The organism is Thermodesulfatator autotrophicus (assembly GCF_001642325.1).
GTDB classification, from domain to species: domain Bacteria; phylum Desulfobacterota; class Thermodesulfobacteria; order Thermodesulfobacteriales; family Thermodesulfatatoraceae; genus Thermodesulfatator; species Thermodesulfatator autotrophicus.
The window spans coordinates 1-41,923 of sequence record NZ_LSFI01000022.1 but is presented as its reverse complement, the minus strand read 5'-3'; the positions used below and the strand labels follow the sequence as shown (position 1 = coordinate 41,923).

General features: G+C 38.7%; 42 protein-coding genes and 1 tRNA gene. 21 read left to right on the top strand and 22 right to left on the bottom strand.

The window, feature by feature from the left end; translation table 11 throughout:
• Nucleotides 1-332 precede the first annotated feature (332 nt).
• From TH606_RS05740 to TH606_RS05710, 7 genes are all read left to right on the top strand, one after another.
• On the top strand, nt 333-707 hold the full coding sequence (locus TH606_RS05740; RefSeq protein WP_068541969.1) for a PEP-CTERM sorting domain-containing protein: 375 nt from the start codon (nt 333-335) through the stop codon (nt 705-707).
• Between the two features lie 312 nt (nt 708-1,019).
• Nucleotides 1,020-2,150, top strand: a complete 1,131-nt coding sequence (locus TH606_RS05735) for a DegT/DnrJ/EryC1/StrS family aminotransferase (protein WP_068541972.1) — start codon at nt 1,020-1,022, stop codon at nt 2,148-2,150.
• Nucleotides 2,125-2,928: a sugar phosphate isomerase/epimerase family protein gene (locus tag TH606_RS05730; protein ID WP_068541968.1), complete on the top strand. Its 804-nt coding sequence runs from the start codon at nt 2,125-2,127 to the stop codon at nt 2,926-2,928. The genes TH606_RS05735 and TH606_RS05730 overlap by 26 nt, the downstream gene beginning before the upstream one ends.
• A gap of 383 nt (nt 2,929-3,311) precedes the next feature.
• Nucleotides 3,312-3,764 carry a prepilin-type N-terminal cleavage/methylation domain-containing protein gene (locus TH606_RS05725; protein ID WP_068541967.1) on the top strand — a complete coding sequence of 151 codons (453 nt, stop codon included), beginning with the start codon at nt 3,312-3,314 and terminating at the stop codon, nt 3,762-3,764.
• Complete coding sequence (locus TH606_RS05720) at nt 3,761-4,147, top strand: prepilin-type N-terminal cleavage/methylation domain-containing protein (RefSeq protein WP_068541966.1); 387 nt, start codon at nt 3,761-3,763, stop codon at nt 4,145-4,147. Before TH606_RS05725 ends, TH606_RS05720 begins: the two co-directional genes overlap by 4 nt.
• The gene (locus TH606_RS05715) at nt 4,144-4,683 is read left to right on the top strand and encodes a PilW family protein (protein ID WP_068541965.1); all 540 of its coding nucleotides are present in this window, start codon (nt 4,144-4,146) and stop codon (nt 4,681-4,683) included. The genes TH606_RS05720 and TH606_RS05715 overlap by 4 nt, the downstream gene beginning before the upstream one ends.
• 23 nt (nt 4,684-4,706) lie before the next feature.
• Nucleotides 4,707-6,056, top strand: a complete 1,350-nt coding sequence (locus TH606_RS05710) for a hypothetical protein (RefSeq protein ID WP_068541964.1) — start codon at nt 4,707-4,709, stop codon at nt 6,054-6,056.
• 694 nt (nt 6,057-6,750) lie between these two features.
• On the opposite strand, the gene TH606_RS05705 is transcribed toward TH606_RS05710, so the two are convergent.
• From TH606_RS05705 to TH606_RS05655, 11 genes are all read right to left on the bottom strand, one after another.
• Nucleotides 6,751-7,881: a glycosyltransferase family 4 protein gene (locus tag TH606_RS05705; protein ID WP_068541963.1), complete on the bottom strand. Its 1,131-nt coding sequence runs from the start codon at nt 7,879-7,881 to the stop codon at nt 6,751-6,753.
• The gene (gene asnB, locus TH606_RS05700) at nt 7,878-9,752 is read right to left on the bottom strand and encodes an asparagine synthase (glutamine-hydrolyzing) (protein ID WP_068541962.1); all 1,875 of its coding nucleotides are present in this window, start codon (nt 9,750-9,752) and stop codon (nt 7,878-7,880) included. The genes TH606_RS05705 and asnB overlap by 4 nt, the downstream gene beginning before the upstream one ends.
• 4 nt (nt 9,753-9,756) lie before the next feature.
• The gene (locus TH606_RS05695) at nt 9,757-10,884 is read right to left on the bottom strand and encodes a glycosyltransferase (protein ID WP_068541961.1); all 1,128 of its coding nucleotides are present in this window, start codon (nt 10,882-10,884) and stop codon (nt 9,757-9,759) included.
• The gene (locus TH606_RS05690; protein ID WP_068541960.1) at nt 10,868-12,055 is read right to left on the bottom strand and encodes a TIGR03087 family PEP-CTERM/XrtA system glycosyltransferase; all 1,188 of its coding nucleotides are present in this window, start codon (nt 12,053-12,055) and stop codon (nt 10,868-10,870) included. The genes TH606_RS05695 and TH606_RS05690 overlap by 17 nt, the downstream gene beginning before the upstream one ends.
• Nucleotides 12,052-13,059, bottom strand: a complete 1,008-nt coding sequence (locus TH606_RS05685; protein ID WP_068541959.1) for a GNAT family N-acetyltransferase — start codon at nt 13,057-13,059, stop codon at nt 12,052-12,054. The genes TH606_RS05690 and TH606_RS05685 overlap by 4 nt, the downstream gene beginning before the upstream one ends.
• A 292-nt stretch (nt 13,060-13,351) precedes the next feature.
• On the bottom strand, nt 13,352-13,612 hold the full coding sequence (locus TH606_RS05680) for a type II toxin-antitoxin system RelE family toxin (RefSeq protein WP_068541958.1): 261 nt from the start codon (nt 13,610-13,612) through the stop codon (nt 13,352-13,354).
• Nucleotides 13,594-13,800 (bottom strand): hypothetical protein, encoded by a 207-nt coding sequence (locus TH606_RS05675; protein ID WP_068541957.1) that lies wholly within the window; start codon nt 13,798-13,800, stop codon nt 13,594-13,596. The genes TH606_RS05680 and TH606_RS05675 overlap by 19 nt, the downstream gene beginning before the upstream one ends.
• 243 nt (nt 13,801-14,043) lie before the next feature.
• Nucleotides 14,044-14,913, bottom strand: coding sequence for an XrtA system polysaccharide deacetylase (locus tag TH606_RS05670; protein ID WP_068541956.1), 870 nt, complete (start codon nt 14,911-14,913; stop codon nt 14,044-14,046).
• Nucleotides 14,910-15,716 carry a menaquinone biosynthetic enzyme MqnA/MqnD family protein gene (locus TH606_RS05665; protein ID WP_068541955.1) on the bottom strand — a complete coding sequence of 269 codons (807 nt, stop codon included), beginning with the start codon at nt 15,714-15,716 and terminating at the stop codon, nt 14,910-14,912. Before TH606_RS05665 ends, TH606_RS05670 begins: the two co-directional genes overlap by 4 nt.
• 3 nt (nt 15,717-15,719) lie before the next feature.
• Nucleotides 15,720-16,793, bottom strand: coding sequence for an LptF/LptG family permease (locus tag TH606_RS05660; protein ID WP_068541954.1), 1,074 nt, complete (start codon nt 16,791-16,793; stop codon nt 15,720-15,722).
• The gene (locus TH606_RS05655) at nt 16,794-17,891 is read right to left on the bottom strand and encodes an LptF/LptG family permease (RefSeq protein WP_068541953.1); all 1,098 of its coding nucleotides are present in this window, start codon (nt 17,889-17,891) and stop codon (nt 16,794-16,796) included.
• 37 nt (nt 17,892-17,928) lie between these two features.
• Here TH606_RS05655 and TH606_RS05650 point away from each other — a divergent pair, with 37 nt between their 5' ends.
• The 12 genes from TH606_RS05650 (at nt 17,929) to TH606_RS05595 (ending at nt 29,906) form a co-directional block, all read left to right on the top strand.
• Complete coding sequence (locus tag TH606_RS05650; protein ID WP_068541952.1) at nt 17,929-18,993, top strand: VanZ family protein; 1,065 nt, start codon at nt 17,929-17,931, stop codon at nt 18,991-18,993.
• 20 nt (nt 18,994-19,013) lie between these two features.
• Nucleotides 19,014-19,820, top strand: coding sequence for a hemolysin family protein (locus TH606_RS05645; protein WP_068541951.1), 807 nt, complete (start codon nt 19,014-19,016; stop codon nt 19,818-19,820).
• Nucleotides 19,820-21,313, top strand: a complete 1,494-nt coding sequence (lnt, locus tag TH606_RS05640) for an apolipoprotein N-acyltransferase (RefSeq protein ID WP_068541950.1) — start codon at nt 19,820-19,822, stop codon at nt 21,311-21,313. Before TH606_RS05645 ends, lnt begins: the two co-directional genes overlap by 1 nt.
• Before the next feature lie 32 nt (nt 21,314-21,345).
• Nucleotides 21,346-22,483 (top strand): peptide chain release factor 2 gene (gene prfB / locus TH606_RS05635; protein ID WP_157627875.1). Its coding sequence is split into 2 segments (ribosomal slippage): nt 21,346-21,414 and nt 21,416-22,483, totalling 1,137 coding nucleotides; the frame shifts between segments, so codons are not numbered across the junction.
• 37 nt (nt 22,484-22,520) lie between these two features.
• Nucleotides 22,521-22,596, top strand: a tRNA-Glu gene (locus TH606_RS05630).
• Between the two features lie 142 nt (nt 22,597-22,738).
• Entirely contained in the window at nt 22,739-23,860 is a 1,122-nt protein-coding gene (rfaQ, locus tag TH606_RS05625; protein ID WP_068541949.1) for a putative lipopolysaccharide heptosyltransferase III, read from the top strand.
• Nucleotides 23,791-24,960: a glycosyltransferase family 9 protein gene (locus tag TH606_RS05620; protein WP_068541948.1), complete on the top strand. Its 1,170-nt coding sequence runs from the start codon at nt 23,791-23,793 to the stop codon at nt 24,958-24,960. The genes rfaQ and TH606_RS05620 overlap by 70 nt, the downstream gene beginning before the upstream one ends.
• Nucleotides 24,957-26,063, top strand: a complete 1,107-nt coding sequence (locus tag TH606_RS05615; protein ID WP_082863541.1) for a glycosyltransferase family 4 protein — start codon at nt 24,957-24,959, stop codon at nt 26,061-26,063. The genes TH606_RS05620 and TH606_RS05615 overlap by 4 nt, the downstream gene beginning before the upstream one ends.
• On the top strand, nt 26,060-26,356 hold the full coding sequence (locus tag TH606_RS05610) for a hypothetical protein (RefSeq protein WP_068541946.1): 297 nt from the start codon (nt 26,060-26,062) through the stop codon (nt 26,354-26,356). The genes TH606_RS05615 and TH606_RS05610 overlap by 4 nt, the downstream gene beginning before the upstream one ends.
• A 98-nt stretch (nt 26,357-26,454) precedes the next feature.
• Nucleotides 26,455-27,726, top strand: coding sequence for an O-antigen ligase family protein (locus TH606_RS05605; protein WP_082863540.1), 1,272 nt, complete (start codon nt 26,455-26,457; stop codon nt 27,724-27,726).
• Nucleotides 27,686-28,828 (top strand): glycosyltransferase family 4 protein, encoded by a 1,143-nt coding sequence (locus TH606_RS05600; RefSeq protein WP_082863539.1) that lies wholly within the window; start codon nt 27,686-27,688, stop codon nt 28,826-28,828. The genes TH606_RS05605 and TH606_RS05600 overlap by 41 nt, the downstream gene beginning before the upstream one ends.
• Nucleotides 28,815-29,906, top strand: coding sequence for a glycosyltransferase family 4 protein (locus TH606_RS05595; protein WP_068541943.1), 1,092 nt, complete (start codon nt 28,815-28,817; stop codon nt 29,904-29,906). The genes TH606_RS05600 and TH606_RS05595 overlap by 14 nt, the downstream gene beginning before the upstream one ends.
• Here the strand turns inward: TH606_RS05595 and TH606_RS05590 are convergent.
• From TH606_RS05590 to TH606_RS05570, 5 genes are all read right to left on the bottom strand, one after another.
• Nucleotides 29,885-30,607, bottom strand: a complete 723-nt coding sequence (locus tag TH606_RS05590) for a glycosyltransferase family 2 protein (protein ID WP_068541942.1) — start codon at nt 30,605-30,607, stop codon at nt 29,885-29,887. The genes TH606_RS05595 and TH606_RS05590 overlap by 22 nt on opposite strands.
• The gene (locus tag TH606_RS05585; protein WP_068541941.1) at nt 30,608-32,329 is read right to left on the bottom strand and encodes an ABC transporter ATP-binding protein; all 1,722 of its coding nucleotides are present in this window, start codon (nt 32,327-32,329) and stop codon (nt 30,608-30,610) included.
• Complete coding sequence (locus tag TH606_RS05580) at nt 32,326-33,480, bottom strand: glycosyltransferase family 4 protein (RefSeq protein ID WP_157627874.1); 1,155 nt, start codon at nt 33,478-33,480, stop codon at nt 32,326-32,328. The genes TH606_RS05585 and TH606_RS05580 overlap by 4 nt, the downstream gene beginning before the upstream one ends.
• A 157-nt stretch (nt 33,481-33,637) precedes the next feature.
• Nucleotides 33,638-33,940, bottom strand: coding sequence for a flagellar biosynthesis anti-sigma factor FlgM (gene flgM / locus TH606_RS05575; RefSeq protein ID WP_082863538.1), 303 nt, complete (start codon nt 33,938-33,940; stop codon nt 33,638-33,640).
• A 2-nt stretch (nt 33,941-33,942) separates the two neighbouring features.
• Nucleotides 33,943-34,266: a hypothetical protein gene (locus TH606_RS05570; protein ID WP_068541939.1), complete on the bottom strand. Its 324-nt coding sequence runs from the start codon at nt 34,264-34,266 to the stop codon at nt 33,943-33,945.
• A gap of 383 nt (nt 34,267-34,649) precedes the next feature.
• Between TH606_RS05570 and TH606_RS05560 the strand changes: the two genes are divergently transcribed.
• On the top strand, nt 34,650-34,994 hold the full coding sequence (locus tag TH606_RS05560) for an alanine-zipper protein (protein ID WP_068541937.1): 345 nt from the start codon (nt 34,650-34,652) through the stop codon (nt 34,992-34,994).
• Between the two features lie 6 nt (nt 34,995-35,000).
• On the opposite strand, the gene TH606_RS05555 is transcribed toward TH606_RS05560, so the two are convergent.
• The 6 genes from TH606_RS05555 to TH606_RS05530 form a co-directional block, all read right to left on the bottom strand.
• Nucleotides 35,001-35,954, bottom strand: a complete 954-nt coding sequence (locus tag TH606_RS05555) for a L,D-transpeptidase family protein (protein WP_231887743.1) — start codon at nt 35,952-35,954, stop codon at nt 35,001-35,003.
• Nucleotides 35,955-36,163: 209 nt separating this feature from the next.
• Complete coding sequence (locus tag TH606_RS05550; RefSeq protein WP_068541936.1) at nt 36,164-37,465, bottom strand: radical SAM protein; 1,302 nt, start codon at nt 37,463-37,465, stop codon at nt 36,164-36,166.
• A gap of 3 nt (nt 37,466-37,468) precedes the next feature.
• Nucleotides 37,469-38,806 carry an ATP-dependent protease ATPase subunit HslU gene (gene hslU, locus TH606_RS05545; RefSeq protein ID WP_068541935.1) on the bottom strand — a complete coding sequence of 446 codons (1,338 nt, stop codon included), beginning with the start codon at nt 38,804-38,806 and terminating at the stop codon, nt 37,469-37,471.
• A 9-nt stretch (nt 38,807-38,815) separates the two neighbouring features.
• Entirely contained in the window at nt 38,816-39,340 is a 525-nt protein-coding gene (gene hslV, locus TH606_RS05540) for an ATP-dependent protease subunit HslV (protein ID WP_068541934.1), read from the bottom strand.
• A complete protein-coding gene (locus TH606_RS05535; RefSeq protein WP_068541933.1) occupies nt 39,337-40,218 on the bottom strand; it encodes a tyrosine recombinase XerC in 882 nt (293 codons plus the stop codon). The genes hslV and TH606_RS05535 overlap by 4 nt, the downstream gene beginning before the upstream one ends.
• A 93-nt stretch (nt 40,219-40,311) precedes the next feature.
• Nucleotides 40,312-40,737, bottom strand: a complete 426-nt coding sequence (locus TH606_RS05530; RefSeq protein WP_068541932.1) for a YMGG-like glycine zipper-containing protein — start codon at nt 40,735-40,737, stop codon at nt 40,312-40,314.
• A gap of 513 nt (nt 40,738-41,250) precedes the next feature.
• Between TH606_RS05530 and TH606_RS05525 the strand changes: the two genes are divergently transcribed.
• Nucleotides 41,251-41,601: a hypothetical protein gene (locus TH606_RS05525; RefSeq protein ID WP_157627873.1), complete on the top strand. Its 351-nt coding sequence runs from the start codon at nt 41,251-41,253 to the stop codon at nt 41,599-41,601.
• Nucleotides 41,602-41,923: the final 322 nt, after the last annotated feature.

The window sequence follows — 41,923 nt, the reverse complement described above, 5'->3', positions numbered from 1 at the left end:
TTTTCGGACACAATTACTGAAATACTACCACGTACGCTGTACCTTCTTATTGGATTTATGACTATGGTTCTAACTTAAGCCTAGGAGATGATGATTATAAAAGAGTTTCTTTAGGATTTGATTTTTATTTTTATGGAGTTCTTTATAACGAAGTTTATGTTTCAAGTAATGGAGTTTTAAGTTTTGGAGGAGGTGTAAGATCATACCTCTCTTATATACCTAATAATTATATAAACTTACCTCTTATTGCCCCTCTTTTTGGTGATTTTAATCCCGGGGCAGGCGGAGCAGTTTATGCCAATGTTATAGGCTCCCCTGGTAACAGGAAATTTGTGGCCACCTGGCTAAATATTCCAGAATATCCAGATGTAGGCTCTAATACTTTTCAGGCTGTTCTATGGGAAAGATATAACATGATACAGTTCAGTTATCTCTCTTTAGATACCGATGGCTTTAGCGGTACTATCATAAACGTAGGGATAGATTCAAATACCGGGCTTTATATCAATTCTGCCAGCGGAAGAGACATCCCTCAGCTGGAAAGTAGTGATATCTTTTATATTCCCATTGATAATGTAGCCAGCAATTATTATCAGTCCTCTCACCCTGTCCCAGATCACCCTGTCCCAGAGCCTGCTTCTATTTTGCTTATGGCCCTGGGTGGTGGAGCGATTTTCGCCTACCGTTTGAGGAAAAGAAGTAAGTAGCTTTTTTACCAGGGGGCAAAATGCCCCCTGGTTTTGGTAAGCGTTTCTCTCCTGATTACCTCCTTCATGGCGCTTTCGCGTTCTTCCTGTGATATAGATTTTTGTATTAAGCCGGGTCATTTTACATTGCAGGGCGTTATCGCAGGGCGACATCTGATCCCTTCGTTATCCGGAAGATGGCCTTTCCTGCTGTCACTGCGAGGAGCCGAAGGCAACGAAGGAGTCTCCCTTAGCTTAATTGCCTGTCCCTTTTGCCGAAGAATTTTAATTTTTGGCAGACAAATTTACTTAATAAGGGTAAATTATGGGCCTATGGAATTCATTGACCTCAAAAAACAGTATGGCCTTTATCAGGAAGAACTAGAAGAAGCGGCTCTAAAAGTCTTAAGAAGCGGGCGCTATATCCTCGGCCCTGAGGTAAAAGAGCTAGAAGAAAAGCTAGCAGACTTTGTGGGTGTTAAATATGCCCTTGGTGTTTCTTCAGGTACAGACGCCCTTCTTCTTATTCTTAAAGCCCTTGAGCTTGGCCCTCAGGACGCCATCATTACCACCCCTTTTACCTTTGTGGCCACCGCTGAGGTTATAAGGCGTGTTGGGGCAAGAGTTATATTTGCCGACATAGACCCTAAGACTTTTCTCCTTTCCCCTGAAACCCTTGCGGAAGCCTTAGAAAAGGCCCGTAAAAAGGGGCTCAGGATACGGGCGGTTATAGCGGTGAGCCTTTTCGGGCTCCCAGCTTATTTACCCGAGCTAGAAGCCTTTTGTGAAAAAGAAGGTCTCTTTCTTATTGAAGATGCCTGCCAATCCCTAGGAGCAGAATGCAAGGGAAGAAAATCTGGCAGTTTCGGCATAGCGTCTGCCACTTCTTTTTTCCCGGCCAAACCCCTTGGGGCCTACGGTGATGCTGGTATGGTTTTTACAAATGACGAAACTCTTTACCATAAGATTGAGGCCCTTCGCGTTCACGGCCAAACTGAGCGTTATCTTCACCAGTACCAGGGGTTAAACGCTCGGCTTGATACCTTACAGGCTGCCCTTCTACTGGTGAAGCTTAAGTATTATTCCCGAGAGATAGAACTGCGCCAGAAGGTGGCTCAGAGATATCGTAAATATTTAGAAGATTTGCCGGTTGAGTTTCAATCTATCCCGGAAGGATGTCGTTCAGTGTATGCCCAATTTACCTTGCGCATACCGAAGAGGGATGACCTGGTAAAATTTTTAGCTGAAAGAGACATTCCTACTGCTATTCACTATCCGCGGCCACTTCACCTCCAACCTGCTTTTAAAGAACTGGGATATCACCAGGGCGACTTTCCACAAGCTGAAAAACTGGCTCAGGAAGTAATTTCTCTTCCCATGCATCCCTTTCTTGAAAGGGGAGACCAGGGAAAGATAGCTGAAGCTATAGGGGCTTTTTATGGAAGCAATTTCAGAAAAGATTAGAAAGCAGGTCCACTTAGCCCTGCCTATTGTTTTATTTGAAAAATATCTCCCTATAGCCCTTGAACAGGGCTTAAGCCTTGAAGTGGGCCTTGATGACGGGGCGCTTGATTTGTTTTCTCTTAGTGAATTTGAAAAGGCAGCCAAAATTCTTAAAAAGCATGCGATAAAATGTAGCGTCCATGGGCCTTTTAGAGATCTTTCTCTGGGTGCTCTTGACAGTGTTATAAAAGACGCGAGCCTTAAACGCCTGAAAGAGGCCCTTGAAATAGCTGCTCTTTTTGAGCCAGAGGTGGTGGTTTTACACACTGGCTACAGCCCTGCCTATCACCTGGAGCGAAGGGAAAAATGGCAGGAAGTGGCCAGGGAAACCTTAAGTTTGCTTGTCAGGGAAGCTGAAAGGTTAAATCTTAAGCTTGCGGTGGAAAACGTGCTTGAACCTGAGCCAAGCTGGTTAACAGGGGTGGTGGAAAAAATCCCTTCACCTAATTTGGGATATTGCTTTGATGCCGGCCATGCCTTAGCCTTTGCCAAATCTTCCTGGGAGCCCTGGCTAGAAGCTTTTAAGGATCGTCTTTTTGAGTTACATGTGCACGATAACGATGGCTCCTGGGATGACCATCTGCCCCCGGGCCAGGGCAAAATTCCTTTTGGGGACATTTGGGCCTACCTAGCCGGGCACGGGATAAAACCCCTTATTACTTACGAGGCCCATCGCGCGGAAGATGTTATCCCAGGGCTTGTATACTTGGAAAAGCTATTTGTTCAAGTTTCATGGTAAAAGAGACATTTTGTGGACTTAATCTAACGTAGCAAATTCAAAGCCTTTGAGATTGCTTCGTTCCGTTCGCAAGACATAGAAAAAGAGGCTTGCAATAACAAGTAAAGTAGTCCGCGAATGACATCCTATTTTGTCCTTCTACTTGCGTCCACGTGGTAGAATTCAGGTGAAATTTAACGGAAGGACCTCTGTGGGAGCTCCAAAAGTTCCAAGTAGGGGATCAAAAGCAGACAGAATTCAATGGAGTTTTTACAAATTTTGATATTGTTTTCGTAAGCAGAACGCAAAAAGGATTTTTAGAGGTTCCATAAAAAATACCCAAAATTAATCCCCCCTGCTCTGCTAGCCGATAATTATAAAAGAAATATCAGCAGAGGTGGGCATTGAATAAAAAAAATCAGAAAATTTTTAAAATATATGGCTTAACTCTTATTGAACTGCTTTTGGTAATAACCCTTGTAGGCTTTTTAGCCTCTATTGCTATTCCAGGTGTAACTGGCTGGATAAATAGAGCAAAAGTTAAAAATGTAGCCTATGAACTTTTAAGCGATATTCAATATGTCCAATCGTTGGCCTTAGCCAAAGGTGAAAGTAAAATAATATTTTCCAGCAATAGTTATACTGCAGAGGCTGATGGAAATACAATTTTTACCAAAACTATACCATCTGGTATAACAATTTCGGCAAGTTTTACGTTATCCTCAAATATCTTAGAATTTGAAAGAAACAAACTTCCAACCTCAAATGGAACAATAGAAATTTCAGGATATGGGATTACCTATAAAATAATAGTCAGTCATATATCTGGAAGAATTAGAATGGAGACATCACCATGAGAGGATTTAGCTTAGTAGAAAGTTTAGTTGCTATAATTATTTTTTTAATAATAATTGTTGCACTGGGGCCATTATTAATAACTGGAATTAAAACTGCAAAAATTAATGAAATGAGAGATGAAACATTATATAAAGTTAATAAAGTCCTTGAGCATCTTATCTCAAAACCCTACGATGATTCATGTTTAGATGTAGGAACAAATAATACATGCCAAAATGATAATGGTTGCTGTGGAGATGAAAGTGGAAATAGCAATATAGGCTGGACTGTACTAAACGGATCAGAAAATAACACAAAAAAGATAGAAGTTACAGGAGTTTTTAATTATTTAGGGCACACGGGACAGGTAAAAATTGGATATATAAAAGGAAACTGGCCATGAGAAAAAAAACAAAAAACAAGGGGTTAAGTCTGGTTGAGTTATTAGTAGCTACTGTTATATCTTTACTGATAATAGCAGCAGGAACTACTTTCTGGATGCAACAGAATAAAGTTACCGCTAAGGTAATAAAAAAAACTTACGCAGAATCTGTAATTTTTCAAATAGCAGAAATAATAAGCTCAGACTTAAGAAAAGCTGGATATGGGAATGCTACTGATCCAATAGTTTGGGACAATAGCACAAAAATTTTATCTATAAAATATGTTGACTATGAAAGATCTGGATGTGCAAATGAAACATATGGCAATAATAGCTGCAGTTTTTTAATAAAGTATAAGCAAGAAAATGATAGCTTAAAAAGAGAACAAAATGGAAGTGGATTTCAGGCAATGAATGATCCTCAAGTAGTAAAGATTACAAAATTTGATGTTGATATTGATATTATTAACAAAACAGTAGAATTTAAAATAGAAGCAACCGCTGAGCTAGGAAGTTTTGCCATTACAAATAAAGTAAAATGCCGCAACTGGAAATAAAAGGAAAATAAAAGGAGGAAAAGATGAACCAAAAAGCCTTTGCTTTCATAACCACTCTGGGCATAATGTTGGTTCTAACTATTGCCGGCACTTTAACCACCAACATGATTATGAATAGAACTAAAAGCAATGTCATTACCAGGGATTCCATTATAGCTCTCCGCATAGCTGAAAGCGGTGCTGAAATAATTTTAAGCAAATTTAAAAATGGTAATATTACATGTAATAACAATCTTTGTTCTCCTAATAGCGACAATAAAACTATTTTAGGAGGAAATTATACAGCAACTTTATCATATGATAGCAACACAAAAACAGTCACTATTAATTCAATAGGTCATTACAAGACAGCAAAAAGAGAAGTGGAAGTTATCATTAAACTAGGCAAAGATTTTTACCCATTTGCCGTAAATGGCCAATTAACTATTAACAGTTTTCAAGATACGGGTTCTGGTAATTGGACTGATGCTACAATGACAGCAAATAGTTTTAATATCCCTGAGAACGACTTTGTGAGTGCTAATTTCACTATAATAACTAAAAGTAATTTAGATTTACCAAGAGCTTCTGACTTGAATATATCTTTTCCTGATGCAACTGATTGTGACTATGGTGACTATAGTAGTGACCAGACTTTTACAAAAGATTTTAGCGATCAAAATCAAGATGGAAAAATAATAGTTTGTGGCAAAAATATTACTTTAGATGATGCTTTAATAAAGTTTAATTCTGATTTAATTATAGCAGCTAAGGGTGATATAGAATTTACACAAAATACTACTTTAAAAAGAGATAACACAGGGCCTACTGTTAGTCTTTCTTTGATATCCGAAAAAGAAATTAGACTTGATTATAATGCTAATATAGATTTTGCTGGAGCAGACGATGGTTTTAATCTAATGCTTTATGCAAAAGAAGGTATAATAAGTGAAGATACTACAGGACAATTTATCTCTATTTCTGGTAATCAGAATAAAACAAATGTTTCAAATGTATTTTTAATTACTCCTGAAGAAATACTAGTTAATAGGGATTTAATAGATGATACTGCTACTACTAGAAATGATGTTAATTTTTTGATTTGGGCTGATAAGGGCATTAGTAGTTCTAATGGAGGTTTTGATATAAGTGGATCTTCCGATACTGTAAGAAATTTTTCTATTATTGTAGCAGATGGAAATGCAAGCTTTGATAAATGGTCATTTAGTGGTAGTGAAGATAGATCTGGATTAACTTATGAAGAAATAAAAAATTATTGTGAAAATGGAACCGTCCTAGGTATTCCATATGATTTCATAAAAATTTACTGTGATTTAAAAAATCTCATAGATGATAATAAATATTTTCAAATTACAAGTTGGAAAACTTATTAAAAAAGCTGAAACCTTTGCAAAATGATCGACTATCAATTTTTTTTCATAAAAAATAAAGGAGATAAGCATATATTTGCGAAAAACAACAAACAGCTAACTACCAGAGTTTGACAGTTCCTAGGCAAAATTAAGGAGTCCCAAAAATTAAATTCCTTAATTATTAAGGGTTTCAAAAAATTGGCTCTAGCAATTCGCAAAAAAATCATAGTAACATTCATAGTAACACAATTTTAAATTTAATTTTTGACAAACATAAATTATTCGTCTATATCAGTAGTATCATGTTTAAAGGAGAGAACTTTCAAGGATATGCGTGGTAGAGATTGAATACGAGAAGGAAGGGCGAAAGGATCGGATTCTCAAGTGGACGGATGGTAGTTCTTTAGTGAGGAAGCATACAAAGCGTTTAGGCTTAAGATTTTTGGTGAACTTGAGATTTTTCCTGATGAGGAGAGCAGGGGTTAATTTTAGTGCCAGATAATTTCCTTTAAAGAAGACCTCTAGTACTCACGCCTAGTTTTTAGCAATCTCTCGTAATACTTGTGTGGCAAGGGATAGCGGCTTTTTGTGTATCTATCAACTGTCAAACTCGGGCCTCTTGTCGGCGTTATTTCTTTAGAGCGTAAAAATGTCAAATTTCGGAAATTTCGGGAAAAGGAGCAATCAAAGATGAAAATAATAGTTAGAGGGTTGGTTAGTAGCGGTTAAGGCTGTTCGCAAGGTCCTGATAAAGGGCTTCGTATTCTCTGGCCATGCGTTCAGCGGAAAACTTTTCGGTTACTATTTGGCGGGCTTTCTGGCTTAATTTTTCTCTAAATGTGTAATCTTTCTTTAAAAAGGCAATTTTCTGGGCTAAAGCCTTTTCGTCTTCAGGCGGAAAAAGAAGCCCTCCCTCTCCGTCCTCGCAAACTAAGTCCTTTATCCCTTCAATGGCTGAGGCCACCACGGGTTTTCCCATCCCCATGGCTTCCATAAGGCAGCGGGGAATGCCTTCAAGACGCGAGGGAAGCACAAAAACATCAAAGCCTCGTAAAAAATTAAGGCGGTCCTCCCGATAGCCGGTAAAGTGAATCTTATCTGAAATGCCCAGTCTTGCTGCCAGGGCCTTTAGGTCCTCTTTTAAAGGACCTTCGCCCACCACAAAGAGAAAACAGTCTGAAAGTTCTTTATAGGCCAGGGCCTTTAGTAAAACATCAAGACCTTTACGGTGAATAAGCTGGCCAATATAGCCCAGGATAAAAAAGCCTTCCTTTTTACGGGCAAGTATTTCTTCGGGCACGTCTTTTACCGCTTCAATCTCTGAAAGATCAACAGCGTTTACGATGAGGGTGAGCTTGCGCTTAAGCCCGGGAATACGCAGAAGGCCTTCGTATATCTCGCGAGAGAGGGGAGCTACCCTATCAAAGCCCAGAAAAACCAGGCGATTTAAAGCTTCATAAATAGCAAGCTTAAGATCTGGCTCTTTGCTCCAGCCGTGAGGTGTAGCCAGGATTTTGGTTTTAAGCCCCCTGGTGGCCAGAAAGCCTGCTAAATCCTGCTTGTATCCGTGAGTGTGAAGGATATGAATGCCTTTTTCTTTCAGATAGGCCTTAAGTTTTCTAACCGCCTGGGGGTTAAAGCGGCCGTAAGCTTCAATAGCCATTGTTTCAAAGCCAAGCTTTTCTGCCTCGGCAAGAAGGGGAGCGTCGAGAGTGGGGTCGTCACGAATAACTCCCACGATGGTTTCAATCTTTTCCCGGTCAAGATACTTAATAAGGGCGAGAATCCAGCGCTCGGCTCCGTAAAGCCCGGTGGGGCTCCCCAGCTGCAAGACTCTTATCTTCATAGCAAGAACTCCTTTTCCCAGAGCCGAAAAATCATAAGCCCCCAGAAAAACACACCCAGATTAAGACGGCCAGAAAGATGTTTCTGCCATAGGGCCTTAACTTTTTTTCGCTCTAAGTGTTGCCACAAACAAGAATCGCGAGTATCAAGAGCCTCTTCCATAAAAGGTCTGAGTTTTCCTCTTAGCCATTCAGCTTCAGGCACCGCAAAACCTCTTTTAGGCTTTGAAATTAGCCCTTCTGGTAAAAATCGTTTTAACGCCTCGCGCAAAATTATTTTTCCAGTGTTCCCGCGGACTTTTAACTCCAAAGGCAACCTCCCGGCAAATTCTACCAGTTGATAATCAAGAAGTGGCGAGCGCACCTCAAGGGCCACAGCCATGCTCATACGGTCCACCTTAACCAGCACGTCTTCTGGAAGATAAAAATGCAAGTCAACAAACTGAGCCCGGCTAACCGGGTCAATCTCCCGGGTTTTCTGGTAAAGAGGATAGACCCACTCAAATGGAGTGGCCCCATCAAGTTCTTTTTTAAACTGCGGTGTATAAACCTCTTCGCGCAGGTCCACCGGTAGCCAGACCAAATCCTGATAAAAGGCCCTGGCATCTGAAACAGCAAGGTTTTGAAAGATGGTCTTAAGACGCAAGGGCCTGGGTAGCCATGACGCGCGAGGGTAAACCGCTCCCAAAAGCCTGAAAAAGGTGCTCCTTAATGGCAGGGGAATTTTTTGGCGCAGGCGGCTTTCAAAAAGATGCGGCAAATAACGAAAGGTGTAGCCGCCAAAGGATTCATCGCCTCCATCGCCTGACAAAGCCACCGTAACATTTTGTCTGGCCATCTGGCAGACGTAATAAGTGGGAAGGGCACTTGAGTCTGCCAGGGGTTCGTCAAGGTGGTAGATTATTTTGGGTAGAATCTTTGCGGCCTCAGGCTTAACTAGGTACTCGCGATGGTCAGTACCAAGAAAACGGGCTATCTCTCTGGCCAGGGGAAGTTCGCTTCCGGCCTCATCGTCAAAGCCGATGCTATTAGTTAGCACTGGTCTATCCAGTAGGCGGCTCATCTGTGCCACCACCAGCGGTGAGTCAATCCCCCCTGAAAGAAAGGCCCCAAGCGGAACATCACTTATAAGCCTTGTAGAGACAGCCTTTTCAAAAAGGGTTAAAAATTCTCCAAGGGCTTCGTCAAGGGAGTAGGCCCTGGGAGAAAAGTTAACTTCCCAGTAGCGCTTAAGGGTTAAGCCTTTTTCTGAGAACACGGCCAGGTGGGCCGGAGGGAGTTTTTTGATGCCGCTAAAAATGCTTGCCGGTGAAGGCACAAAACCAAAGGAAAAAAAGCAGTCAAGGGCCTCAGGGGCAATCTTTTTTTCAGGAAGGTCTGCTAGCAAGGCCTTTATTTCTGAGGCAAAAACCAGGCGGCTATTAGTCAGCCGATAGTAAAGAGGCTTCTTACCCAGGCGGTCCCTGGCCAGAAGGAGTTTCCTCTCTCGAGCGTCCCACAGGGCAAAGGCAAACATGCCTGAAAGCCTTTCCACACAGTTTTCACCCCATTCACGGTAAGCCTTAAGAATTACCTCGGTGTCACTTCGGGTTTTAAAACTGTGTCCTAGGTTTTCAAGCTCTTTGCGCAGGTCAAGGAAGTTATAAATTTCACCGTTAAAAATCACGCAAAGCTCTTCGTCTTCCATAGGCTGGCGACCGCTTGAAAGGTCTATAATAGAAAGACGCACGTGCCCGAGCACAGCCTGGTGGTCTCTAAAAATTCCCTCTTCGTCAGGGCCGCGGTGCTTTAAAAGTAAAAGCCCTTTACGCACTAGGACTTTATCTTCTTCAGTAATCCCTGAAAAATCTATAAGGCCAACGATACCGCACATTTGTCTAAGTTGTCTCCAGCTTTTGATACAAAGTTTCAAAATTTTTAATCATCTTTTCAAAGGTAAATTGCTCTTCAAAGCGCTTTCTGGCGTTTTCTCCCAGCCTGGTTCTTAAGTTTTCGTCTTCAGCGAGCAGAAGAAAGGCCGCAGCCATCCTGGTAAAATCATCACTTGGCACAAGGAAGCCGGTTTTGCCATCAATGACTATCTCTGGATTTCCTCCTACCGTGGTAACTACGGGAGTAAGGCCTACGGCCATGGCTTCAAGCAGGGCAAGGGAGGTTCCTTCGCTAAAGCTTGAAAGGGCAAAAATATCAGCTACCTGCATCAATTTAACGGCGTCTTTCCGAAAGCCAGTGAACACTATATCTTTTCCCAGGCCGAGCTCACGAGCTAGCGCTTTTAGCCTGGAAAACTCTGGCCCATCACCAATGAGAAGGCCTTTTATCTTAGGTAGTTTCGTCCTGGCAAGGGCCAGGGCCTTAAGCAACATGGGAAGGTTCTTTATAGGGTCAAAGCGCCCCACTGTGGCTATAATCAAGTCATCTGGATTAAAACCAAGATCTTTCCTAAGGTGCAGACGCTTTTCGGGAGAAATCACTTCAGGTGGCCTTATGCCGTTATAAATTACTTTTATGCGTCTGGGGTTAAGGCCTTCGTATCTGGCAAGTCTATCTCTAACCTCCCTGGAAACAGCAATTATTTCGTCAGCCATAGGGGCCAGCACCAGGCGGTTAAATATGTTTTTAAGACGCTTCAGGGTTTCAGGATAGTGGCGGCCGTGTTCGTGAAAAATAAGTTTTGGCCGGCGTTCCACATGCCTGGCCAGCCCGGCATAAAAAAACGGTGTGTATTGATGGGCGTGCACCAGGCTTACCTGGTTTTCTCGCCAGAGACGGCGTAACTCAAAGACAATATTTAAATCAATACCAGGTTCTCTAAAAAGTGGAAAAACAGGGATTCCTTCTTCCCTTAAGGCCTGGCCCCATTCCCCTGGTTCTTCAAGGGTTATTACCAAAACTTTAGCTTTAGATTTAAAGGCCCGGGCAAGTTCGCAGACCAAGCGTTCGGTGCCCCCGGGGTTTAAGGCATGGGCCACATGACATATAACGGGCTTAGGGTAAAAAGGCATCAAGCACCTCTAACTTTTTTCCCCAGGAATAGTCATTTTCCACCCGTTTACGGGCGGCCTTACCTATTTTTCGGGCCATTTCCTTTTCTTCAATAAGTTTTAAAACTTTTTGGGCAAAACTTTGGGTATCTCCGGCCAGGAGCAGTTCTTTTCCTTCAATAAAACTTAGACCTTCTGCCGCTTGAGGGGTGGCCACCACTGGCCTGGCCATGGCCATGGCCTCTAACACCTTGTTTTGAATGCCGCGGGCAATTCTTAAAGGGGCCACGCAAACTTGGGCCTGGGCCAGATAATCCCTCGTGTCCCTCACAAAACCCGTTATTTCAATGCCGGGTTCTTTAGACAAAGCTTTTACTTCAGGTAAAGGGTCTTTACCTACTATGTAGAAAGTGGCCTGGGGGTGTCTCTTTTTCACCAGCGGCCAGATTTCTCTGGCAAACCAGATGACTCCCTCGGCGTTGGGCCAGTAATCCATGGCCCCTGTAAAGGCCACTGCCGGCTTTTTAAGCTCAAGCCCTGGCTTATAAGCCGGGTTAAAAAATGCGAGGTCAACACCATTTTCAAGTACAGTTATTTTTTCACTTTGGGCTACCTTTTCTTTGAAAAGCTCCGCTTCAGCTGCTGACACCAGAAACAGCCGGTCAAAAATTTTAGTGATTTTTTGTTCATAAGTTCGCATGCGTCTGGCTTCAAGGGCGTATATAAAACGCCAGGGAACCCCCGACTTTTCGGCATAAAGATGCCACTTTTCAGAGTCAACGTCCATGAAGTCAAGAAAAAGGGCGGCTCTGGTTTCGGGCCCACGGAATACATATTCAGCTGCCGGGGCACAGGAACAAAAAATAAGACTTATTGGACCTTCTTTTACCAGCTGATTATATCGGGCCTGTAGTTCGTCAGCGTAAAAATATGCCACCGAAAGACTCCCTCGGTGCAAGGCCTTAAGAGAAGCCAGTTTGCGCCACTTTTTGGGTTTAAAGTGAAAGAAGAACTGTTTTAATGGTAGGTCAAGGCGCTTTACTTCTTCAAGGTCTCTTTCCTCATCTAGATGGCAGATAAGGCTTACTTCATAGCGCTTACACAGGTGTTTCAGGATATGATAAGCCCGCAATTTATCGCCTTTGTTAGGTGGGAAAGGGAAGCGATGGGCAATGAAAATGGCCTTTTTCATAGAGGAATACGACCCCTTAACCTGGAACCTAAAGAATTAGCTATTTTCTTAGGAATTTTAGGCCAGAGTTTTTCCACCAAGGGCCTTATTCGGGAAACGCCTTCTTCATGCTTTGGCACTCGGTACCAAAAAAGGGGCTTTTCCTGCGCTCCCCATTGTTTTTTAAAGCGATAGGTACCGCTTCCAGGAGTTGAGCGGCCAAAATCAAAGATTCTGGCTCCTTTTTCCACGGCAAGAGAAAGCATCTTCCAGTAAAGGAGCATATTTGGACTTATGCGCTTGTATGCCCTGAGTGAAGAGGCCCAGGGGACGGTAGCCCCTTGCGGACTAAAAAGTAAAATACCAGCGGCAAGTGGCTTTTCTTTAAGATGCACCAGCACAACTTTTGCGTTTTCGCCATAAAAAGAAAATAGGGCTTTGAACCAGGCAAGAGAGTGCGGCGGAGAGCCAAGATAATGCATATTTTCTGTATAAATTTGATAAAAGGCAGGGATAAGCTCTATTCCGCCAGAGATGGCCTCTGCCCCTTCTTTCATGGGGCGGCGCACCTGGCTGCGCACCTTTGATTTGAGGGATTTCCAGAGGGCCTCGTTATCTTCAGGTAGTGGTAAAAGAAGGCGCACCTTGTTTACCTGGCCTGTATTTTCTGGAAGAAAATCAGGAGCTTCAGGAAATCTTATTTCAAGGGGGCCTATTTCTTGCGCCAGGACGTTGGCTTGATAAATAAGGGCCTTTTGGATTTCTTCACTTCCAGCAAGAGGGCCAGCGTAGTCACAAAAAGGAAGAGAGATAAGGCTTTTTTTTCGCAAACCTTTAAAAATAACCAGAGGGAGCGTGCCTGCAGCTTCTTTTCCTTCATAGGCTAGTAAAATAAGCGGGCTGTGGCCGTAGGCCGTAGCTACTGCCTTTAACCAGCCAAGAAAGTGATAAGGCCCTGGCAAGAAACCTTTAATCAGTTCGTCCCAGTTAGAGACTTCATTTAAAAATAGTTTTTTAACCCTCATCAACCAGCTCTTTTATGCTAACTGTAGGCAGTGGTTCTATTAATGGGAGCATTTTTTACATTACAGGGCGTCATCGCGAGGCGACGTAGTCGCCGTGGCGATCTCAGATCCCTTCTGCATTGTTCGAGACGGAGATTGCTTCGCTTCGCTCGCAATGACAAAAAGAGAACTTGTAATGACAGCCCTAAAATTGTCATCTGTTTTATGCTCTCATTAATAAAGATTTTAAAACTTCCTGAACGGTGCAAAAGAGAAAACTTTTAAAAGGTTTTTTTAAAACGAATTGTTAGAACTATTTCTTATAAATATCTCCCCTCGGTCCTATTTTTACTACTAAAATGATGCGTTCTTTTTTATAAACTTTGATTAACATTCTATATTTCCCAAATCTTAATCTATAGATGTCTTTTTCTCCTTCTACAGGTTTTATGTCTATTTTTTCTTTATTCATCAAAAGATTTAAAATATTATCTATTTTTTTCTGATAACTTTTTTGTAAGGTCTTATAACTTTTGTATGCCTGTTTTGAAAATTCTATGCGCCAAATGGCCATGAAATAGTCTCTTTATTCTTTAATTCCTGTTCAGCTCTTTCTATTTCTAGCTTTTCTTCAGTCGTTAGGGGTGAAGAGTCTTCTTCTAAAAATACTTTTTCAAAAATTTCTAGCTTTTCTTCTTCATTTAGTTTTTTTAACATTTCAATTATTATATCTATTGGAATAGAAACATTTTTTACTTTCATATTATGTCTCCTGAGAGGTTTTATAAATTTATAGTTCCAAATTATTAATGGGAGCTTTTTACGTTACAGGACGTCATCGCGAGACGACGTAGTCGTCGTGGCGATCTCTAGCGTTCGGCCATAGACGGGTTTGTCGCTTTGTGGCTTGCCATGACAGCACCAAAATTGTCATCTGTTTTGCTCTCCCATTAATAACACTTGAAATTTTATGTCTTTTTTATCTATCAAAAATTTAAAAGTTTTTTAACCCTCATCAACCAGCTCTTTTATGCTAACTGTAGGCAGTGGTTCTAAAGATTTTAAAACTTCTTTTACCGGTGCAAAAGAAAAATCTTTTAAAAGTTTATGGAATCTTTTTTTTGTTTTCGTCAAATTCTGATAATGTCTGAAGCGCGATTTTAAGGGGGCTTTAATGCGGGGTTGGTCTGGATCAAACTCCCAGGGATGAACGTAAAAAACAAAGGGAAGCCCGTCTCTCTTGTTGATACGCTTAAGAAGAAACCTGGTAAAAAAATAGGGGAAAAGCCTGAAATAACCCCCTCCTGCCACGGGAATATTGGTTTTCCCAAGGCGAGCGGCTGATACAGGGAACTCCTTGAGGCCTGTATCTTTAATCACAAAGGGATAGCGCGGGGCATTGGGAAGACCGTAAAGATCATGATAAATGGGAAAGATGCTTGAATCGTAGGCATAGCCCTCCTCGGCAAGAATTTCAAGCCCCCAGAGGGTCTTGGGAGTAATGGAATAAGTTGAGGCCCGAAAACCTGATACTTTTTGCCCGGTAATGTCTTCAAGGATTTTTTTGCTTTCCCGGGCTTCTTCGCGAAATTTTTTAGGGGTGAGGTCAAAAAGGGGTTTGTGGCTCACGCCATGAGAAGCGATTTCATGGCCTGCTTCGGCTATTTGTCTGATAAGCCCAGGATATTTCCTGGCCACCCAGGCCAGGCAAAAAAACGTGGCTTTAACGCCTTTTTGGGCCAGTATGTCCAGGATTAGCCTGGTGTTTTTTTCAACCCGCGAGGGAAATTTATTCCAGTCCTCAGGTTTTACTACCTGGGCAAAGGCCACTACCTGAAAATATTCTTCTACGTCAACGGAAAGGGCGTTAATCATGTAAGCTCCACAAATTTAAGTTCAGGAAGCCTGGGGATTTCCCTGCGCCTTGCCAGGTGCCTGAAAAATACACGCAAGGCCTCCTGTTTTAAGCCTGAGAGATCATATTCAATACCTTTCAGGTAAACCAGGCATTCGTCTTTGCCAAGAGTGGTAAGCCTCTGGCAAGAGCTGGCGATCTGGCACAGAGCCGCTGCTCCCTTGGCTCGAGAAAAGTAAAGCTCTCTAGCAAAGGCAATAATTTCTTTTCTTTTACTCTGCCAGGCTTCTTTTCTGATAGCAAAAACGGCAAAAACAAAGGGAAGTCTTGTATGCTCCATCCAGAGGGCTGCCAGGTCGTGGCTTTCTATAAAGTTATTTCGGCCCCGGAGAACAAGGGCTTCGTCCCCAATGGCAAGATAGGCCGAGGACTTGAGACTTTCTTCATAGGTGCCGGTACGGTAAACAGGTCTTAGAGCGCAAAAGTCTTCAAGTAAAAGTTTGAGTAAAGCCACCGAGGTGGCACTAGCTCTGGTGAGCACTATCTCCTGGCTGGAAAGCTTTTCAAATGGCAGGCGAGTAAAGAGAATAACACTTCCCACCCGCCCGGTGGCTGAGATAGAAATATCTGGCAAAAGGAGATATTTTTCGGCGTTTAAGGCGTACTCAAAAGAGGATATAAGGGCCATATCTAGTTTGCCGCTGGCCAGATTAAAATTCAGCTCAGTGGGATGCCCTTCAAATATTTGCCAGGAGGCCCTTTTTTCAAGGCCCCAGATAAGCGGAGCGGTATTTAAATAAGAAACAAGGCCTATATTTAGCATAATTTATACCCTGAAAACTCTGAATAAAGTCAAGCCCGAAAAAGCCAGAAAAACAAGGCCTAAAGCTTGGGCTATAAAGGGTGAAATGAGCCCTTTGTCTCCAGTGTATTTAAAGAGCATAAAAACGAGAAGTCCTGTGGCCATAAAAAAGAGGCTCAAGCCAAGGCCTTTACCTAAAGAGGCGCGGCCGTGTTGTTTCATAAGCCATGGAAGTGAAAACAGGAACAAAGGCACGGATAGGAGAGGATAGCAAAGACGATAAGCTATTTCGCTTTCTGTAAGAATAGCAGGAAGCCCTGCCTGTTCTAGAAAGGCCCGCTGTTCCCAAAGTTCTGGTAATGTGTGAAAACGCGGAGTGCGTTTAACCAGCATCACCGTTTCTGGGTCAAACTCAAGCACCAGGGAATATTCTTTGAACCACCTGGGTGTGAAGTTTTCTTTTTTTTCTTTTATGACGCCATTTTTAAAAATCCAGCGGCCTCTTTCAAAAAAAGCTTCTTTGGCCCAGACAATGCGTAAAGGGAGACCTTCTTTATCTACTTTGGCATAGACAACATCTCTTACATAGGTAACAGACGAAGAAATAATCTGGCCAATAAAAAAAGAATCAGCCCCCTTAAAGTGAAGTTTGCCTTTTATTATTACCCCTTCTGGGCTTCTTTTTTTGACTTTGGTCTCCCAGAGGAATAATGCCTGATAAGTAGTTTGAGGCATAATGTTATCTGAAATAATAATGAAAAGAAAAGAAAGAGCCAAAGAAAAAACTACAAATGGAAAAAGTAGTCTAGATGCGGAAAATCCTAATGTTCTAAAAGCAAGTAGTTCATTCCCTCTGGATAAGAAAGCAAAAGCTAAAATTCCTGCCAATGTTAAGCAAAGTGGCCATAGGTTAAAAAGAACTTCAGGTAATTTTAAAGCAACATATTCAGCTAATATATAAATTGAAACTTTAGCTCGGACTACATTGTCAAGCTTATCAAAAAACTCTATTAAAGAGTAAATTCCAACAAAAAGAGGAAAGGTTAATAAATTGATAATTAAGTAGGGCTTTAGAAGATAGTTGATATATATCTTCATTTAGTGTGGCCTTATTATTTGCTTCTTTGTTAAATAGAAAAAGAAAATTAATATTAAAACCAATAAAACATTAGGAATATTCATGGCTAATTGAGGTGGTAAAATTTTACTTTCCGCTAAGCTGACACCTATAGACTGTGAGAAATAATATCCAAGATATAAAACGATAGCAATTACACCTCCTGTGACTCTTCCTGAAGTTTTTATCATTGCTCCAAGATAGGAGCCTATAAGTGGCAAAAAGAAGGCCGCCCAGGGAAAAGAAAGCCTTCTATAATATTCAACTAAATATTTTACTTGTTTATCGTCTCCTTCTGGAAGTGATAAGGCTTTACTTTTTAATTCTTTAAGGCCCATTTCTCCTCGGCTGGGTGTTCTTTTTTGGTTCAATTCCTTAACTTGGGTGCGATAAATATAAGTCTTGAATTGAATTTCCTGGATAGAAGAAAAGTCTTTATTGACTATATGAAGACTACCTTCGTTAAGGGTTAATTCTATAGAGCCTTTTTTAAAGTGAAAGTTTCCTTTACGGGCGAATATTAGTCCTTTTTTATTGCTTTGGGTTTCATCAATAATAAAGGCTACCGCAAAATTTTGTCCTTTCTTCCAAGAATCTTTGACAAACAGAGTGATTCCAGGAGTAATAGGGACAAAAGCTCTGGCAGGTATGCCTTTTTCTATCTTTCTCTTGGTGAGTTCAAAAAGAAAAGTCCGGTAAGCGTGTTTGCTCCAGGGGAGATAGGCAAGGGTAACAAAATAAGACAGCAACAAAGTAGCTATAGAGAACACTAGAACCGGCCGCATAAGCCTTTCAAAAGAAAGACCAAGGCTTTCTAAAGCCAGCAATTCTTTATCCTGAACAAGCCTCATAAAAAGGAAAATAGAAGCCATAAGAGCGGCCAAAGGTAAAAGATAGGCCAAAAAAAAGGGAATAAAAAAGCTTATAAGTTTTAAATAGTCTTTAGCGGTAAGGTTTTCTTCTGCTAACTTAACTAATAAACTTATGAACCTGGCCAGGAGCAAAAGAGAAGTAAGGCTAAAAAGGGTCAGGAAAAAACTTTTCCAGAGTTCAAGGCTTAGATATCTAAAAAGAATCATGCTTTAACTTTACCAAAACTAAAATTAGGAGCTACCTTTGAACAGGAAAACGGCTACACTTTTTTTACTAATTTCTTTACCCATTATCGTCTATTTAACTTTGTACCCTTTTGTTTTTTCTGAAAAAATTAGCGAACTAGAGCTTGAAATTTTTTTCTCGAGCCGAAAGCATCATTCGCTACCTGATATTTTTAGTAATTTTTTGCTATTTTTCCCTGTAGGTTATTTTTGGTTTTATGCTGCTCGGGTTCGTAATAAATGGCTTTCAGGGGTAACTTTACTGTTTTTTGCCTCTATATTTTCTTTTACTCTTGAATTTTTTCAACAATTTTTGCCGGAAAGAATTGCCACTCTTATTGATGTGGCCTCAAATACCTTGGGAGCAATAGCTGGTTTTTTAGTGGCCCCTTTTTTGACTTTACCTAAAAATTCCAGGTTTAGCCTTGATGAATACTTTGCCATGTTTATGGCCTTTTATCTTTTATGTGAGCCTTTTTTACCTTCTCTTGATATTGGAGACTTAAAACACAAAATAAAAACTCTTTCCTGGGATTTTAGCTTTACCAATATTTTTCTTTCGTCTTTTTTTATAAGCTACGCGTTTAAAAGATTTTCCTGGACCTATCTCTTACTTTTTTGGTCTCTGCTAGAAGGTTTCAGGTTTTTAGTGGTAAGTATAGTTATAAATCCTGTTAAGTCCTTTTTGCGTTTAGTTTTGGCAAATTTTTTTATTACTTTCTTTAAACGAAGAGGTTTTTATATCTGGACTTTTGCTCTTTCCTATCTTCTTGAGGCCTGGGCACCTTTTCTTTGGCGTCACCCTTCATTCAAGATGGAAGCCTTAATTCCTTTTAAATATTTTTATGACAATGTCTCTTTTGCTGCTATTTTCTCTCTTTTTAGAGAGCTTTTTTGTTTCGTTTTTTGGGGGCTTATCCAGGGTTCTCTTGTGGGGGCTATTTTGCTTTCTTTTATAGCGGAGGTTGGCCAGCTTTTTATAGTTAGTCGGTATGCCGATGCTACCACTATTTTTCTAGCTGTTTTAGGTACACTTTTAGGAAAAAGCCTTTTGGCCCCGCCAAATAAGATTAAATTAAAGTAAAAAACGTAAGGAGGTTTTTCTTGTCCGAGGAAAAGCCATCAGTTCTCAAGGCTATAAAAGAAATTTTCAAGAAATCCCCTCAGGAAGAAGCCAGAGAATTTACCGAAGAAATAACAGAACTAATAGAAGAAGGAGAAGATAAAGGGCTTCTTTCCCCTGAAGAAGGGGAAATGATTATCAACATACTCGAAATTCGTAATATCCCCATACGAGAAGTCATGGTTCCTCGTAAGGACATAGTGGCCTTTGAGCTTAATTCTGATTTTGAAAAAATAATAGAAACCGTTTTTAAAAAACCCCACAACCGCTATCCGGTTTATGAAAAAGACCTTGACCAGATTGTAGGCATAGTTCACTTAAAAGATTTGTTTCGGTTATGTAAAAATGATGATGCTCCGAGTATTAAAGAGTTTTTAAGAGAACCTTACATTATTCCCGAAAATCTCAAGTTAATTGACCTTTTGACTGAATTCAGGAGACGCAAAGAGCAGTTTGCCTTGGTGATTGATGAAAGCGGCGTTATTGTAGGCCTTGTTACCCTCATTGATTTGTTTGAAGAAATCCTCGGAGAAGAAACCCCGGTTTTTCCTAGAGACCAGGAAGGCTGGTACATAGCTGATGGTTTAGTTAAGATAGACGACGTTGAAAGAATTTTGAAAATAAAGCTTCCGCGTGGGCCTTACGAGACTATTTCTGGCTTTATAATTAATCACACCGGTCGTATACCTGAAAAGGGAGAAAGATTTCGCTTTGATGGATTTCAGGTGGAAATTCTTTCAGCTGACGAAAGACGAATAAAAAAAATACGCTTCAGGAAAGATTTTTAATGTGGCCTTACTTTTTAGCCATAATTTCTGGAATTTTACTTTTTCTGGCTCACCCTAAAGTTGACTTTTCTTTTTTAGCCTTTTTTGCTCTGGCATTCACCCTTGAGGCCATAAAGATTTCCCGCCAGCCTTTTAGACTCGGTTTTTTAACTGGTTTTATCTATTTTTTTGGCCTTTTTTACTGGCTTATAAATGTAATGACTGATTTCGGAGGGCTCCCTTTTTTAGCTGCGGTGGGGACACTTTCCTTACTGGCTGCGTATCTTGCTTTGTATCTGGCTATTCCCTTCTGGCTCTCTGATAAACTTGGTTTGTTTCGCCCAGGGCCCCTAAATGCCTTTTTCTGGGCGGCTCTTTTTACTGTCTTTGAGTTTTTACGAGTAAAAGTGCCTTTTGCTTTTCCCTGGGGTTTTTTGGGGGCCACTCAATACAAAAATCTCTTTCTTATTCAAATTGCCTCTATTGGCGGAGTTTACGCTGTTTCCTTTGTGCTTTATCTCATTAACTACGTTTGTTTTGCTTTTATTTCAGAACAAATAAAGGCCCGCAATACCCTGGCTTTAGGCTTACTGGTTCTGCTTGGGGCTTACTTATACGGAGCTAAAGCCCTTAATTTTGAATATTCTGGCCCATCTCAAAAAGTAGCCCTTATTCAGGGTAATATTCCGCAGGAGTCTAAATGGACACCTCCATCAAAAATTGAAAGCCTTAAAAAGTATTTAAGGCTTTCACAAAAAGTTCTTCAGGAAAAGCCAGAGGTAATAATATGGCCTGAAACAGCTTTACCCTTTTTCTTTGGTTTTGAAAAAGAACTCAGCGAAAAAATAACCCGCTGGGTTTCTGCTAACAAAGTCTATTTAATTTTGGGAGCCCCTCGCTTAGAACGAGAGGGCGATAAGTATAAAGTCTTTAACAGCCTTTTTTTAATTGATCCGAAGGGCCAGATAAAAGCCATTTACGATAAGCAGAGGCTTGTGCCTTTCGGTGAGTTTGTTCCCTTTGAGGACACTTTTCCCTTTTTGCGAACTTTTGCCGTGGCTGCCGGAGGCTATAGCCCTGGTCCAAATCATGCTCCTCTAGCGCTAGAACCTGAGAAGTCCTTTGGGGGCTTGGTTTGCTTTGAAAGTGTGTTCCCGGATTTAGCTCGTGAGCAGGTGTTAAAAGGCGCCACAGCGCTTCTGGTGGCTACTAACGATGCCTGGTTCCGTACCAGCGCTGGGCCTTATCAGCATTTTGCTCAGGCGGTTTTCCGAGCGGTGGAAAACAGGCGATATTTAGTAAGAGTAGCTAATACCGGAATTAGTGGCTTGATAGATCCCCACGGCCGCATTATACTTCAAACTCCCCTCGAAAAAGAGGCGTATCCTACAGTAGTAGTCAAACATTTACCTGATAAAAGTTGTTATACTAAATATGGTGATTGGTGGCCTATTACCTGTGCTTTTAGCATTTTGCTTTTAATTATCAAAAACTGGTGGGGGAGGAGGAAATGAAAAAAAGAGTAATAGAAGCCAAACCAGGGTTAATGACTCTTAACCCGGCAGAGATAAAAATGCAGATTGAAAGGCTTTCTGAGCGTATATCAAGCTTAAGGAGGTGCCTTTGATCCTGCTGGGAAGAGAGAGCGCCTTAAAAAGTTAGAAAAAGAATTGGTTAAAGAGGGATTCTGGGATCGTGAAGATGCCAGAGAAGTTTTAAGAGAGCGAGCCCGCCTGGAAGACCTTTTATCTGCCTGGGAGAGGCTTGAACAAGATTTTGAAGATGTAAAAATTCTTTTTGAGCTAGCCATTGAAGAAAATGACGAAGAGACTTTGAAAGAAGTGCAAAAGCGTCTTAAAAATCTTGCTTCGGCCATAGAAGACGAAGAGGTAAAACTTTTTCTTTCCGGCTCTCACGATTCTTCAAATGCCATAGTTACCATACACGCCGGAGCTGGTGGCACTGAAGCCCAAGACTGGGTTGAGATGCTTTTACGCATGTACCTTCGCTGGGCTGAGAAAAAAGGCTTTAAAACCAGAATAATAGATATTCTCCCTGGAGAAGAGGCAGGCATTAAGTCCGTAACTTTTATCGTAGAAGGCCCTTACGCTTATGGACACCTTAAAGCAGAGTCAGGAATCCATCGCCTGGTAAGGATTTCTCCCTTTGACGCCAGTGGAAGGCGTCATACTTCTTTTGCTTCGGTTTCAGTAATCCCTGAGATAGAAGAGGACATTCAGATAGAGATAAGGCCTGAGGACTTAAAGATAGAAACCATGCGTGCCAGTGGCCACGGCGGCCAGCACGTAAACAAAACCGAAAGTGCCGTGCGCATTACCCACCTGCCCACGGGGATTGTGGTGCAATGCCAGAACGAGCGTTCACAGCATCGCAATAAGGCCATTGCCATGGCTATTTTAAAGGCCAGGCTTTATGAACTTGAGCGCCGCAAGAAGGAAGAAGAACGCCAGAAACTTTACGGCGAGAAAAAAGAAATTGCCTGGGGTAGCCAGATACGCTCTTACGTGTTACAACCTTACCGCCTTATTAAGGACCACCGCACAGGCGTGGAAGTAGGTAATGTGGAAGCTGTGCTTGACGGAGATATAGACCAGTTCATAAGGGCCTATCACTTAAAAATGGCCAATACGTCAGAGAAATCTACTAAGGAGGCCGTTTCTTGACAGGTCTCTTAAGGCTGGCTAACTTTAGGAATGTTACGGCCCCATCGTCTAGTGGCCTAGGATACTGGCCTCTCACGCCAGAGACCGGGGTTCGAGTCCCCGTGGGGCCGCCAAAAAATTCCTTCCACCCTCATTTTAGGTATTTTAAAATATGTGTGTTTAGATTGCTTTGTCAGTTTTTTAAACTTCCCCTCAATGACAAAAAGAAAAGTATTATTACGAGCAAAGCAAAACTATTTTTACTTAAAGGCCTTAATGAAAATCCTAGCTATAAAATTCAAACAAATAGGTGATGTCCTTTTACTTGAGCCCAGTTTGCGATTTATAAAAGAGACTTTCCCTAAGGCAGAACTGACTGTTTTGGTAAATGATTTTACTGCCCCTGTTTTGCGCCATGCTCCTTATATAGACCATCTAATAGCTTATGACCGTTCTTTGAAAAAATTGTCTTTAGTCCGCCGTATTAAAGGCGAATGGCAGTTTATTAAAACGTGGTATAAAAATAAATTTGATTTAGTAATTTCTTATTCTGCTGGTGATAGGAGCACATTTTATAGTCTTTTGGCTAAGGGAAAATATAAGGTTGGTTTAAAAACCAATAAAGATTGGAAAAATAGAATTTTTGATAGTTATTATCAAATACCAGATACACATACTGTTTTACAAGATTTATGGCTTACTAATAAAGCTTTTAGGCTTAATGATATCTTTAATAGTAATATTAAGCCAAATTTATATTTGACTGATGAGATTAAAGAAAAGTCTTTTTCTATTCTTGAGGGTCAAGGAATTAGTAAAAAAGATAAAGTAGTTTGTTTGCATCCAGTAGCAAACTGGTTTTTAAAATGTTGGAGACCAGATTTCAATGCTAAAATAATTGATTTCTTTTTAAAAGAAGGGATTAGAGTTATAATTACTTCAGGGAAACAGAAACGAGAAGTTGATTTTGTAAATGAAATTTTAACTCACGTTTCTAATAGTAAAGGCTTAATAAATCTTTCTGGTAAAATATCTTTAGAATTATTAGGAGGAATATTATTTCATAGTGATTTATTTTTTGGAATAGACACTGCTCCTATGCACATGGCAGCAGCTTTAGATAAGCCAGTAATAGCTCTTTTTGGTCCTACAGGAAAACACAATTGGGGCCCTTGGGAAAATGGACTTTCTCATACCGATTGGTCATCTCCCTATAAAAAAAGAGGCACCCAAAAATGGGGGAAACACCTCGTGATTCAAATGGACTGGGATTGTATTCCTTGTGGAGGTAAAAAGGTCCTTTGTAAGTGTGATCTTAAAAATCCCAGATGTTTAACAAGCCTTTCTCCAGAAAAAGTTATCAATCATTTGAAGAATTATCTTTTGGAAATTTTGTAATTATGGGTTTATATCAACGCTTTTTAGAACTATATCTAAAAACAAGGAAAGACTTTAAAGTCTATCCTCTTGAAAAGCTAAAAGAACCTCCCAAAAAGTTTCTAGTGTTTTCTATTACTGCTCTTGGGGATACCCTTTTCTCTATCCCTGCTATAAAAAGCTTGAAACTATCCTTTCCTAACTCTGAATTAATTGCAGTAATTAATCACAAATGGGTTCCGCTTTTTGAAAGCTTTCCCTACATTGATAAATTGTATAATTTTAAGAAAGGTATTTTAAATATTTTTTCATTGGGAAGAAATCTTAGAGAAGAAAATGCGAAAGTTGCTCTTATTTTTCACGGAAATTATCCCGAAGATATTCTTCTTTGTATGTTAAGTGAAGTAAATTTTATTTTAAAATCTCGTCTTAATTCAAAATATATCAATTATTTATCTTTTAAAGATTTTGATGTAAATACTCATGCTATAGAAACAAGACTTGCCTTAGTAAAGGCTATTGGAGGAAAAAAGATTACAAAAGAAATGGAATTAGAACCTCTTTTAGATTTAAGTATCAAAGAAAAAATAAACACAAGCTTTTCAATATTATCTTCTGAAAGCAGAGTTATTGGATTTCAACTCGGAGCATCTTATATGGCAAAAACGTGGCCTATTGAGCATTTTGTACAACTTGCTAAGAACTTATCTATAAGAGGAAATTATTTCTTTGTATTAATTGGTAGTAAAAATGAAAAAAAACTAGGGAAAATTTTTGAGAGATTTTATCCATATAAAAACTTTTTAAACTTTATAGGTAAAACCTCTCTTAAAGAACTACCTTATTTATTAAAAAAACTAGATGTTTTGATTACTCCTGATACTGGTATTCTTCATTTGGCTATTGCTCTTAAAGTACCTACTGTTTCTCTTTTTGCATTGACTAATCCCATTTATAATGGCCCTTATCAAGATTTAGAGCTTCATAAAGTTATTTCTAGAAGCGAAGGCTTAAAATATAGCCATTTAAAAAAGAAAAAAAGACCTCAAACACCTATGGAATCTATTTCTCCTCAAGAGGTACTAAAACAAATAGAAGAGGTACTAAAAATAAAGAAATGAGATTAACATTTTATAATGTTACTACTACCAATAGAATAGGAGGTATAGAGACATATTGCTGGGAAATGGCAAAGACTTTGAAAGAACTTGGCGTAGAAGTTGAACTTATCTCTGGAAACGGCACTATTATTAAGTATTCACAGCTAAATTTAAAGACCTTTCCCTTTAAACCTCGTGAAAAATTTCCTGATTTTGGAAATCGTTTTAGAAAACTCCTGGAAAGACTAAGCTTTTTAAAAAGTTCTAAATTGTATTTAGAAAATTCTTTCTTTGATGTACTACTAATTTTTAAGCCTTTTGACTTTGTGGCAACTTACTTTGTAAAAAAAAGGAATCCTAAATGCCTTACTGTATTTATTTCTGGAGGAGAAGATTTTTGGCATTTTGACAGATTTTTTTTAAAAAGCGTGGATTTAGTTATTTCTGTAAGTAAAGAAAATGCAAGGCTTCTGAAAAAACGCTATAGAAAAGAGGCGATAATAATTCCAAACGGAGTAGATGTTAATAAATTTAAGCCCTATAAAGAAGAAAGAAAACGGCTTAGAGAGAATTTTAAAATTGAAGAAAAAAAGGTGCTTTTAAGTGTGGGAAGAATAGTTGGCTGGAAGGGGTATCAGCTGGTAATAAAAGCTCTTAAAAATCTTCCTTCAGAATATGTATATGTGCTTATAGGAGACGGGCCTTATTTAAAAGATTTAAAGCTTCTTGCTAAATCTCTTGGTGTAGAGAAGCGGGTATTTTTTCTCGGAGCCAAGGAACACAACGAGCTTCCTCGTTTTTATTCTATTGGAGATGTATTCGTCCAGCCAAGCGTTGGGCACGAGGCTTTTGGAATTACAGTGATAGAAGCTATGGCCTGTGGACTGCCTGTGGTGGGAAGTACAAGCGGAGGCATAAAAGAACTTATAGAAGATGGATTTAATGGCTTTCTTTTTGAAAAAGGAAATTTAAAAGATTTAACAGAAAAAATTCAAACTGTTTTTAAATGTAAAAACATTTTTAAAAATAATCCTCGCAGGTTTGTAAAAGAAAATTATAGTTGGCAAATTTTAGGAAAGAGATTGTTAAACACCTTAGAAGAAAGGATTAGAGAAAAAAGATGAAAAAAGTTGTAATGATTGCAGGGCCTTGGCATCCTGTTCCTCCTATAAAAGGAGCAGCTGTAGAAACCTGGATTTACGAAGTTTGCAAAAGACTCATAAAATATCAGGCTCATGTCATTTCTATAGGTTCTGAGTTTTTGCCTGAGAGAGAGTTTAAAGATGGCATATTTTTTTACAGAATTAACTTTGGGAGACTTTACAAAAGAATCTTCCAAAAATTTTTAGGCTGGGATGTTTATTCTTATGATGATAGAATTTTAAAAATTTTAAAAAAATTAGACCTGATATTTTGAAAATTCTGAAAAAAGAAACAAAATAACAAAAAATGCATTGGCTTTAGTAAAAACCCGTTTTACATGGAAACATGTAGCAGTAGCTTTAGAAAAAGCTTATGATGAGAAATAAAATTCAACGAATAAGTATAGATCATTTAATATGTTTTTTTGTTTTTACGGGTATTATCTCTCTTGTTAGTGAATTTTTAATGACACCTCGTACAATTAGTGCTATCTGTCTTTATATTTTATTTTTTTTACAAGTTTATCTTCTTGGCCTTAAACAATTACAAATAAATCGCAAATTAATAGTTGTATTGTTTTTCTTTTTTTTGTCTCTATTTGTTTCGGCTCTTCTTTCTGAGGATCCTCTTTATTCTTTTAAGTGGATAAAAAAAGATTTTTGGGTTTCCTTAGCTTTAGGCCTGGGGATAATAGTTTGTCGTAAAAAAATTCTTCTTTTAAAAACCATCTTATTTTCTTTTTTTATGTCTCTTTTTTTTAATAATATACATTTCTATCATAAGGCTGCAATACAGTGTAAAACTTTAGATATTTTCTCTCCTCACTTCATTATTGACAGAAATTATTCTTTTATTCTTCCTATCTTAATATCATTTTCACTGGCCTGTTTTTGGTATTTTAAAAATATTTATCTTCGTATTTTTATTTTTATAAATCTTATTTTTGGGACGACTTTTATGATTTTAACAGGAGCAAGAGGTGGTTATGTGTCCCTTTTTATAGTCTATTTTTTATGGACAATATTTTTAGTGTATCTCTCATTAAAAGAAAGAGGATATCTTAATTTAAAGTTAATAACAATTTCTTTGCTTTTGATTGCTTTTTTGTTGAGTGTTTTTGGAATAGCAACTTCTTTTCATCCAAAAGTTCAAGCTGCTTTAAAAAGAGGATTCTCTCCTAATGGAAGAGATGTAATTATAAAAACTAGATTTCCTGTTATTTTTAAAGAACATCCATTTTTTGGGTTAGGGTATGGACGTAGGCTTTATTTTGACTTTTTAGACAAACATAATGTTCCCAAAATTCATGGTCATTATAGCGCCAAAGAGAAAAGATTTGTCTATCATTCAGATGAAGGCATTTTTATACAAACAATTATTAGACAGGGAATTTTAGGATTTATGGTCTTTATAGTTTTGATTTGTCTCGCATTAAAATTTTCTTTTAAAAGTGCATTGTCAGCTAATAAATTAGAGAGTTTGATATCTTTTTCAATATTTTCTTGTATAATATCTAGTGTTTGCTTTCGTGGTTTAGTTGAAACAATTAAGTTGACAGAATTTGTTTTATTAGTCTTTATCCTTGTGGTGTTAGGACCTTCTTATGAAGGTAGCAATGATTTTTCCCGAAAAACTACCTCTTAAAAAAGCAAGAAGTATTTCTTATCTGAACACTTGTGTTGCCCTTTCCAGGTTAATGAATATTACTCTCTTTATACCTAAGGAATCTCTGAATAAAAAAGAATTGGAAAAATTTTATGGTGTTGACTTAAATAATGTTAATATCAAATATATTCCAGCTAATATCTGGAAAATCAGAAGCAATAAGATTTTTAATCATTTTTTAAAAAAACATATTGCTTATTTTGATTTTTTTTACGTTAGACATTTGAAAATTGCAAAGTTTTTAGTTAATAACAAAGCCCCTAATCAAAAAGTTATTTTTGAAGCTCACGAAATTTTTTTTAAAGCTTTGGAAGAAGAAAGTCCTGATAAATTAAAAAAAATCTCACAATTAAAAAAACTTGAATCTTATGTTTACTCAAAAGTGAATGGAATAGTTTTTATAAATAAAACTCTACAAAAACAATTTCATAAAACTTTTAAAAACCTATCCAGTTTTCAAAAAATAATTTATCTTTCCAATTCTTTCAAATGTCCTTATCAGAAGAAAGATTTTTCAATAATTGAAAAGTTTTATTATTGCGGGAACCTCTTTAAATGGAAAGGAATAGAAGATCTTATCCTTACTATGAAAAGTTTCCCGACAATTAATTTAGTAATTATAGGGGGGTCTTATTCTCGGATTGTAGAGCTTTCTAATTTTGCTAAAAAGCAAGGTATAAAAAACATAAAGTTTTTAGGCTATAGACCTCCTTATGAAATAAAAAAAGTCTTGCTAAAGGAAAGTAAAATTGCATTTTTAACTAATAGCAGGTCTGTTTACAACTTTTTTACTTTTCCATTAAAACTTCTGGATTATATGATTACTTCTAATGTAGTAATTGCTGCAGATATTCCTGCAGTTAAAGAAATTATTATTGATGGGAAAAATGGTTTCTTATTCAAAACAGGAGATATTAGCTCTTTAGTTGAAGTAATAAAAAAAGTGATAAATATGTCTCCAGAAAAACTATTAGAGATAAGTCAAAATGCTTATGCTACCGCCAAAAATTTTACGTACGAAAATAGAGCTAAAAATATTTATAATTTTTTAAAAACTATATTAGAAAATGACAACCAATAAAAGAAGTAAAATTTTACATACCGAATCAGCATATGGCTGGGGTGGTCAGGAGCGCAGAATAATTGTAGAAATACAAGGATTAATAGACAGAGGCTATTGGGTAGCTTTAGCTGCTCCTGAAGATTCACCTATATTCAATCAAGCAAAAAAGCAAAAGATTCCGGTTTTTAATCTTCCTTTCAAAAAGAGAAATTTAGCTAATATTTATCAACTTATGAAAATAATTATAAACGAAAAAATTAATATTTTAAATACTCATAGTAGCTGGGATTCCTGGATGGGAGGGATAGCTAAATTACTTTATCCTAAGTTCAAGTTAGTTAGAACCAGACATCTTTCAACAGATATCGGACGTAATCCTTCTACAAAACTAATTTATGATATTTTGCCAGATAAAATTATTACTACTGGTGAAGCTATCCGCCAAAAAATGATTTCTTATAATAAATTTAATCCCGAAAAAATTGTTTCTATTCCTACAGGTGTTGATTTAAAAAAATTTAATTTTAATAAAGTAAACCCTTTACTTAAAGAAGATTCTTTTATCATTGGAACAGTATCAGTATTGAGAAGCTGGAAAGGGCATAAATATCTAATAAAAGCTATACCTAAAATTTTATCTTTTATTCCTGATCTTAAACTTTATATTGTAGGAGATGGCCCTCAAAGAAAAAATTTAGAAAACCTATGTGAAGAACTGAAATTAGAAAAATATGTAATTTTTTTAGGTTATAGAGAAGATATTCCTGAACTTATAGCTTCATTTGATATTTTAGTGCATCCTTCTACTGGTCACGAAGGAGTTCCTCAAACTATATTACAGGCGCTAGCGATGAAAAAACCTGTAATTGCCTGTGATACAGGAAGTATAGGAGAGGTTATTAAAAATCAAAAAACAGGGATATTAATTCCTCCAAAAGATATAGACTCTTTAGCTAAAGCTATTATAAATTTCTATGAAAATCCTGATTTAGCCAGAATAATGGCAGAAAATGGCTATAATTTAGTTTCTAAAAAATATAGCCTAAATTCTATGATAGATCAGATAGAAGAAGTCTATCTTTCTTTAGTTTCCTGAGTTTTTATATGTTTCCAGAAGGTATATTGACTATAAAGAGTTGATATTAAAAAGCCTCTCCAACCTTCTAAAATACCTAACTTTAAAAAGTAAAGCTTAAAAAAAGTCCAAGCAGGAGAGAATATAGCTTTTATTTTATTTGGTTTAGCTCCTAAAGTAGAATATCTATTTTGCTTGTTAATAAATTCTTCAATACTTTCATAAGCATAATGAATAAGGTAATTCTTCAGTTTCCCAACAGGGCCGTTAATTAATACTCTTTCATGTACGATAGAATTTGAAAGTTTACCATAATTTTTGTCAAATAATCTTAATGAATAGTCTGGATACAAACCACATCTCTTGATTGGTTTACCGAAAAAATAGTTTAATCTTGGAACAAGATATCCTTTTTTAAAAGGATTTTCCAAAATACTTAGAACTTCTTCTCTTAATTTATCTGTAATAATTTCGTCACTATCTAAAATAAATATCCAATCATTTTTGGCTAAATTTACCGCTAATTGTTTTTGTTTAGCAAAACCCTGCCATTCATAATAGAAAAATTTTACTCCAAATTTTTCTGCAATTTTTTTAGTCTTATCTTTTGAGCCAGAATCTACAATTATAATTTCATCAGCGAACTTACAAGAAGATAAGCTTTGTTCTAAATATTTTTCACTATCTTTTGTTATCATTACTATAGATAATTTTTGATTCATTTAGATCAAACTTTGATATAATTCTTGATATTTTTTACATGTTTTTTTCAGTTCTTCATGAGTACCAATTGCTTCTATTTTTCCTTTATTCATAACTACAATAATATCTGCTCTTTTTATTGTATTATACCTGTGGGCTACTATAATAGTAGTTTTTCCTTGCATAAGATTTTCAATGGCTTTTTGGACAAATTTTTCTGATATTGTATCTAAATGACTTGTAGCTTCGTCAAGTATTAATATAGGAGGATTTTTTAATATGGCTCTGGCAATAGCTATTCTTTGTTTTTGTCCTCCAGAAAGACTAAACCCTTTTTTGCCAATAACTGTATTATATCCGTCAGGTAACTTAACGATAAACTCATGTGCGTATGCTTTTTTAGCTGCTTCTATTATTTCTTCCATGGTAGCATTTGGTTTTCCAAATGATATATTTTCTGCAATAGTCAGGTTAAAAATTGTAGTTTCTTGTGGGACTATAGCTATAAGTTCTCTTAAGCTTTTTAAGTCTAAAATTTTTATGTCAATTCCATCAATAGTTATTATACCTTTAAGTGGGTCATAAAATCTTGGTAACAGAGAAACTAAAGTACTTTTTCCGGATCCACTCTTGCCTATTATAGCTACCATATAACCTTTTGGAATTTTTAAATTTATATCTTTAAGAACTATCTTAGAAGATCCTGGATATTTAAAAAAAACATCTTTATAACAAATATCTTTTTTAAAGTTTTTTATTTCAATAGATCCACTTTTTTCTTCGGGAAGTTGAAAAATCTGCTCAAGACGTTCTATTCCTGTAATACATTCATGAAATCTATTATACGCAGCAGCTAATTTTTTAAGAGGAGAAAAAATCATCAGTATAGCAGTAAATAAAGAAAAAAAATCTCCAGGTGAAATAATATTTTTCTGAATTAAATATGTCCCATAAAATAAGATTAGGGCTCCAGCAATACCAGACATAAAACTAACTATCCATTTGCTTCCTTCATTATATTTAACTAATTTTAGAAAAAGTAGGTATAATTCTGTAGAAAGTTTGTCAAATTTTTTGAGTAAAAAGTTTTCCTGTTGATAAACCTTAACTTCTTTAAATCCATTTAATGTTTCATTTAAAAAATGAGTAAAGTTTGCCATTTCCTCTTGAAGATTATGCCTTTTTTTATGAGTTTTCTGGGCAATCTTATTAGATAGGAAAAATAAAATAGGGAAAACAATAAAAGTCAATAAAGTTAATTGCCAGGACCTATATAGAGAAATTATAATTAATACAATGACAGTTAAAGCTTCCAAAAAGAAAGTCCTTGAAATATCTCCTACTGTAGTTTCTATAATTCCTGTATCATTCATTATTCTAGATATCATTTCTCCAGAAGACCTTTGAGACAAATGAGAAAATGGGACTTTCAAAAGCTTTTCATATATTTTTATCCTTAAGCTTTTTCCTAAACCATAAGATACCTTTTTCATAAAATAAGCTTGTAAAAAAATTGCAGTTGCCCTTGTGACAAATATAAATATTACAGCTATGGGCAATATTTTTAAGTATTTATAATTTTGTGGCAAAAATATCTTGTCAAATAGAGGCTTTATAAGCCAGGCTATGGCGCCTGAAAGCAGAGAGGCTAAGCTGCTAAATAAAATAGATAAAACTACTAGATACCAGTAGGGTTTTATTAACTTTATTATGTATAAAAAGGCTTCTCTTTTAGAAATCATATTAGCTGCTTTACAAAAAGATTTGTCTGTTTCTCTAGTTCAAAAAGACATGCCTTTTGATAACTATTTCTGCTAAAAAAATTGTAGCTATCTTTAATTTTAAATATAGCTTCTGTTAAATTATTATTAAACTCTTTATGTGAACTATTATCTAAAATAAATCCTTCTTTTCCATTTTTTATTATTTCTGAAGCACCATTGTATGGTGTGGTAATAACGGGAAGACCACAAGCCATGGCTTCTAAAGTGGTATTAGCAAAAGGATCATAATAGGTTGGTAATATAAATAAGTCTGCAGACTGATAGTATATGACTGTATTGGTTGTAGGACCTAAAAATCTAACTTTATCCTGAAGCTTGCTAGAAATCCTTTTTTTATATGTCATTAGTCTCTTTTCTTTTCCTATTACTACTAGATATTGATTTTTATTGCTATACTTTTCAAAGTAATCTAAAACTATATCTAGCCCTTTTCTTTTGTATCCTGAGCCTATAAACAATAAAATATCTGTCATTGATGGCAGGTTTAATTTCTTTTTAAAGTATTCTTTTTGAGAAGAGGATATAGGCGAAAAAATAGATAGATTTACTCCATTATAGCAAACAATTGTTTTGTTAGAAATATCTGAACCATAAAAGTGATTAAAATCGTTTTTAACCATGTTAGAATTAGCTATTATTTTTTTGCTGATTTGTAAACACTTTTTTTCAAGCCATGATATTATTCTGTTTTTCAGTCTAAAGTGTTTAGAATAATTTACCTTAAGTTTATTTTCAAAAAGTTTTCTTTGTTTAAGCCATCTCAAGTGACATCCGTCACTAGCTCGGTATATATCCTGGGAAATTGTACGATCAAAACTCACTACCAAATCAAAACATTCTTTCTTTTTTAAAAAATTTTTGGCTTGTAAGGCAAAAAACAGATCCGATAACAATTTAGCTTTGGGAAGCACAAAAATTTCTATGCCATCTTGAGCAGGCCATTTTTCTGAAAGAACTGCTATTTCATAATCTCTTTTTAAAAAAGAGATAACCCGCTTAAGATATAACTCCGCCCCTCCGAAAGGGCTAAATTTGCGTTTTATAAAGAGGATTTTTTTTCTTGCCATAATTTTTTGGGGCAGTATAACGGCAAATAAATCAATTATCAAAAAACTGATTAATTCGCTTTGTTCAGAGTGGAGAGTTCTCCATAACAATTTTAACTATGCCTTCATTGTTATCTAGGGAGAAGTGAACTTTGGTAATTCTAAACAAAAAGGGAGGCGCCTCGCCTCCCTTTAAAAAATTGAGGAGGGGGATGGTTTTTTAGGCTATATCTTTTAATAGGTCTGTCAACATGGCGTTGGCTATTTTTTTAGAATCTACCTTATAAGTGCCGGCTTCAATTTGTTCCTTAATGGCCCTAACTTTATCTGCACGGATATCAGGGGAGGCCTTTACTATTGATTCAACTTTTTTGAGTTCTTTGGCTGTTTGAGAAATTTCTACCCGGTCACGCTCTACAGCAGGTTGCTGGTTTTGAGGTGTATTTTTCTGGTTAATTTCTTGAGCTTGTTTAATCTGTTCCGTCTGAACATTAAATTTTTGGTAAAGATTTTCTATCTTCATCGCTAACTATCTCCTTTCGCCTTTAATATTTTGGCGACGACCCTCTCTAAAAGTTTTGATTTTTCTTCCAGAGATATTTCTTTAATTTCCTCTATTTCTTTTTCGGCATTTAATTCCTTAAACTTAAAATTTTTATTAATATTATCAACCCCTGGCTCCTGCTGTTTATTTAAACGCCTGGCCATCTGGTTCAAGAGCTTTTTCCCTTCCTGTGAAATATTTACTTTATCAACCGTAGGGCGTTCTTTCTGCCAGGAAGCCTTTCGGCCAGCTTGACGCCTATAATTTTTTATGACATTTTGGATTTTGTTGAAGTAAATATTCATCTTGTTACCCTCTGTTATACTTTTCGGGTGGGGAAGAAGGGGAGCTTTAAAATTGGCTAATTTTTTTCTAAGGCCTATAGTTTCGGTATATAATAATCCAAATAAAGGTTATCTATCGCTTAGTACTTCTTCCTTAAAAGGTCAGGCTAAATTTAGCCTTAAAATATATCCATTTAAACCTAGTGTTTGCTGGAAATATGGAATAAACGCATATAAAAGCCAGCAGGATATAACCTTAAAATATTTAGGATTAATAGTAGACCGATATATTTGACTGAATAATCTTTTTAAAAGAGCTATTTTTACTTGCCAAGAAACTCTTATACTTATATAAGACTATTAAAACTTAGAGAAAATAAATTTATAAAAAAAAGGAGGCGTTTATGAAAAGGTTTAAAAAATGGCTTGGGATGGCAGGGTTAGCTTCACTACTTTTGGCTCCTATTGGTTGCGGCACCTGTGTAACTAATGAAGATAGGGCATTGATGCAGGAGGCCATCAAAGCTTCTGAAGAAGCAAAGGCGGCGGCTGCACAGTGCCAAAATCTCCAGGAAACTCTTGCTCGCATAGAAGCTGCTGCCCAGAGGGCCGAAGCGGCTGCTCAGGCTGCTACTATGGCTGCTCAGAGAGCTGATGCCGCGGCTAATAGAGCGGCTCAGGCTGCGGCTAAGGCTGATGCTGCGGCCAGTAAAATTGAACGCGTGTTTGAAAAAAGCCTTACCAAATAGTCATTTTTAGTTAGGCGGTATCCCTTTTATTTCACCAACTATATGGGGGATACCGTCTTTTTCCTCTAAAAACTTCCTAATTTCCATCCAATAAAGGATTATTTTACCGCTCTGTTCTTTCTTTAAAAAGTTGGATAAACGTATAATCTCTGCAAAAGAAGAGGTAATTTTATTTTCAAAATCAGGAAAAACTTGCAAATATACTTTATTACCCTTTAGTCCTAATTTGTAAGGTTCGTATATTACTGTTACCGGAGTGCCTACAGGAACTAATGGATAAAGGGCTTCAATATCTTCTGGATACAAGCGCATACAGCCGTGGCTTACCCGTCTTCCTATTCCCCAGGGTTTATTGGTCCCGTGAATCATGTAAGAACCCCGGGACAAATAAAAAGCTCGTGTACCCAAGGGGTTTTCCGGGCCAGGAGGAACAACTTTAGGTAAATCGGGTTCTTCTTTCCTGATAGATTCGGGGACATGCCAGGGAGGGTTCTTCCTTTTGCGAACAATGGTATAAATGCCCAACTCCGTGAGTTTGCCATCTGTACCAATACCAATAGGGGCAGTATAAACTACGTTTTTATCCCCCTCCTTGGTAAAGAAATATAGACGCATTTCCGCAAGATTAACCACCAAACCTGTTTTTACACTGGGAAGAACATATTGGCTTGGAATAACGACTTCTTTACCTGCGGGCGGTATCCAGGGGTCGTATTCAGGATTGGCTAAAATAATCTGATTGTAGCCAAGGTCATACCAGCGGGCGATGTCAAGCAAAGTTTCATTATCAGAAATAACGTGTTTTTTAACTTCACCCACCACGGTATGATGGCTATCCCAGACAAACCTATCTAGAGCAAAGGCTTTCCCGGCTATTAGTAATGGGAGCACAAAACAGATGATAATTTTGAGGATGTTATGGCGAGCCTTTTCACTGTCATGGCGAGCGAAGCGAAGCAATCTAAATTCCTTCGCTAGTGCTAGGGACAGGGACTGCTTCGTCGCGCTTACGCGCTCCTTACAGTAACAAATTGGGGGAGTCATTGCGAGCCACGAAGTGGCGAAACAATCCCTATCTAGAACGGTAGTAAGAGAGCTGAGATCGCCACGACGACTACGTTGCCTGGCGATGACACTCTGTAATGCCCCTATTAATAAAAGAAAAAGGGCTACCTTAAAGGCGGATTGAAATAGCCAAAACGCAGACGGGGAAACTTTTGGCCAAGTTTTTTTACCAGGTTCTTTATACCTAAACATTCATTACCAGCCTTAAACTTTATCTTTTTTAAATACCACAGGGGGTCTATAGCATGATTGCGGAGCTGTATAAAATCAATTCCCAAAGATACCATATCACAAAGGGCTCCAAATTCTTCTTTTTCATCGGTAAAGCCAGGAAAAATAAAAAGATTTAAAGAAACAAAACCATGGCGATTTTTCATGCGTTTTATGCTTTCACGAACATGATTTAAGTCATAACCCTGAGGGCGAAAATAAGCGTGGTAATAGCTATCCCTAGCACTTGAAAGACTAACTCTTATGCTGTCAAGCCCGGCCAGGCGGAGTCTTTCTATTTCATCAGGTAGGCTGGCGTTGGTATTGAGGTTTATGGTGCCACGCCTGGTGGCCTGGCGTATGAGCCTTATGGCTTTTTCTATTAATTTAGCCTGAAGCAAGGGTTCCCCTTCACAGCCTTGCCCAAAAGAGACCATGGCCCTTCTGGCGGTCTTTAGATGTGGAATCAAGGCTTCGGCCATCTCTTCGGGCGTAGGTACAAAGGTAATCCTTTCCTGCGCTATATGTGGGCCTTCTTTGGTTTGCCAGGAGAGACAACCAATACACTTTGCGTTGCACGAAGGAGAACACGGAGCTGGAGCTTCAAGACGTCCTAACACAAAATTCCTGGCTGCAGGGCAGCGATAGCGTCTGACGCAGTTTTCTATCAGATGTTTGATAAAACGATTATGAGAAAAGCGTTTAAGAATTTTCTCCGCAGCCTTTTCAATGCGTGTTTCGTCAAAAAAACGTACTTCCTGACGATGGTCAAAGTCCGACCTAAAAGCTGTGGCCCAGAAACGGCCCTTATGCCAGCCTGCTGCAGCATATGAAAACAGGGGAAGCGGCGGTAAATTATCTGTGCTTTCCACATAGGGGCAAAGATAGACTTGGGTGTGCGCTGGAGCCAGGTAGGCCGCTACCGCAAAAACAGGCTCCCCCGGATTAAAAGGATTTTCTTTAAGTACAACGGGCTCGTCTTTATATGGGTCATAACCAACAGGATAGCGCCCTGGCAAAACGTAAAGGGCACTGCCTATAGGTAAAGGAATAAAGTCTTCTTTTTCAGGTAAAACCACGTCATAGCCAGAGAGCCCCATAGCTAAGAGATAAGGATGATCGTAAATACGACCTTCCCTATCGGCAAAGAGTAGCCTGGGGCTCTTTTCTGGCGAAGGGTAAAGGCGTGGCCACATAAATTACAGGATAAAACGGCTCAAGTCTAAGTCCTGGGCTACATTGGCTAACTTTTCCCTTACGTATTCAGCGGTTATAACAATTTTAGTCGGCGCTACATCTGGGGCCTCAAAAGAAATGTCTTCAAGGAGTTTTTCCATCACAGTGTAAAGCCTTCTTGCGCCAATGTTTTCCGTGCGTTCATTTACTTCGTAGGCAATACGGGCTATTTCAGCTACGCCTTCAGGTGTAAACTCAAGTATTACACCTTCGGTTTCAAGTAAGGCTTTATATTGTTTTATCAGGGCATTTTCTGGTTCAGTCAAAATGCGGACAAAGTCTTTTTCTGTAAGGGGGTCAAGTTCTACCCTGATGGGGAAACGTCCTTGAAGCTCAGGAATCAAATCTGAAGGTTTGGCCACATGGAAGGCACCACTGGCAATAAACAGTATGTGATCAGTGCGAACCATGCCGTAACGGGTATTTACCGTGGTGCCTTCAACAATGGGCAGCAGGTCCCTCTGAACACCCTCGCGTGAAACATCAGGGGTGCTACCTCCACCAGCGCGGGCGGCAATCTTGTCTATTTCGTCTATAAAGATAATGCCACTTGTTTCCACTCGCCTGATAGCTTCTTTGGCCACTTTGTCCATATCCACCAGACGGTTGGCTTCTTCCTGTTTAAGAAGCTCAAGGGCCTCTTTTACCTTCATCTTTTTACGTTTAGGCCTTCTGGGAAAGAGATTTCCCATCATATCCCGAATTTGTTGTTCTAGGTCTTCAAGGCCGGTAGCGGCAAGCACTTCTACCATAGGGGCGGGTTTTCCGGCAAGCTCTATTTCAACGAATTTGTCGTCAAGCTCGCCACGGCGCAGTTTTTCGCGAAATTTTTCCCTGGTAGAAGCAAAAGCGTCGCTATCAGTATCAGAGGGGGGTGGTAAAAGAAGGTCAAGAATCCTATCTTCAGCCAGAAAAGTCGCTTTTTCTTCTACCCGTTTTTGTTCTTCTTCGCGAACCATTTCCACGGCAATGTGGACCAGGTCTCTTATCATGGATTCTACGTCCCGGCCTACATAACCTACTTCGGTAAACTTGGTGGCTTCTATCTTAAGAAAAGGAGAATTAGAAAGCTTGGCCAGCCTTCTAGCGATTTCGGTTTTCCCTACACCAGTTGGACCAATGAGGATAATGTTTTTGGGATAAATTTCTTCTGATAATGGAGGTGGCACCTGTTGCCTTCGCCAGCGATTACGAAGGGCTATAGCTACAGCCTTTTTGGCTTTGTCCTGGCCAATTATGTATTTGTCAAGTTCAGCTACTATCTGGCGCGGCGTAAGTTCACTTCCAGTAAGTTTTTCCATGGCTTCCTCCTATAGTTCTTCAACTACGATTTGGTCGTTAGTGTAAACACAAATTGAAGCGGCAATTTGCATGGCTTCAAGGGCAATATCCCGTGCCGGGAGATCGGTGTGTTTTAAAAGGGCCTTAGCGGCGGCAAGAGCCATAGAGCCACCTGAACCTATGGCCAGAACCTGATCATCAGGTTCCATTACGTCTCCGGCCCCTGAAAGCAAAAACATGTGGTTCTTATCACAGGCAATAAGCATAGCTTCAAGGCGCCTAAGGGTTCTTTCCGTACGCCAGTCTTTGGCCAGTTCTACTACAGCTCTCACTAGCTGACCGCCGTAAGCTTCCAGTTTTTTTTCAAGGCGTTCAAAAAGGGTCAAGGCATCAGCGGTGGCCCCTGCAAACCCAACTATAACTTTTCCATGATAAAGGCGCCTTACCTTACGGGCTTTGTGTTTAATAATTGTTTCTCCAAGGGAGACCTGGCCATCTCCTGCTACGACTACTTTTCCGTCCTTCTTTATGGCTATAATCGTTGTTCCTTTCATTTCTTACTCCTCTTGGCTCTTGGATGTGCATCGTCATAAACCCGGGCAAGCCTTGAAAAATCAAGGTGTGTATAGCGCTGGGTGGTGGCCAGCCGGGCATGCCCGAGCATTTCCTGAATAACTCTAAGGTCTGCTCCGGCTTCTAACAAGTGGGTGGCAAAAGAATGTCTTAAAGTATGGGGAGAAACCTCTGGCAATCCCAAATAATAGGCGTATTTTTTCACTATGCGGTGGATACTTCGGCTTGATAAAGGATCTCCGCGTACATTTAAAAAAAGATGCCTGGTTTCCTTTTTTTTGTGCTTGAGCAGTTTTTCTCTAGCTTCTAGGTAGTTTAAAAGGGCAGCCTTTGCTTTTTGACCGAAAGGGGCAAGCCTTTCTTTTCTCCCCTTGCCTTTTACACGGAAGACTTGCAGATCAAGCAAAACGTCATCTAAAGAAAGAGAAGCCAGTTCTGAAACTCTGAGGCCTGCTCCGTAAAGAATTTCAAGGATAGCTTTGTCCCGCAAGGCCAGAAAATTTTCTCCCGCTGGCTTTTCAAGCATGGCGAATATTTCGTCAACGTTTAAAACCCGGGGTAGCTTGCGTTCAAGCTTGGGGCCTTTGAGAAACAAAAGTCTTTCGTCTTTAAGTTTGCCCTGCTTTTTTAAGAAACGAAAATAAGATTTAAAGCTTGAAAGTTTTCTTGCAAGAGAGGGACGAGAAAGTTTTTTGGCCTGTTTAGCCAGGTAGAGCCTGATTTCAGGAAGAGAGGCTTCAGCTGGGTCTTTTCTTAGGGCTTCTTTTAGTTGATAGAGGTCAACAGCATACGAGCGCACTGTATTTGAGGAAGCTCTTTTTTCGTTTTGTAAGTAATTTAAAAACTCTTGAACAGCCATTTTAACGCAAAATTAACAAAGAAAGAGCCTGCCGCAAAGTGGCAGGCTCGGGTTGAGGATAGGCGGGCCGGTTAACACTCTCGCTTTATATATTTAGAAATAAGAGTTAGTAGTTTTATGGGCCTCACAAACCTCTTCAACTCTATCTTCAATCAAATTGCCGTTTTTCCATATACGTTTGCGGATTTTATGACATTTAGTTTGCTGGTTGTAAGAAAGTGGTGTGGCTTCAACTACGGTGTTTCCCTGGCGATATACTACCGGCTGTCCGGTGCTTGCGGCACTGGCCGAGGCCTGAGAACTAATTTGTGTAAGCCCTCCTCCTAATACAGCACCTGCAGTAGCTCCAATAACTGCTCCTCGCCAGGGATTGTGGTCGTCAAGCATGGCACCAGTTATAGCGCCTACAGCGGCACCCAAAGTTGCTCCCTGATAAGAAGCACTTTGCTGAGTAGTGGTACAGCTGCTCAAGATGATAAGGAAAAGTAAAGGTATTGTACATAAAATTATCTTTTTCATGGCCAACCTCCCGTGTAGTTTTTTTGAAATTTGATAATGCAAACGATATGCCATCTATAAAATTTGAGCGACTACTGTTAATGGGAGTGCAAGGTAGATGGAAATTTTGGGTGTCATTACGCGTCCCCTTCTTTGTTATTGCGAGCCCTTTCCCTGTCATTGCAAGCGAAGCGAAGCAATCTAGATCCCTTCGCTAGTGCTCGGGACAGGGACTGCTTCGTCGCCTTCGGCTCCTTGCAGTGACAAATAGGGGGCATTGCTGGCCACGAAGTGTTTATACCGATATGTTAGCAAAAGAATCTAGCTTGCCACGGCCGGTATGCCGCCTCGCGAGATATTTTTGTAACGTTATAAGATGAAAAGGCTTTCATTACAGGGATACTTGAGGAGACAAATTTGTCGGAGCTATCGTAATTTTAGTCGTTGTATCTGGCTTGAGGGTGCTTCAATAATACATTTAGGGCTTGTATAAAATAAAAGCATTTTGGCATAACTTCTGCTATATTAAGAGACATGATGCGTTTAATCTTTATGGCTGTAATTTTTATGAGCCTTTTCTCGGGGCTGGTTTTTGCCGAAACATGCCAGCACCTTGAAAAATTCCTTATTATCGGGCAGGTAGTGGAGGTAAAGCATCCGGTAGCCGTTATTAAAGATGAAAATGGTCAAAAATATCGGGTCCGTTTAGGGCCATACTGGTTCTGGAAAAAAAGAGGTTTCAATTTACAACCTGGAGAAAGGGTAAAAGTTATCGCCATTAAAAAAGGCCGTTTACTATTTCCTATCTCTATTGAAGGTGAATCATCAGGTGTTTTGAGGATCAGGAACGATTGTGGCCTTCCCCTCTGGCGCCAACGAAAATAAATGACAGGTAAAATATCTGGCTATAAGATAATTTCTTCCTGTCTTTATCTGTATTGGTCTTGGCAATTTTCAGTGAGATTGTTTTTTCCGCTATTTTTTTGGCTAAAAGTATGGCCAGAGAAGCCAGAAGCACCTTAAATTTTTTTGAAGTTCGGCTTACCGCTTACGTTGAAACTATTTCCCTGACTTTTACAGTTAGCTTTTTACAGTTAGCTTTTTGGAAAAATCTCACCACCCCACTATCTTCTAACCAAGCAAGAAAGGGCAATAAGAGGGACAGGCAAGCTTTTTAAATTTTTAGTTCAGCTCAAGTTTAGCCGAT

Coding starts and splice junctions, on each gene's coding strand:
- TH606_RS05530 (WP_068541932.1), bottom strand. CDS start 40,737: ATGAAAAAGATAATTTTATGTACAATACCTTTACTTTTCCTTATCATC.
- TH606_RS05660 (WP_068541954.1), bottom strand. CDS start 16,793: ATGAAGATATATATCAACTATCTTCTAAAGCCCTACTTAATTATCAAT.
- TH606_RS05705 (WP_068541963.1), bottom strand. CDS start 7,881: ATGAAGATAAGAGTCTTGCAGCTGGGGAGCCCCACCGGGCTTTACGGA.
- TH606_RS05690 (WP_068541960.1), bottom strand. CDS start 12,055: ATGAAAAAGGCCATTTTCATTGCCCATCGCTTCCCTTTCCCACCTAAC.
- TH606_RS05595 (WP_068541943.1), top strand. CDS start 28,815: ATGACAACCAATAAAAGAAGTAAAATTTTACATACCGAATCAGCATAT.
- TH606_RS05695 (WP_068541961.1), bottom strand. CDS start 10,884: ATGCCTTTTTACCCTAAGCCCGTTATATGTCATGTGGCCCATGCCTTA.
- TH606_RS05680 (WP_068541958.1), bottom strand. CDS start 13,612: ATGGCCATTTGGCGCATAGAATTTTCAAAACAGGCATACAAAAGTTAT.
- TH606_RS05655 (WP_068541953.1), bottom strand. CDS start 17,891: ATGATTCTTTTTAGATATCTAAGCCTTGAACTCTGGAAAAGTTTTTTC.
- TH606_RS05720 (WP_068541966.1), top strand. CDS start 3,761: ATGAGAGGATTTAGCTTAGTAGAAAGTTTAGTTGCTATAATTATTTTT.
- hslU (WP_068541935.1), bottom strand. CDS start 38,806: ATGGAAAAACTTACTGGAAGTGAACTTACGCCGCGCCAGATAGTAGCT.
- TH606_RS05605 (WP_082863540.1), top strand. CDS start 26,455: ATGATGAGAAATAAAATTCAACGAATAAGTATAGATCATTTAATATGT.
- TH606_RS05665 (WP_068541955.1), bottom strand. CDS start 15,716: ATGCTAAATATAGGCCTTGTTTCTTATTTAAATACCGCTCCGCTTATC.
- TH606_RS05525 (WP_157627873.1), top strand. CDS start 41,251: ATGATGCGTTTAATCTTTATGGCTGTAATTTTTATGAGCCTTTTCTCG.
- TH606_RS05685 (WP_068541959.1), bottom strand. CDS start 13,059: ATGAGGGTTAAAAAACTATTTTTAAATGAAGTCTCTAACTGGGACGAA.
- TH606_RS05675 (WP_068541957.1), bottom strand. CDS start 13,800: ATGAAAGTAAAAAATGTTTCTATTCCAATAGATATAATAATTGAAATG.
- hslV (WP_068541934.1), bottom strand. CDS start 39,340: ATGAAAGGAACAACGATTATAGCCATAAAGAAGGACGGAAAAGTAGTC.
- TH606_RS05535 (WP_068541933.1), bottom strand. CDS start 40,218: ATGGCTGTTCAAGAGTTTTTAAATTACTTACAAAACGAAAAAAGAGCT.
- TH606_RS05560 (WP_068541937.1), top strand. CDS start 34,650: ATGAAAAGGTTTAAAAAATGGCTTGGGATGGCAGGGTTAGCTTCACTA.
- TH606_RS05730 (WP_068541968.1), top strand. CDS start 2,125: ATGGAAGCAATTTCAGAAAAGATTAGAAAGCAGGTCCACTTAGCCCTG.
- TH606_RS05550 (WP_068541936.1), bottom strand. CDS start 37,465: ATGTGGCCACGCCTTTACCCTTCGCCAGAAAAGAGCCCCAGGCTACTC.
- TH606_RS05610 (WP_068541946.1), top strand. CDS start 26,060: ATGAAAAAAGTTGTAATGATTGCAGGGCCTTGGCATCCTGTTCCTCCT.
- TH606_RS05670 (WP_068541956.1), bottom strand. CDS start 14,913: ATGATTAACGCCCTTTCCGTTGACGTAGAAGAATATTTTCAGGTAGTG.
- TH606_RS05615 (WP_082863541.1), top strand. CDS start 24,957: ATGAGATTAACATTTTATAATGTTACTACTACCAATAGAATAGGAGGT.
- TH606_RS05590 (WP_068541942.1), bottom strand. CDS start 30,607: ATGAATCAAAAATTATCTATAGTAATGATAACAAAAGATAGTGAAAAA.
- TH606_RS05620 (WP_068541948.1), top strand. CDS start 23,791: ATGTTTAACAAGCCTTTCTCCAGAAAAAGTTATCAATCATTTGAAGAA.
- TH606_RS05715 (WP_068541965.1), top strand. CDS start 4,144: ATGAGAAAAAAAACAAAAAACAAGGGGTTAAGTCTGGTTGAGTTATTA.
- TH606_RS05710 (WP_068541964.1), top strand. CDS start 4,707: ATGAACCAAAAAGCCTTTGCTTTCATAACCACTCTGGGCATAATGTTG.
- TH606_RS05585 (WP_068541941.1), bottom strand. CDS start 32,329: ATGATTTCTAAAAGAGAAGCCTTTTTATACATAATAAAGTTAATAAAA.
- TH606_RS05570 (WP_068541939.1), bottom strand. CDS start 34,266: ATGAATATTTACTTCAACAAAATCCAAAATGTCATAAAAAATTATAGG.
- flgM (WP_082863538.1), bottom strand. CDS start 33,940: ATGAAGATAGAAAATCTTTACCAAAAATTTAATGTTCAGACGGAACAG.
- lnt (WP_068541950.1), top strand. CDS start 19,820: ATGTGGCCTTACTTTTTAGCCATAATTTCTGGAATTTTACTTTTTCTG.
- asnB (WP_068541962.1), bottom strand. CDS start 9,752: ATGTGCGGTATCGTTGGCCTTATAGATTTTTCAGGGATTACTGAAGAA.
- TH606_RS05600 (WP_082863539.1), top strand. CDS start 27,686: ATGAAGGTAGCAATGATTTTTCCCGAAAAACTACCTCTTAAAAAAGCA.
- TH606_RS05735 (WP_068541972.1), top strand. CDS start 1,020: ATGGAATTCATTGACCTCAAAAAACAGTATGGCCTTTATCAGGAAGAA.
- rfaQ (WP_068541949.1), top strand. CDS start 22,739: ATGAAAATCCTAGCTATAAAATTCAAACAAATAGGTGATGTCCTTTTA.